This window comes from Ancylobacter vacuolatus (assembly GCF_030813595.1).
Classification (GTDB): Bacteria; Pseudomonadota; Alphaproteobacteria; order Rhizobiales; family Xanthobacteraceae; genus Ancylobacter; species Ancylobacter vacuolatus.
In genome coordinates this window covers 171144-222638 of the sequence record NZ_JAUSUH010000010.1, presented here as the reverse complement: position 1 = coordinate 222638, position 51495 = coordinate 171144, and the positions used below count along the sequence as shown (strand labels likewise).

At 65.7% G+C, this 51495-nt stretch carries 59 protein-coding genes and 1 tRNA gene (1 of these 60 cut by a window edge); 37 read left to right on the top strand and 23 right to left on the bottom strand.

Going from position 1 to position 51495, the window contains the following annotated elements:
* Positions 1–118 precede the first annotated feature (118 nt).
* The 14 genes from J2S76_RS19180 (at position 119) to J2S76_RS19115 (ending at position 8638) form a co-directional block, all read left to right on the top strand.
* Positions 119–724: a hypothetical protein gene (locus J2S76_RS19180; protein ID WP_307063071.1), complete on the top strand. Its 606-nt coding sequence runs from the start codon at positions 119–121 to the stop codon at positions 722–724.
* 64 nt (positions 725–788) lie between these two features.
* Complete coding sequence (locus J2S76_RS19175) at positions 789–1331, top strand: hypothetical protein (RefSeq protein ID WP_307063069.1); 543 nt, start codon at positions 789–791, stop codon at positions 1329–1331.
* A gap of 1 nt (position 1332) precedes the next feature.
* Positions 1333–1773, top strand: a complete 441-nt coding sequence (locus tag J2S76_RS19170) for a hypothetical protein (RefSeq protein ID WP_307063068.1) — start codon at positions 1333–1335, stop codon at positions 1771–1773.
* The gene (locus J2S76_RS19165) at positions 1763–2497 is read left to right on the top strand and encodes an ATP-dependent Clp protease proteolytic subunit (RefSeq protein ID WP_307063066.1); all 735 of its coding nucleotides are present in this window, start codon (positions 1763–1765) and stop codon (positions 2495–2497) included. Before J2S76_RS19170 ends, J2S76_RS19165 begins: the two co-directional genes overlap by 11 nt.
* Entirely contained in the window at positions 2494–2673 is a 180-nt protein-coding gene (locus tag J2S76_RS19160) for a hypothetical protein (RefSeq protein ID WP_307063064.1), read from the top strand. Before J2S76_RS19165 ends, J2S76_RS19160 begins: the two co-directional genes overlap by 4 nt.
* Before the next feature lie 347 nt (positions 2674–3020).
* A protein-coding gene (locus tag J2S76_RS19155; protein WP_307063063.1) for an IS5 family transposase occupies positions 3021–3778 on the top strand; the annotation gives its coding sequence in 2 pieces (ribosomal slippage) (positions 3021–3354 and positions 3354–3778; 759 coding nt in all).
* 12 nt (positions 3779–3790) lie between these two features.
* Complete coding sequence (locus tag J2S76_RS19150; RefSeq protein WP_307063061.1) at positions 3791–4006, top strand: hypothetical protein; 216 nt, start codon at positions 3791–3793, stop codon at positions 4004–4006.
* Positions 4006–4521 carry an HK97-gp10 family putative phage morphogenesis protein gene (locus J2S76_RS19145; RefSeq protein ID WP_307063059.1) on the top strand — a complete coding sequence of 172 codons (516 nt, stop codon included), beginning with the start codon at positions 4006–4008 and terminating at the stop codon, positions 4519–4521. Before J2S76_RS19150 ends, J2S76_RS19145 begins: the two co-directional genes overlap by 1 nt.
* Entirely contained in the window at positions 4518–4853 is a 336-nt protein-coding gene (locus J2S76_RS19140; RefSeq protein WP_307063057.1) for a hypothetical protein, read from the top strand. The genes J2S76_RS19145 and J2S76_RS19140 overlap by 4 nt, the downstream gene beginning before the upstream one ends.
* Complete coding sequence (locus J2S76_RS19135) at positions 4853–6439, top strand: phage tail tape measure protein (protein WP_307063055.1); 1587 nt, start codon at positions 4853–4855, stop codon at positions 6437–6439. The genes J2S76_RS19140 and J2S76_RS19135 overlap by 1 nt, the downstream gene beginning before the upstream one ends.
* On the top strand, positions 6436–7098 hold the full coding sequence (locus J2S76_RS19130) for a hypothetical protein (RefSeq protein WP_307063053.1): 663 nt from the start codon (positions 6436–6438) through the stop codon (positions 7096–7098). Before J2S76_RS19135 ends, J2S76_RS19130 begins: the two co-directional genes overlap by 4 nt.
* A gap of 178 nt (positions 7099–7276) precedes the next feature.
* Positions 7277–7615: a response regulator gene (locus J2S76_RS19125; protein ID WP_307063051.1), complete on the top strand. Its 339-nt coding sequence runs from the start codon at positions 7277–7279 to the stop codon at positions 7613–7615.
* Positions 7612–7833 (top strand): hypothetical protein, encoded by a 222-nt coding sequence (locus J2S76_RS19120; protein ID WP_307063049.1) that lies wholly within the window; start codon positions 7612–7614, stop codon positions 7831–7833. The genes J2S76_RS19125 and J2S76_RS19120 overlap by 4 nt, the downstream gene beginning before the upstream one ends.
* A 52-nt stretch (positions 7834–7885) precedes the next feature.
* On the top strand, positions 7886–8638 hold the full coding sequence (locus tag J2S76_RS19115) for a DUF5131 family protein (protein WP_307063047.1): 753 nt from the start codon (positions 7886–7888) through the stop codon (positions 8636–8638).
* Here J2S76_RS19115 and tcmP read toward each other — a convergent pair.
* The 4 genes from tcmP to J2S76_RS19095 form a co-directional block, all read right to left on the bottom strand.
* Entirely contained in the window at positions 8593–9510 is a 918-nt protein-coding gene (gene tcmP / locus J2S76_RS19110) for a three-Cys-motif partner protein TcmP (RefSeq protein WP_307063045.1), read from the bottom strand. The two genes, J2S76_RS19115 and tcmP, sit on opposite strands and share 46 nt — an antisense overlap.
* A gap of 112 nt (positions 9511–9622) precedes the next feature.
* Entirely contained in the window at positions 9623–9829 is a 207-nt protein-coding gene (locus J2S76_RS19105) for a hypothetical protein (RefSeq protein WP_307063043.1), read from the bottom strand.
* A gap of 712 nt (positions 9830–10541) precedes the next feature.
* On the bottom strand, positions 10542–11237 hold the full coding sequence (locus J2S76_RS19100) for a hypothetical protein (protein WP_307063041.1): 696 nt from the start codon (positions 11235–11237) through the stop codon (positions 10542–10544).
* A 241-nt stretch (positions 11238–11478) separates the two neighbouring features.
* Positions 11479–11634 carry a type II toxin -antitoxin system TacA 1-like antitoxin gene (locus J2S76_RS19095; protein ID WP_307063039.1) on the bottom strand — a complete coding sequence of 52 codons (156 nt, stop codon included), beginning with the start codon at positions 11632–11634 and terminating at the stop codon, positions 11479–11481.
* 112 nt (positions 11635–11746) lie between these two features.
* Between J2S76_RS19095 and J2S76_RS19090 the strand changes: the two genes are divergently transcribed.
* The 4 genes from J2S76_RS19090 to J2S76_RS19075 all read left to right on the top strand — a co-directional run bounded on the left by J2S76_RS19090 (position 11747) and on the right by J2S76_RS19075 (position 13970).
* On the top strand, positions 11747–11944 hold the full coding sequence (locus J2S76_RS19090) for a hypothetical protein (protein ID WP_307063037.1): 198 nt from the start codon (positions 11747–11749) through the stop codon (positions 11942–11944).
* A gap of 3 nt (positions 11945–11947) precedes the next feature.
* Positions 11948–12382: a hypothetical protein gene (locus J2S76_RS19085; protein WP_307063035.1), complete on the top strand. Its 435-nt coding sequence runs from the start codon at positions 11948–11950 to the stop codon at positions 12380–12382.
* A gap of 162 nt (positions 12383–12544) precedes the next feature.
* Positions 12545–12907, top strand: a complete 363-nt coding sequence (locus J2S76_RS19080) for an excisionase (protein ID WP_307063033.1) — start codon at positions 12545–12547, stop codon at positions 12905–12907.
* Positions 12908–12977: 70 nt separating this feature from the next.
* Complete coding sequence (locus J2S76_RS19075) at positions 12978–13970, top strand: tyrosine-type recombinase/integrase (RefSeq protein ID WP_307063031.1); 993 nt, start codon at positions 12978–12980, stop codon at positions 13968–13970.
* Positions 13971–13993: 23 nt separating this feature from the next.
* Here the strand turns inward: J2S76_RS19075 and J2S76_RS19070 are convergent.
* Positions 13994–14069 (bottom strand) — tRNA-Ile (locus tag J2S76_RS19070).
* A gap of 366 nt (positions 14070–14435) precedes the next feature.
* Here J2S76_RS19070 and J2S76_RS19065 point away from each other — a divergent pair.
* The gene (locus tag J2S76_RS19065) at positions 14436–15170 is read left to right on the top strand and encodes an SIMPL domain-containing protein (protein ID WP_307063029.1); all 735 of its coding nucleotides are present in this window, start codon (positions 14436–14438) and stop codon (positions 15168–15170) included.
* 40 nt (positions 15171–15210) lie between these two features.
* Here J2S76_RS19065 and J2S76_RS19060 read toward each other — a convergent pair whose 3' ends face one another.
* From J2S76_RS19060 to J2S76_RS19050, 3 genes are all read right to left on the bottom strand, one after another.
* On the bottom strand, positions 15211–16176 hold the full coding sequence (locus tag J2S76_RS19060; RefSeq protein WP_307063027.1) for a diacylglycerol/lipid kinase family protein: 966 nt from the start codon (positions 16174–16176) through the stop codon (positions 15211–15213).
* A gap of 173 nt (positions 16177–16349) precedes the next feature.
* Complete coding sequence (locus J2S76_RS19055) at positions 16350–17489, bottom strand: hypothetical protein (protein ID WP_307063025.1); 1140 nt, start codon at positions 17487–17489, stop codon at positions 16350–16352.
* A gap of 223 nt (positions 17490–17712) precedes the next feature.
* Positions 17713–18699 (bottom strand): tetratricopeptide repeat protein, encoded by a 987-nt coding sequence (locus J2S76_RS19050; protein ID WP_307063023.1) that lies wholly within the window; start codon positions 18697–18699, stop codon positions 17713–17715.
* A gap of 309 nt (positions 18700–19008) precedes the next feature.
* On the opposite strand from J2S76_RS19050, the gene J2S76_RS19045 reads away from it, so the two are divergent.
* The 4 genes from J2S76_RS19045 to J2S76_RS19030 all read left to right on the top strand — a co-directional run bounded on the left by J2S76_RS19045 (position 19009) and on the right by J2S76_RS19030 (position 22867).
* Positions 19009–21351 carry a TonB-dependent receptor gene (locus J2S76_RS19045; protein ID WP_307063022.1) on the top strand — a complete coding sequence of 781 codons (2343 nt, stop codon included), beginning with the start codon at positions 19009–19011 and terminating at the stop codon, positions 21349–21351.
* Positions 21352–21437: 86 nt separating this feature from the next.
* Complete coding sequence (locus J2S76_RS19040; protein ID WP_307063020.1) at positions 21438–22121, top strand: Fe2+-dependent dioxygenase; 684 nt, start codon at positions 21438–21440, stop codon at positions 22119–22121.
* A gap of 84 nt (positions 22122–22205) precedes the next feature.
* A complete protein-coding gene (locus J2S76_RS19035) occupies positions 22206–22472 on the top strand; it encodes a SemiSWEET family sugar transporter (RefSeq protein WP_307063018.1) in 267 nt (88 codons plus the stop codon).
* A 38-nt stretch (positions 22473–22510) separates the two neighbouring features.
* Entirely contained in the window at positions 22511–22867 is a 357-nt protein-coding gene (locus J2S76_RS19030; RefSeq protein WP_307063016.1) for a DMT family protein, read from the top strand.
* A 3-nt stretch (positions 22868–22870) separates the two neighbouring features.
* Here J2S76_RS19030 and J2S76_RS19025 read toward each other — a convergent pair whose 3' ends face one another.
* The 3 genes from J2S76_RS19025 to J2S76_RS19015 form a co-directional block, all read right to left on the bottom strand.
* Entirely contained in the window at positions 22871–24010 is a 1140-nt protein-coding gene (locus J2S76_RS19025; protein ID WP_307063014.1) for a PQQ-dependent sugar dehydrogenase, read from the bottom strand.
* Positions 24011–24237: 227 nt separating this feature from the next.
* Positions 24238–24594, bottom strand: a complete 357-nt coding sequence (locus tag J2S76_RS19020; protein ID WP_307063012.1) for a hypothetical protein — start codon at positions 24592–24594, stop codon at positions 24238–24240.
* A gap of 174 nt (positions 24595–24768) precedes the next feature.
* Positions 24769–25410 carry a glutathione S-transferase family protein gene (locus J2S76_RS19015; RefSeq protein ID WP_307063010.1) on the bottom strand — a complete coding sequence of 214 codons (642 nt, stop codon included), beginning with the start codon at positions 25408–25410 and terminating at the stop codon, positions 24769–24771.
* A 145-nt stretch (positions 25411–25555) separates the two neighbouring features.
* Between J2S76_RS19015 and J2S76_RS19010 the strand changes: the two genes are divergently transcribed.
* From J2S76_RS19010 to J2S76_RS18995, 4 genes are all read left to right on the top strand, one after another.
* The gene (locus tag J2S76_RS19010) at positions 25556–26758 is read left to right on the top strand and encodes a pyridoxal phosphate-dependent aminotransferase (RefSeq protein WP_307063009.1); all 1203 of its coding nucleotides are present in this window, start codon (positions 25556–25558) and stop codon (positions 26756–26758) included.
* A gap of 108 nt (positions 26759–26866) precedes the next feature.
* A complete protein-coding gene (locus J2S76_RS19005) occupies positions 26867–27358 on the top strand; it encodes a DUF992 domain-containing protein (RefSeq protein ID WP_307063007.1) in 492 nt (163 codons plus the stop codon).
* Positions 27359–27508: 150 nt separating this feature from the next.
* Positions 27509–28507, top strand: coding sequence for a protein-methionine-sulfoxide reductase catalytic subunit MsrP (msrP, locus tag J2S76_RS19000; RefSeq protein WP_307063005.1), 999 nt, complete (start codon positions 27509–27511; stop codon positions 28505–28507).
* Between the two features lie 342 nt (positions 28508–28849).
* Positions 28850–29368, top strand: coding sequence for a DUF2380 domain-containing protein (locus J2S76_RS18995; protein WP_307063003.1), 519 nt, complete (start codon positions 28850–28852; stop codon positions 29366–29368).
* A gap of 6 nt (positions 29369–29374) precedes the next feature.
* On the opposite strand, the gene J2S76_RS18990 is transcribed toward J2S76_RS18995, so the two are convergent.
* A complete protein-coding gene (locus tag J2S76_RS18990) occupies positions 29375–30274 on the bottom strand; it encodes a LysR family transcriptional regulator (RefSeq protein ID WP_164714572.1) in 900 nt (299 codons plus the stop codon).
* A 47-nt stretch (positions 30275–30321) separates the two neighbouring features.
* On the bottom strand, positions 30322–31302 hold the full coding sequence (trxB, locus tag J2S76_RS18985; RefSeq protein WP_307063001.1) for a thioredoxin-disulfide reductase: 981 nt from the start codon (positions 31300–31302) through the stop codon (positions 30322–30324).
* A 284-nt stretch (positions 31303–31586) separates the two neighbouring features.
* Here trxB and J2S76_RS18980 point away from each other — a divergent pair, with 284 nt between their 5' ends.
* From J2S76_RS18980 to J2S76_RS18965, 4 genes are read left to right on the top strand one after another with little or no spacing between them, the layout of a single operon-like run.
* Positions 31587–32063 (top strand): Lrp/AsnC family transcriptional regulator, encoded by a 477-nt coding sequence (locus J2S76_RS18980; protein ID WP_307062999.1) that lies wholly within the window; start codon positions 31587–31589, stop codon positions 32061–32063.
* Positions 32060–32956: a glycosyltransferase family 8 protein gene (locus J2S76_RS18975; RefSeq protein ID WP_307062997.1), complete on the top strand. Its 897-nt coding sequence runs from the start codon at positions 32060–32062 to the stop codon at positions 32954–32956. Before J2S76_RS18980 ends, J2S76_RS18975 begins: the two co-directional genes overlap by 4 nt.
* Positions 32957–32958: 2 nt before the next feature.
* Positions 32959–33597 (top strand): methyltransferase domain-containing protein, encoded by a 639-nt coding sequence (locus tag J2S76_RS18970; protein ID WP_307062995.1) that lies wholly within the window; start codon positions 32959–32961, stop codon positions 33595–33597.
* On the top strand, positions 33594–34640 hold the full coding sequence (locus J2S76_RS18965) for an ELM1/GtrOC1 family putative glycosyltransferase (protein ID WP_307062994.1): 1047 nt from the start codon (positions 33594–33596) through the stop codon (positions 34638–34640). Before J2S76_RS18970 ends, J2S76_RS18965 begins: the two co-directional genes overlap by 4 nt.
* A 59-nt stretch (positions 34641–34699) precedes the next feature.
* Here J2S76_RS18965 and J2S76_RS18960 read toward each other — a convergent pair whose 3' ends face one another.
* The 5 genes from J2S76_RS18960 to carA form a co-directional block, all read right to left on the bottom strand.
* Positions 34700–35776 (bottom strand): glycosyltransferase family 4 protein, encoded by a 1077-nt coding sequence (locus tag J2S76_RS18960; RefSeq protein ID WP_307062992.1) that lies wholly within the window; start codon positions 35774–35776, stop codon positions 34700–34702.
* 19 nt (positions 35777–35795) lie between these two features.
* Positions 35796–36269, bottom strand: coding sequence for a transcription elongation factor GreA (gene greA / locus J2S76_RS18955; protein WP_018387047.1), 474 nt, complete (start codon positions 36267–36269; stop codon positions 35796–35798).
* 141 nt (positions 36270–36410) lie between these two features.
* The gene (carB, locus tag J2S76_RS18950; RefSeq protein ID WP_307062990.1) at positions 36411–39731 is read right to left on the bottom strand and encodes a carbamoyl-phosphate synthase large subunit; all 3321 of its coding nucleotides are present in this window, start codon (positions 39729–39731) and stop codon (positions 36411–36413) included.
* Between the two features lie 321 nt (positions 39732–40052).
* Entirely contained in the window at positions 40053–40487 is a 435-nt protein-coding gene (locus tag J2S76_RS18945) for a hypothetical protein (RefSeq protein ID WP_307062988.1), read from the bottom strand.
* Positions 40488–40662: 175 nt separating this feature from the next.
* Positions 40663–41865: a glutamine-hydrolyzing carbamoyl-phosphate synthase small subunit gene (gene carA / locus J2S76_RS18940; RefSeq protein ID WP_307062986.1), complete on the bottom strand. Its 1203-nt coding sequence runs from the start codon at positions 41863–41865 to the stop codon at positions 40663–40665.
* A gap of 244 nt (positions 41866–42109) precedes the next feature.
* On the opposite strand from carA, the gene J2S76_RS18935 reads away from it, so the two are divergent.
* From J2S76_RS18935 to rpoD, 5 genes are all read left to right on the top strand, one after another.
* Positions 42110–42565 carry a GatB/YqeY domain-containing protein gene (locus J2S76_RS18935; protein ID WP_307062984.1) on the top strand — a complete coding sequence of 152 codons (456 nt, stop codon included), beginning with the start codon at positions 42110–42112 and terminating at the stop codon, positions 42563–42565.
* Positions 42566–42610: 45 nt separating this feature from the next.
* Complete coding sequence (locus J2S76_RS18930; protein WP_307062982.1) at positions 42611–43336, top strand: AzlC family ABC transporter permease; 726 nt, start codon at positions 42611–42613, stop codon at positions 43334–43336.
* On the top strand, positions 43333–43641 hold the full coding sequence (locus tag J2S76_RS18925) for an AzlD family protein (RefSeq protein WP_307062980.1): 309 nt from the start codon (positions 43333–43335) through the stop codon (positions 43639–43641). The genes J2S76_RS18930 and J2S76_RS18925 overlap by 4 nt, the downstream gene beginning before the upstream one ends.
* A gap of 109 nt (positions 43642–43750) precedes the next feature.
* A complete protein-coding gene (gene dnaG / locus J2S76_RS18920; protein ID WP_307062978.1) occupies positions 43751–45691 on the top strand; it encodes a DNA primase in 1941 nt (646 codons plus the stop codon).
* A gap of 175 nt (positions 45692–45866) precedes the next feature.
* Positions 45867–47870 carry an RNA polymerase sigma factor RpoD gene (rpoD, locus tag J2S76_RS18915; protein ID WP_018387037.1) on the top strand — a complete coding sequence of 668 codons (2004 nt, stop codon included), beginning with the start codon at positions 45867–45869 and terminating at the stop codon, positions 47868–47870.
* A gap of 55 nt (positions 47871–47925) precedes the next feature.
* On the opposite strand, the gene J2S76_RS18910 is transcribed toward rpoD, so the two are convergent.
* The 3 genes from J2S76_RS18910 to J2S76_RS18900 all read right to left on the bottom strand — a co-directional run bounded on the left by J2S76_RS18910 (position 47926) and on the right by J2S76_RS18900 (position 49380).
* On the bottom strand, positions 47926–48201 hold the full coding sequence (locus J2S76_RS18910; protein WP_307062975.1) for a DUF2798 domain-containing protein: 276 nt from the start codon (positions 48199–48201) through the stop codon (positions 47926–47928).
* A gap of 252 nt (positions 48202–48453) precedes the next feature.
* A complete protein-coding gene (locus J2S76_RS18905; RefSeq protein WP_307062974.1) occupies positions 48454–49167 on the bottom strand; it encodes an NlpC/P60 family protein in 714 nt (237 codons plus the stop codon).
* 81 nt (positions 49168–49248) lie between these two features.
* The gene (locus tag J2S76_RS18900) at positions 49249–49380 is read right to left on the bottom strand and encodes a hypothetical protein (RefSeq protein ID WP_307062972.1); all 132 of its coding nucleotides are present in this window, start codon (positions 49378–49380) and stop codon (positions 49249–49251) included.
* Positions 49381–49527: 147 nt separating this feature from the next.
* On the opposite strand from J2S76_RS18900, the gene J2S76_RS18895 reads away from it, so the two are divergent.
* Positions 49528–50205, top strand: a complete 678-nt coding sequence (locus tag J2S76_RS18895; protein WP_307062970.1) for a superoxide dismutase — start codon at positions 49528–49530, stop codon at positions 50203–50205.
* A gap of 5 nt (positions 50206–50210) precedes the next feature.
* Here the strand turns inward: J2S76_RS18895 and J2S76_RS18890 are convergent, their stop codons facing one another.
* Complete coding sequence (locus tag J2S76_RS18890) at positions 50211–50384, bottom strand: DUF1328 family protein (protein ID WP_307062968.1); 174 nt, start codon at positions 50382–50384, stop codon at positions 50211–50213.
* 72 nt (positions 50385–50456) lie between these two features.
* Positions 50457–51495, bottom strand: the 3' portion of a protein-coding gene (locus J2S76_RS18885) for an MFS transporter (protein ID WP_307062966.1). Its footprint extends 338 nt past the window's final position; 1039 of the gene's 1377 nt are visible here — the last part of the coding sequence; the start codon falls outside the window, past its right edge; its stop codon occupies positions 50457–50459.

Sequence of the window (51495 nt, the reverse complement as noted above, 5' to 3'; positions counted from 1 at the left end):
CACGTTGCAGAACCCCGGCGGTGCCGCCAGCCCACCGCCGTGAAACAGGCCGGAAACTCTAGCCTCCGGCGGTCCAAAGAATGGGGGCGGATCAATCAACAGGACGGACCGCCCTACCGTGGACGAGATGCTGGCGGCAGCAAGCCGGGCCACATTCACCCGCCGTCGGATTGCCCGTGGCGTGTGGGAGGATCCAGTGCGCGCCCCCGGCGGATGGTGGCTGCGGGATGGTTTCGCGTACCTCGGCGATTTGCTGTTCAGAGCGAGCAAGCTCATCCGGTGGGGAACCGACAAGCACGGCCAACTGCTCTCCCCCTACGAGAAGATCACGCTGTCATCCCGCGGCGGCAGGCGGCGTGGCGTGCCGGGCACTCGCCAGCGGATGGCGGTGGACATCGGGGGAGACTGGGACGGCCTGCACCAGAGCCAGGCCGTGTCGCTCGACGATCGGCGCGGCGACGACGCCTTCGACAGCATGGCACGGCTCGCCGAGGCCAATACCGCTCGCCGGCATGTCGGCCCGCACCATGCTGAAGTTCTGGACTTGGCAATCTCCAGCGCCACGGCCCGCCAGATCGGAGAGGCATTGGGGCATCACGGGAAATATGCCGAGCGCAAAGCCATCCGGCTTACAGACGAAGCCCTTGTCGAGTTTGGCGTTCATTTCATGACTGAGGCGCGCAACGACAATATTCCTGCAGAAAATTTTGCGGAAGCCGCCTGATCGTGTGCCCTCAACGCCGATTTCAAGCACCTATAGTGGAAGACCTAGTCAAACTTCCATCTCCATGGAACTTGGCCCCGGCTTCGTGCCGGGGTTCTTTTTCGCTCAAAACTTATCCGCTGGAAAAAAGATGGCAACGAAATCGCAATGCGTGGCGATCGCGTCGCGCGTGCTGCGCGTGCCGCATGCCCGGCAAGTGTTCGCAACTGATCGTCTTCGTCTGGCGGGACACCTACCGTCAGCCCAAGGCGCCATCGTCGATCTAGGGCCGCGTGAAGTTGCGCTTATCATCATTGCGGGCCTGCTCGGCGAGGCCGCCTCAGATCCTCGCCACGTCGTGCGGTTCGCCACGATGCGGGACACGGCTGGCACGTTCAACGAAGCCCTGGCTGCGCTGCTGACCATGCCCAACCAGATGATCCGGCTCCACCTCGATGCCGCCGGCAGCGCCATGATCGTCACCGATGCGGGCACCCGCCACTTCGGCCAGCCTGACGATGACGCCGTATCGCGCCTCACGATTGTCGACGGCGACACCTTCCGCCGCCTCGCGGCTGACATCAACAATGCGCCCCGCCTTCGCGCCGGGCGGCCTCCTAGGGAATAAAATGGACCTCAAGATTTCAGCCGCCATGCAGGCGGCGCGCATCGCCGTAACCGCAGCCCGAACGGCGCGCGACGAGGCCCGTGAAAACGAGCGCCGCACCGTCGCGCGCTATACAGCAGGCCACACCGCCATTGCCGACGTGCACGCCGCCGAGGCGGAAGTCGCAACTGCGGAGGCCCGCCTTGACGATGCTCGGCGCCGCTATGCAGAGGCGCGCGAGAAGTCTGAGCCGCGTTTTCTCGACAGTCTGGCTCCCGTCGCGCGCACCCTGCAGGATGACCTCGCTGCTATTGCGGAACGGCTCGACACGGCGATCGAGCCGGCGCGCCAAGCGGATGCCTTCGCCACCGCGCACACGCTGCCAACGCCGCGCATCGTGGCTCAGGCCAAGCGGGTGGCCGTCCTCGCGGCTGAACTGCGGAGCTTGGCGAATGGTCAGTAGGACACCCAAGCTCGACCGGGCCAAGCGGCTGCTGCGAGCAGCCGCAAAGCCTGCCCCGAAGGTCAAACCGTCGACCACGAACGCCGCGTTCGTCGCCCTGCGTATTGAGGGCGATGTCGATGACGCGATGGCGAACCGCGTTGAACGGCAACTCGCGGCCAACCCCAACGCCAGCACCATTTTCATGCACGTAAACAGCCGCGGCGGGCTGCTGATCGCTGGCCGCCGGATTTTCGACGCCATCCGCAAGCACCCCGCCGGGCGGAAGATCGCCCATGGCCGTGGCACCGTCGCATCGGCCGCGGCGCTGATTTATGCCGCCGCTGATGTCCGGCGGCTGGAGCCTGGCACACAGGTTCTATTGCATCGAGCCGAGGCTGGTTCGCCGGTAGCATCGCAGCGCCTAACCGCCGGACGCTGCGAAGCGATTGCCAAGTCCCTCGCCAGTGTCGACGCCGAGATTGCCGAGGTGCTGGCATCGCGTTGCGACGCCCCGCTGGCTGTAATCCGTGCCGAAATGCGAACCGAGAAGGCGATGCCGCTCGCGAAGGCGGTGTCGATCGGGTTCGCACATGAAGTGGTCGGCGAGACGCCGCCACTATCTGCATCGTGGCCCGCCCAGGCGCGCGCCGTCATGTCCGCCGTCAAGCGGTTCACGGTCGGTGCGGCGGCAAGCCGGTTTAGCAATGGCTACCTCCACGCCTGTCGGGTGGCCGGACGATGAGTGACCTTGAGCAACGTGTCGCCGCTCTTGAAAAGGCCCTCGCCGACCTGTTGCGCTGGCAGGCCGAATACGACGCCGCCGACGCCGCGGCGATGGAGCGGTACCGCGCGATCGACTTCGGCCCCGCCGTCGACGAAGCCTGCCTCCTCGCGGGGCTGGATCCGGTCGACCGGTGACGGGGGGGGGCCAGATTCCCTCCCATCGCGTCGCAGCCGGACCGGCAGGGGTCAATCGCGCACATCCCTGCAATTCAGAGCATGGGGCCAAAATAGAAAATGGATACCAGTTGAGATGCCTCGACCTCGCAAAAGCCTTGAAGCCGCAAGGATTTCAGGCGCCCTGGCTGTCAATCCTGGCCGTTACAAAAACCGAACCGAGCCAACAGTCGCCGACCCGGTCGGCGAACCGCCGGACTGGCTGAACCCCGCCGCTGCTGATGCCTGGAATGCACTAGGGCTCGGACCCATAAAGCGGTTGGCTTCGCCAGCCTGGTGTGATTCACGGCTTCCGGGAGGAGGCGTGGATGAATCGGGATCGTTTCTGGCTTACGGACGCGCAATTCGCACGGATTGAGCCGCATTTGCCGACTGATACGCGTGGCAAACCGCGTGTTGATGACCGCCGCGTGATCAGCGGCATTGTCCATGTCCTGAAGTCAGGCGGGCGTTGGATCGACGCGCCGCCCGACTATGGGCCGCGCAAAACGCTCTACAACCGCTATGTCCGCTGGGCCGCCAAAGGCGTCTGGGTCGATCTCTTCCATGCTCTGGCGAGTGCCGGCGGCCCTCCGGCCCAGGTGCTTATCGATAGCTCTGCCGTGAAGGCGCACCGCTCGGCTTCGGGCGGAAAAGGGGGGAGCGTAACCAGGCCATCGGCCGCTCGCGCGGCGGGCGCACGACCAAGATCCACGCGCTGACGGATCGCCAGTGCCGGCCCATTGCCTTCCTCCTCACCGGAGGCCAGGTCGCGGATTGCACGGCGGGATCGGCTCTGCTGAAGCAGATGCCGCCAGCGCACATTCTCCATGGCGACAAGGGCTACGACAGCAACGCCATACGTCGCCAGGTCGAGGAGAGCGGCGCCATGCCTAATATCCCGCCCAAGGCCAACCGGCGCTGGAAGAACTGTTTCTCCCCCGTGCTCTACCGGAACCGAAACGCCATCGAGCGCATGTTCTGCCGCCTCAAAGACTTCCGACGCGTCGCCACGCGGTACGACCGGAACGCCGTCAACTTCCTCGCAGCCGTCTGCATCGCGGCCACCGTCAGCTACTGGTTATGAGTCTCGACCCTAGTGCCGACGCTGCCGTGGCTCAACGCGAGCCATCGCGGGATCGTCAGCATCACCGCCATTTTGGCCGCGCAACTCGCCGCCGGCACTGCCGGCGTGCCTGCCCTTCAACTGCTTCGCCAGTGCCTCAATTCGCTGTGCGCCACCCCTGTTTCGGCGAGCAAAGTCATGATGCCGACCGCTCCAAGCAGCGAACCGGGTGAAGAGTTTTTCGATTGATGAAGTCCACCGTGAAAATCAGCGGCCTTCGCGAGGCGCTTAAGGGGCTCGATCAACTCAAGAAATCCACCCAGGTCGGTGTTTTGAACAGGGTGCTCAAGAAGGCAGCCAAACCTGTAGAGGTAGCTGCCAAGCGCGACGCCCCGGTCGACAGCGGCGCCCTAAAGGAATCGATCGGCACCGTCATCGTCCGCCGCAACGCTGGCAAATCAGCCTTCGCCGCGGCGATGCGTGGGGGCGAGTCCCGGCAGGATGCGGCAGCCGCAGCCCGTAAGGCCAACTCAGCGGCAGCTGGCCGCGGTGCCAGCGCCACCGTCCGCGTCCGCGCCACGGCGCCCCATGCTCACCTGGTGGAGTTCGGCACCGTGAAGATGGGAGCCGAACCATTTCTCGGCCCGGCCCTCCGCGCCGAGCGCGACGACATCACGAAATCAATTGCGGCCGACATCGAGGCCGAAGTCGCCAAAACCGCCAAGAGAATAGCGGCGCGGGCGGCCAAGAAGGGTACCAAATGACGACAACCGGCGCAGCGCTCGTGCTGCACTTCGATATTCCCCGCATGGCGGCCGCTGAGCAGGCCTTGGGAATGACAATTGGCGCCATCGTAGCCGAAGCTCAGGCGAGCGACGGGGTGTCGTTGCGCGTGTTGCGGACCCTCATCGCAGTCGGCGCCGCGCTCAATCAGACGGAGCGGATGCTGTCGCGCTTCATGGTGTTTCACCTCGATGACCTGAAGCTCACCCACGCCGACGCAGCCATCAAAAAGCACGGTGTCTCCGCCTGCGCTTCGGCCGTCGGCAACGCCCTTGGCGTGTTCCTCGCCAGTATTACGAAGGAACCTGCCTAATGGCAGTCAACGCGGGTGGGGTCTACGTCGACCTGGGCCTGAATAGCGCACGTTTCCAAGAAGGCCTTAAAGTCGCGGGCAAGCAACTCGACAAATTTGGTAAGGAGTCTGGCAGGGTCGGCGGCGTCATCCGCGGCGCATTCGCGGGCATCGGCGATGGGCTGAAACTCGGGCTTGCCGGACTCGGCGTCGGCGGTTTGTTTGCTGGCGCCAGGACTGCCGCCGCTGATCTGGCGCAACTGAATGCCGAGGCACAGAAAGCCGGCGTCCAAGTCGAGAAATTCCAAGAGTTGGGCTACGCAGCGCAGGGTGCGCTGGTCGGCCTAGATGCCATGGCGGACGGCCTGAAGGAGCTACAGCTTCGAGCGGATGAGTTCGTTGTCAGCGGGGCCGGAAGTGCTGCGGAAGCGTTCCAGCGTCTTGGCTATAATGTCGCTGATCTCAAGGAAAAGCTCGCCGATCCGTCGGACCTGTTCGAAGAGATTATCGAAAAGCTTGGACGGCTGGACAAGGCCAGCCAGATTCGCGTCAGCGACGAGTTGTTCGGCGGATCTGGTGGTGAGCAGTTCCTGCGGCTGATCGACCAGGGCTCTGGTTATATTGCCAAGATGCGGCAAGAAGCTCGCGACACTGGCAACGTTATTGATACCGAACTGATTCAGCGGGCCGTCGAGATCGACCGCGCCTTCGCGAAGCTGTCCACCACGATCGGTACCAATCTCAAAGGCGCCCTGGTGTCCGTGGTCGCCTTGATGCGCGACTTCTCCGACATGCTCAATGCGACGGAAGCGCAGTCGAACAGCACGCTCCAGCGCCGTATCGATCTTCTCAAGGCCGCGGCCGACAACATGCAAAAGTCGACGCCGGCCTTCGTGATGGGCGGCGGGCAGCAGGGTATCGATCGGCGACTGGCCGAGGCCGCCGAACTGCAGAAGCTGCTAGACGGCAAGCCGCAGCGCGTCACCATCAACCCTACCGGCGGAATGGGCGACCTTTCCAAGGTCAAGACGCCAGCGGGTGACGCGGCGGAACGCCTGGCGAAGGCCTACGACCAGATCGTGCTGTCCGCCGAACAGCGCATTACCCAGATGGGTGTTGAGCAGCAGGCGCTGGGGCTGACGACCGGCGCCGCTGAGTCCTTGCGCGTGAAGCAGGAACTCATAAACGAGCTCACCCGCGCCGGCATCAAGCTCACGCCCGAATACGCGGCGAAGATTGACGAACTGGCGGCGCGATCGGGCCAGGCTGCCGAGGCACTGGAAAAGCAGGCTGCGTCGCAGGCGGCGCTGGTCGACTCCATGGATGAAATCCGCGGCACTGCCTACGACGTCCTCGGCGGCTTCGTGTCCGACATCCGCAACGGCGTTTCAGCGGCGGACGCACTCTCGAACGCCTTAAACAGTGTGCTCGACAAGATCATCGAGATCGGCTTGCAGCAGGCTCTGACCGGCTTGCTCGGTGCGCCAGGGACGGCTGGCGGCGGGTTCCTGTCTTCGATCCTCGGCGGCGGCGCCAAGCTCCCCGGCCTCGCGGACGGCGGCTACACAGGGCCGGCAGGCTTCTCCATCGAAGGGAAATTGCAATGAGCGCGATGCTGGCTGTGGTGCAGAGCGACCGTATCCACATCATGGCGGACGCGGCGACCTATAACCCGGCGGACGGTGTCGTCACGGCGTTTCGGCACAAGATCGTCCCGCTCCCCATGGCGAATGCCGTGTTCTCGCTCCGCGGCATCACGGGCTGCTTCCTGGAGTTCTATAAGGCGTGCCTCCTCGCCGACTATGAGGGTTTCGATGGCTTCCGTCGTGCCGCTGACGATGTATGGGCGGCCTTCGAAGCCGGGCTACCGGAGGGCATGGACTGCGAGATCTTAGTCGCCGGCTGGTCCGACCAACATGCTCGCGGCGAGGTGTTCTACCGCTGCACCGACACTGTGCATGACAACCTGCCGGCCGGGTGCTGGTTCGTCCTTGGCAATCGCTGCGCGTTCGGCGTCGACCTAGATGACATCGCCGAGGCTCATGTGTTCGATCCTGTCGAGCATGGCGTGCCGGCCTTCGAACGGGCACGTGCGCATATCGACGATCTGTCCTGCGGTCGAGGCGAGCCAGTTATGGGCCACGGCATCGGTGGCTGGGTATCTCACGTTGGGATCGTGCCGGGCCTGATGCCGGATGGCGACGTACTGCACGTGTGGGACGACGTGGTGGGCGAGAAGATTGATCCGCTGCGGCTGGCCGCATAGCCGGGGACGGGCGGCCCGCACGATGCAGCGCAGGTTGGGCCTGCGCGGGAGCGACGTGGCGTAAAGGGCACCTAGCCGGGCGCGCCCGCAACCGCGCCCGGCCACCTGACCACGGCTCGGGCGAGAAATGGTCGGGCGGGTTCCTATAGCGCAGGCGTGTGACGCTGGGGAAGGTTCCTTGCTCACCTACGTTGCTTACTTCAGGATCGTTCCGCAAGCGGAATGCCGCTTGTTCCTCTTTTGTTCTCATGCGATCCATGACGGCTTGACGGAGGTCGCCATGGTCCAGCGAAGCAAGAGAAGCCTATCGGCCCATGAGGCCGGGCAGATGCGGAAGGAATTGCAAGCATTCCACCACCAGGTGCGCGTGTGGTGCGGGACGGTGCCGATCGGTGGCACGGCGTATGTGGCGTTGGAAAGCCTGAACAGCGCTCTCATCCTGATGGATCGCCAGTTGCAGGGCGCGATAGACGGCGAGCGTAAAGCGTGGCCCGCCGGACACGAGGGGCTGCCATGATGGGCGGAGTGGACGGGGCAGCCGAGCCGATCGATGTCACGGACGACGACGTCAACACCGCGCTAGAAGCGTGCGGCGGGGACGCGCGGGCGACCATCAAGGCGCTTCTGATCGCCGGGCAGTTCCTCGAGCGCGAGCTCGACGAGGCGCGGCAGGAGGCGTCGCGGGGGTATGTGAGGCGGGGGCCGGTGCGGCGGGAGGTGGGGCCGGCTCAGTAGGCACACTTCTTAACCACATTGATTCAGCATATCTGGGCAATGGAGGCCTGTCATGGCTGAGACAACGATTGAATGGACCGACGTAACGTGGAACCCGGTGGCAGGGTGTTCCATCATGTCGGCGGGCTGCACCAACTGCTACGCCATGCGAATGGCAGCGCGGCTGGAGGCCATGGGTGTCGAGAAGTACAAAGGGCTGACGCGCAAAAGTGGCGGTCGCGCGAAGTGGACCGGAAAGATTTCGCTCGATCATGCCGCGCTTGGGGCACCCCATCGCTGGAGCAAGCCGCGGCGTGTTTTCGTCAACTCCATGTCAGACCTTTTCCATCCCGACGTACCCACCACCTTCGTGCGCGAAGTTTGGCGCGTCATGGCGGAAACCCCTCGGCACACCTATCAGATCCTGACGAAGCGACCCGATCGGATGGGGGAGACGTTGCATGGCGAGGGCCTCAACGTCCTGCCCAACGTCTGGCTCGGAACTAGCGTCGAGGACTCCCGTGTTCTCCATCGGCTTGATGAGCTCCGGGGAGTGCCAGCCTCCGTGCGGTTCGTCTCATATGAGCCTCTAATCGGATCGGTAGCAGGCGGAAACTTGCAGGGCATCCATTGGGCAATCGTCGGTGGCGAATCCGGTCCCAATGCTCGGCCGATGGATCCGCTATGGGTCGACGAGATATTCGACCAATGCACCGATGCAGATGCCGCATTCTTCTTCAAGCAATGGGGCGGAAAGAACAAAAAGGCGGCGGGCCGAGTCTATCGTGATCGCGTATGGGATGGTTTGCCAGAGTTGAGAATATGACTGGCAATATTTTTCGCCAGGCCAATAGCCTTCGGATCGTTGTTCGATAGAGCAAAGTACAACGAAAATATCTGAGGCCGCCGAACTGGCGGAAGCGCAAATGGCTCCAGAACCATTGGGAATATGGTCCTTAAACGCTTCGTTACGTATTTTTCTAAGCCGGCAACATCTGCGATCCTCTGGCGTTCATGCTTGCTCTCTTGGCCGAAGAGATCAGTATAAACCTCTTCACGCTGATACAGCTCAGCCTCCCATTCACTTGTGCCCAACATTCGCGTAATTGCATTTCTCTTATGCTGATCTATTGCTGAAATATTGCGAGCAGCTTGTCGAAATAGCCCTGAAAGAGAAAACAGATACCATACGTCGATTGCCCCCGTAGATGCGATGCACTCAAGTGTCTTCCAGTCGACGTTCATCCCGTACGGATCCAGAAATATAACCGCCCTGGTTCCTCGCCAGTCGGCGAGATGCAGTTGGCTTTGAATTATTTCGTTGGCGTCACCCTGAAGTACGAAAATATCTCTCGTTGGATGCTGTTGCTTTAGCTCAACTAGTGCATCGTAATGCTTCTTTCTCTGCTCCATGAATATAAGACGATCAAAATTCGGCTGAACGTCCAGAGCTATACGCGCCGAACCACGCTTTCGGTCGACGGTTTCTTCCTTCGCTTCACCGAATATATTAGCGCCAGTCGCGCCGACCTTTATCGTTCGGGAGCCTGTTCCTGCGAAAGCGTCGATATACCAGATGCGGGGGAACTTTCCGCGTAGCGCCGTTGCAAAAGCCTGGATGTACTTCTCAAGGAGGCGTAGCTTCGTTTCTGTTACGTCCTCGGACCCAAATTCGTGACTGTCGTCTACTTCAGTCATCGGCCGCTCCCAGCGATTCGCTGAGAATACTCGGACGGCACCATGGCAGTCGACAAGAATTAGTGCTCTGGCGTCGCGCCAGAGGCCACACAGCAGCCCCTGGCGCCTTACGTCACAGCCGGGCAGCGAACTCCCGCACCTCGTCGAGCGTGGCGTCGTACGGGCGCTGTGTGGCCCCCAGCCGCACGGTGTTGGTGTCGTCCGTTACGATGTAGCCCGGCCCATATTCGTTGCGGGTCCAGTGGCGGGCGGGTGTCTTCTGCAGGCGGAAGCCGGCCTTGGCGAGACGACGGCGGATAGCGGATTCGGAAATGCGCATGGTCATTCTCCTGATTATGGGGAGTGCTGACTTCGATGCGCTGAGAGCCGGGGCGGATCAGTCATGTCCGCGGCGGTCACTTCGCCTCCACCCTCATGCAGAAGGCTTCGCAGGCGAACTTACGATGCCGGAGACCGTGGCCCTCGTCAAGGCTGGCCGGGGCCGTTTTCCTCAGCAACTACCTGGCGCGAGGCCGATCTTATCCGCTCTGAAGAAATATATAAAACCAGCGGGATCTTCGGAAGCAATCCTATCCGCGCCGACCTCCACTGAAGAAGCAAGAGTGTATTTTTGGGGTGAGTATTTTCCCCAAAGCGGAATCTTATTTCTTTATGTGGAGAAACTATAATCTGTCGATCATTGTGACGCGCCTCGTTAATCGCGCTGCCTACTGCTGCCCTGGTGGACGGCGCATCGAAATTCAGATGCATGCCTTTTGGAAATGTGCGTATCCGCTCCACAACTATTGAGTGGATGTCTTCGTTTTTAATACTTAGAAACAGGCAGTCCAAATTCGACGGGCTGGACACTAGGAGAACACGCGGCCATCCGCTGGTCAGGGTTCTAAGGCCGAGGAGGGTGCTCAGGACGGCTCCCCAAAGGGAGAGCCAGAATGTAATTCCCCCGGACATGATCGCGCCCCCTCCGTCAGAGGTAGCAGCGTGCCATGGCCACAACCGGCTGTCACGCTGCGCTGCGGTGGGTGAGATTTTTAAGGGGACATCCTGAGGAGACTTTCCGGAGAAAGAATGCGCTTTCCGACACTAATATTCATGAATAAATTCGATGACTCTTTGAAATTAACCGCCGCTCCGTCACGCACCAGGGTCAGATCGGCTAGGACAGCATTCAATGTTAAAGCTGCCGTAGTCGTCTTCTTATCAATGTCATGACCAAAAACCTCGACCATAACCCCCACGGGCGTGCCGCCTCCCCACATCACTTGTGCAGGCTCGTCGTCCACATCCCAGCCAGCACGGATTAGCATTGTAGCGATGTCATTGCATAGAAAGCGGCTTTCTGGATCTCCTAGCAAGCAATTCAAGTGCGCTTTCTGCCCAGCATGGACGCTCAAGGTCGCTGCGGCATCCGACATTTTATCTGGCGTGATCAATCTAGGTGCGAGTTTTTGTTCAAGACGCAACCGATCCGACCGCTCTCTTTCGAGTTCAAGCTGGAGAGAAAGGTTTGTCTGCTCTATTTCAACCGTACGTTGATTTGCTAACTCTGCACCTTGATTTGCTCTGGCTGTTAATAACTCGTTTGATGCAATTCTCTCATCAGCATATCGCGCTATAGTTGCGTTGGATATGATGGATCCAATAGTTCCGCCTAGAGCGAGGATAGCCCCAATAATTAACGATATATTTGATATACTTGATACGAGATTGGCAATTTCTAAAGGCATCTGATGGCTACATTCAATGTAGTTGGTGTAATACTGATTATCCTACTTAAATACGCTGCAACTTGGTCGTTGGGGTGGTCCGCTGGTCAAAAGATGGAGCGAGGCCGATTGCAGCGATCAAATGCGAATCGTGCGTGCAAATCCAGTAAATACGCTCGCATCTCTCCGTGAGATCGCTGATGGCCGTTACGCTCAAGCGCCTATAGACATTCCGCGCCTCTTTCTCAGTCGACGCCTTGGTTCACTGCTTCGGCAATAGTCGACGCTGCTCTATGTCCTTGATGATCAGAAGTTCGACGTAGGCAGAGACCGTTCTTCGGTCAGCCTTTGCCGCTTCCTCAAGCGCTGCCTTTAACTCAGGTGGGATGCGCAAGGCGAGGTTGGCGGTCTTCGCCATGTACGTGTCCTCTCAGGTTAAGTCGTACTGCGATGTAATGCATTTCTTCGTTGACGACCAGAATTTCCTATGTCATGCATTGTACTGCAATGCATGACATGGGAGCCAGCTCATGCCCACCCTTATCCCCGCCACCCGCGCAACCAATGATGAATTGCGCGACACCTTGGAGCGCCAGGTCGCCGCTAAGATCTGCGCGATGTTGCCACCGGACGACGAGGCGGCGCGCCGCATCCTGGCGCATGCCGGCGTCTTCCTCGAACGGTTCACCTCCATAGCGGCGATCCGCGCCTATGCATTGGAGGGCTGAGCGATGAACATCCGCACCCCCACCGACATCGATCACGCGATCGCCGCTGCCTGCGAGCTGCACGACATCCGTGCCGGCCAGACCGGCACGGCGCCTCCGCGGCTCCCCTCCAACCCCGACCGGCCTTCGGATAAGCCGCCCGTGGAATTCGAGGCAACGGAAGAGGATAGAATTCTGTCTGTCTTCCCCTTCATCACGATGACGTCCGCCGGCCGCGATTTCTGGGCCGTCGAGCCGACCGGCAATTGGGCAACCGATTGTGCCGTCGCCAAAGCCCATGCAGCCACGCTGGCGGCAGCGTTGGGCGAGGATGGCTGCAGCCACCTTGTCGGCAGGCTGCTGCTTGGGTGGACGCTCGAAGCCATCGCCGCGAAGGGCAACGCCGCGCACATGATCGGTTTTGCCAGCGGCGTCAGCTGGGTGCTGACGCGGCATTGACTGGCCGGGCCTTGATGGACGCGCCGCCCGCCGCCGGTACGCCTCGTGTGTTTTGGCGTACCGGCGGCGGGGAATGAGGACAGCGGAGGGGTAGTTTACCTAAAAATGGCACGGCGGCGCCAAAGCAACCACTATTGTGCCGATCTTCCACCGGAGGCGTCAATGACAGTAGCCGCTAACGACAACATTGATCCCAACATGCCGCTCCGGCTGGTTGATGCCGTGCGTTACGGTTTCCCATTCGGCGGAATGACAGCTGCCGGACTGCGCCGCGAGGCGGCACGCGGACGCCTTGCGATTGAGCGAATCGCGAATAAGGACTTCACCACCCTTGCCGCGATAGAGGAGATGCGCCGCCTATGCCTCGTCCAGCCGCCCAAGCTCGCCTGTGGCTTCGAAAGGAGCGGATCGACCGGCGCACCGGGAAGCGGATCGCCAATGCACAGTGGTTTATCAAGGACGGTGCCAAGCGTGTCCCCACAGGATGCCCTGAAGGCGAGGCTGGAGAAGCGGAAAGGCGCCTAGCCGCCTACATCGCCGACAAGTACCAGCCTGATCGGCGGGTACGGATATCGAGGCGATCGACGTCGCCGACGTGTTGTCGATCTATGATGCCGACGCGCGCGATCGGCAGGCCAATCAACGGGTCTTTGATGCCTCGATTGAGCGTCTGAATGACTGGTGGGGCGGCAAGATGCTCGCCGACGTGAACGGCGCCAACTGCCGCGCCTATGTCGAGCACCGCAAAGGCGAGTACCAGAAGCGCCGCAGGAAATCGAACGCGAAGACACCTCCGAAGGCGGACGGTGGAGTCGGCGGCGCGTGCCGTGACCTCGAGGTGCTCCGCGCCGCGATAAATCACCACGCCAAGGAAGGGCTTCACCGTGGCGTGGTCCGTGTTGCGCTTCCCCAGCGAGGCGCGCCCCGCGATCGCTGGTTGACGCGATCGGAGGCGGCGCGCCTGCTATGGACTTGCTGGCGCACCAAGGAAAAACAGCGCCGGCACCGCGGCACCGAAGTGGGCAAGGTGCTGGAGACCGACAAGCGCCCGCTGCGCCACCTCGCGCGGTTTATCTTGATTGGCCTGTACACGGGCACGCGCGCTGCCGCGATCGCAGCCGCATCACCGACGAGAGGCGAGGGGAGGTCGTTCGTCGACCTTGAGCGGGGCATCTTCTACCGACTCTCAGAGGGTAAGCGCCCCACGACCAAGCGTCAGACGCCCGTGCCGCTGCCTGATCACCTCCTGGCGCACATGCGCCGTTGGGCAGAGCTCGGCATCGCGAAAGAGCACTTCGTCGAGTGGCGCGGCAAGCCGGTGCAGTCCGTTAAAACCGCATTCGCTTCTGCAGTGGATAAGGCCGGCCTCGATGGCAACGTTACGCCGCACACGCTGCGCCACACGGCCGCTACGTGGCTCATGCAGAACGGCGTGACGGTTTGGGAGGCTGCCGGCTTCCTCGGCATGTCGCCGGAGATGGTCGAAAAGACCTATGGCCATCACCACCCGGACTACATGAAGGGCGCCGCCCAAGGCTTCCGAAAGAGGCGTATCGGTGGCGATAACGGTGGAGATAAGAAAGGGTAGGGTGGCGAAGTCATTGAAAAGATTGGTGGGCCCGGTAGGACTCGAACCTACAACCAGACCGTTATGAGCGGTCGGCTCTAACCATTGAGCTACAGGCCCGGCCGGCGGCGCTGTGCGGCGCGCGGGCGGGGGAAACTAGCAAAGGGATGCGCCCGCGCCAACCGGGTCGCGGCGGCCGTCCACCTTGGCGTGAGGGGTGGGCCCGCGCCGGCGGGAAAGAAGGGCGCGCAGATCGGCCTCGGGGCTTTGCGCGACCGCCGAAGTGCGGCCATAAGCCACCGCCGCAGCGCCGCCCTGCTCGGTTGCGCAGCGCGGCCGACCTATCTCAGTAAGGTTGCCGGTCTCGCCGCCGCAATCCCGCCGCCTTCGCGCGGTGCTCTGGCGTGCCGCACCGTCAGTGCGTCAGCTCAGGGACGTGCCGGCCCCATCGACGCCTGTCCCGGCAGTTTCAAGGAAGTGAAAGACATGAAGCTCCTCCGCGCCACCGCCTGCGCAGCTTTTCTCGGCGCCGCCGGGTTGTTCGCCAGCCTGTCGCCGCTCGCCGCGCAGGACCTCGCCCCCAACGCCCGGCGGGCGACGCTCTCGGTCTCTGGCGAAGGCCTGGCCAGCGCGGTGCCCGATATGGCGACGCTCACCTCCGGCGTGGTGAGCGAGGGCAAGACGGCGCGCGAGGCGCTCGACGCCAATTCCGCCGCCGTGGCGACGATGATCGAGGCGATCAAGGCGGCGGGCGTCGAATCACGCGACATCTCCACATCTGGCTTTTCCGTGCAGCCGCAATACGCGCCGCAGAAGAAAGAAGGCGACCCGCTACGCATCGCCTCCTACCAGGTGAACAATGCCGTCACCGTGCGGCTGCGCGATCTCGGCAAGCTCGGCGATCTGCTGGACCAGCTCGTCACCAATGGCGCCAACCAGATCAGCGGCATCGCTTTCGATATCGCCGACCCCGCCAAGCTGGAAGACGCCGCCCGAGCCGAAGCGGTGAAGCAGGCGCGCCACCAGGCCGAGATCATCGCCCAGGCGGCCGGGGTGCGGCTGGTGCGGGTGGTGTCGATCGCCAGCGATGCCGGCCCGCAGCCCATGCCGCGCATGATGATGGCGGCCCGGGCGGAGAAGATGGATTCGGTGCCGGTCGAGGCCGGCGAGACGCAGGCCCGCGCCGGCGTCACCGTCGTCTACGAGATCGAGCCGCTCTGAGCCGGAGGGCGGGCAGGCGAGCGCCGAGCGGCGCGGTGGCTCAGGGCTGGGCCGTCTCGGGCGTGGCGCCGGAGGCCCCGGCCGTTGCTGCCGTCCGGGTCGCCGGCCCACCATCGGCGGCGGGCGGGATCAGCAGCTTGAGGCCGCGCGGCACGATCTTGTAGGTAAGCGGCATGTCCTCCCGGCCGAGTTCACCATCGGTCGAGACCCAGGCACGGGCCCGATTGGCGCGGCGCAGCACGATTTCCCGGCCGGTCAGGCTGATGATGCCGGGATTGTCGCGCCAATTATCCGTCACCATGTCGGCCCCCGCCTTCAGCAAAGCGAGGCCGCCGCGATCCTCGGCGACGGTGAGTTCGAGCACGCCCTCGTCGAGCCGGCTGCGCCGCCAGCCCGGGCCGGTGAAGCGGTTGACCGACAGCAGCGCGGCGAAAGCCTGAAAATGGTACGGCGTGCCATCCACTGTCACGTCGAGGTCGAAGCGGCCGCTGCGGCGCAGCGCATAGAGGGCAGCGATCGCCACGGCAAGAAAACGCCAGAGCTTCCAGCGCCGGGCGGTTTCGCGGGCGCGGGCCATCTGGCTGAAGAAGCCCATGCCGGAAATGGTGTGGAATCGCCGCCCGTTCAGCGTCGCCACATCGATCTCCGCCACTTTCGCCTCGCTCAGGGCGTGGAGCGCCGCGTCGAGCTCGCGCGGCATGCCAATATCGGTGGCCAGCAAATTGAGCGTACCGAGCGGCAGGATGCCGAGCGTCTTGTCGGAACCCTCAAGGCTCTGCACCGCCAGGCTCACGCTGCCATCGCCGCCGCCGACGATGACGGTGTCGTGCTCGCCCTCACCGGAGGCACGGATGGCCTGCACCAGGGCCTTACCGCGCAGGAGGCGCACCTCGACCGTTCGCCCTCCGCCGTCCAGCCCGTCGGCAATGTGCCGGCGCACCTCTTCGGCATTACGGTCCAGCAGCGTGCCGGCATTGGCGTTCAGGAGGACGAGGAGCTGGGCCATGGGGAAACCGGATTGGGGGGAGCCACGAGATACTCCCCTGCAATCGCGGCGGTGCAAAGACGTTCCGTCACGTCAGCGATGAAGTTGGCCAATCGGCGCCATCTGAACGGCTGACACGCGAAAAGGGCCGCCCCGGCTTGCGACGGGACGGCCCTTCACAGGAGCGGCTGGGGTCAGCCGCCGACGAGATCGCGGCACAAGGCGACGATGCCGGAATCATAGGCGCGCGGCTCGGACAGGACGCCGGTGCAGCGCACCTTCTTGGCCGCCATGTCGGAGTTGCCGGCTCCCGCGCCGGCGCCCGTGCCGCCGGCCGAGGGACCGCCGGGGGTGCCAGGACCCCCAGGACCACCGGGTCCGCCGGGATTTCCGCCGCCACCACCGCCAATACCGATACCAACGCCAACGGCCGCAGCGTTCTCACCGCCGACATCCACATCGGCGGCGGCGCGCAGGCCGCGCGGGCCGCCCAGCGTGGTGCGGCTGGTGACATCCACCGCCTGCGCCCCGCCGATGGTGGCGCTATTGTTGCTGTTCAGGCCGCGCGGGCCGAGGGCGCTCACCCGCGCATCGACGCCGACCGGGCGGGCGCGGGACGAGCCGACCGCGATATCGGCATGGACGCCGCGGCGACCGAGAACCTTGGCGTTCACATCGGCGATGTTGCCGCTGGTGCTGCGGCCAAAGCGGAGCGGGCGCTGGCCGGGCTTGAGCAGGTCGATCTGCAGGCCGACCACATTGGCGGCCACCGGCGCCCGCCCGGTCACGGAGGTGCTCGCGTCGCCGCGGGCCGGCCGGCCGGCCGCTTCGCCGACGCTGCCGACCGTCGAGCCGAACCCGCCGCCAACGGCCGAGCCGAACCCGCCCGTGGCGGCCGAAACACCGCTGCCCACGCCTGATACGGCACCGCCGACGCCGCTTACCGCGCCGCCAACCGCGCCACCGAGCCCGCTTCCGCCGGCACGTGCACTGGCCGCATTGCCGGCTCGGCTGACGCCCGCACCGACCCCGGACAGTGCGCCGCCGGCCGCGCGGCCCACGCCGGAGACGGCGCCACCGACCGAGCGGCCGAGTCCGGAGGCGGCCCGTCCGGCCGAGCCGCCGAGGCCGCTTTTCCCGCCGCTCCGGCTGGCGCTCGAACGGCTGCCCATGCCGCTGCTTGTGCCGCTGCCCGCGCTTCCTGCCGAAGAGCCCCGATCGCCGCCGCCATCGCCGCCCCGATTGCCGCCGCCGAGCCCGCCCAGCCGGGCTTCGGCCGGGGCGGTCGCCATCACCAGGCAAGCGGCGAGAAAGCCGGTGCTGATGAGGCTCAATCCATGCCGTGTTGTATCCTTCCGCTTCATAACGCTCTCCCTGTTCGAGACAGTGGCGTCATGGCTATTGCGCCCGGCGCCGACAGAACAAAGCGGAGTTTCGAGCGATGGTTGCAGGGGGAAGGACGGGATAAGATTGGAAGATATGAATAATACTGGAGATTATGTCTGTGGCGGTAGCAAAACGCCTTTGAGAGGTTTTGAGGTAAGGCGAGCTGGATCGCTATGACTTATTTGTGATCGGCCGTGGGCGCGACGGCGGGATGCCAAATAGCTGCCTCAGGGCTGAGAGCAGGTATTGCGCCCGACGTCTGGCGGGAGAGAGCCGGGGCAGGAAGGGGGCGGGAGACGCTTCCAAGGCACTGTCGGCCACCATCCGTCTCGCCTCCGCCTCACGGGCGCGCCGAAAGGCGCCGGCCGCGCCTTCCGGGTCGAGGCTGCCGCCAAGCCCTTCCGCCAGCGCGCCGCCGAGCACGCGCAAATCCGCCGGCGCACCGCTCAGTGTGGCGCGTTCCAGCGCCCGCAAAGCGAGGCGCCGCAGCTCGGGTTGCGGCGCTTGCCGAAGGGCGGCGCCGACATGGCGGCAGAAGGCGGGCACGCCGGCCTCGATGCAGCGGGCGAACCACGGGATGGCGAGATCGACCCGGCCGCTGCGTTCCAGCAGCAGGCGGGCATAGTCGAACTGGCCGCGATAATCGCCGCCCTCCGCCCCCCTTCGATACCAGCGCAGCGCCGCTACCGGGCGGGCCGGGCGTTCCCAGCCAAGTTCGAGAGAGCGGCCGATCATGGTGGCCGCTTTCGCGGCAGCGTCGGTTTCTCCACCACGGGCGGCGCGCACGTACCAGTGCAGAGCCTGCGCCCGGTCGGCAGCGATCCCCCGCCCATCAAGCAGCAGCGTGGCGAGGTTGAACTGCGCCCAACCATAGCCGGCTTCCGCCGCCTCCCGGTAATACGGCGCCGCGCGCGCCGGAGCGACGGGCACGCCCCAGCCGAGTTCATGGCAGCGCCCGACCATGTTGATGGCTTCGGTGCTGCCGGCGGCGGCGGCGAGCTGGAACCAGCGCAGCCCCGCTTGCGGGTCCCGCGTCACGCCGTGACCGTCGACCAGCATCTGCCCCCAGGCGATCTGGGCGTTGACGATGCCCGCAAGTGCCGCCGCCTCCACCCAGTGGGCGGCGGCGCGGGGGTTCTCACTGATGCGCGCGCGCAACAGTTCGGGGCCAATTTGTGTCAACTCTGTGAACGAAACCCAGCCGTTCCGCATCCCGTCCTGCCGCTCGCCGCCCTGCTGAAGCGCCGCGTCCAGGCGTCGCCAGCGCTTAATATCCTTATGCTGCCTAATCTCAAGCCAAATCACCCACAGATTTCACACGCTTCTTTCATGTTTTAATAATTAAAAACAATAGTTTTGAATCAATATACATTTTCTATGTTTGAATACGTAAAAAACATAGCGTTTGAAGACATTGTGATTCGTGGATATTAGGCAAAATGAAGAAACATTAGGGGCTGGAGTCTGATGAAGTCGTTGAAGTCACTGCGCGATGCTTCTCATAATACCGCCTGGACGGCTGGTCTTGCGGTGACGCTGTCGACGCTGCCGCTGTTCGCCGCGCAGGCGCAGCAAGCCGCCGCGCCGGCCCCTGAAGAGGAACTGCCGACGGTCACGGTCGAGGGCGAGAACGCGCCGGACAACACGCTTGAGGGCACGACCGGCATCTCGCGTCTGCCCGGCCGGATCCAGGACATTCCCCAGGTCGTGCAGGTCATCAACCAGCAGACCATGCAGGAGCAGGGCGTCACTACGCTGGAACAGGCGCTGCGCAATGTGCCGGGCGTCACCGTCGGCATCGGCGAGGGCGGCGGCGGCATGAATGGCGACCAGTTCCGCATCCGCGGCTTCCAGTCCAAGGGCGATGTCTACATCAACGGCCTGCGCGATTTCGGCGTCTATGTGCGCGACAGCTTCGCCTATGAGAGCGTCGAGGTGCTGAAGGGCCCGTCCTCCGAGAGCTTCGGCGCCGGCACGACGGGCGGCGTGATCAACTCGACGCTGAAGCAGGCGCATATTGGCGACAAGTATGATTTCGAGGGCCAGTTCGGCACCGGGCCGCTCTATCGCGGCGTGTTCGACATCAACAAGCAGCTCAGCGACACCTCCGCCTTCCGCATCGTCGGCATGGTGAACGAGCAGGACGTGGCCGATCGCGACCATGTCGAATCGAACCGCTACGGGCTGATGGCCGATCTCGGCTTCGGGCTCGGCACCGACCAGACCCTGCACCTCAACTATCTCTACCAGAACGGCTCGCGCACCCCTGATTACGGCGTGCCGATCCTGACGCCGCGCTTTGGCGACGCCGCGCGCTACGGCTCGCTCGGCAAGCCGGTGACGGAGTGGGGCGTTCCGCGCACCACTTTCTACGGCAAGGTGACGGACCATGACGACACCGAAGCCAACATGTTCACCGCGAACTTCAAGCGCGAGGTGAATGACTGGCTCACCATCACCAATGATTCCCGCGTCGGTTATTACACCCGCGACTTCGCGACGAGCGTTGCGGGCTGCGCCAACAGCCCGAGCGGCGTGACCACCCCGACACCCCAGCAGTATGAAGGAACCTGTACCGGCCAGTTCTTCGCCGGCAACAACCCGGCGATCGCCTTTGGCGGCGGCAATCCCGGCTTCGACCAGACCAGCTGGTCGGGCCAGAACGTCACCACCGCCATTGCCAAATTCAACACCGGCTTCCTGCGTCATGAAGTGGTGGCGGGCATCGACATGTATGTCGTCGATGACGAGCGCACGCTGATTTCGGTGAACGGGTCGAAGGGTACCTCGACGATCTGGAACCCGGTCTACGCCAACACCACGGGCTATTTCCTCTATCCGAACCCGCTGGGGAATAACGGCCAGCGTGAATCCACCGCCACCGATTTCGGCGCCTTCGCCAGCGACCGCATCTGGCTGACGGACCAGCTCTCGATCCTCGGCGGCATCCGCTATGACAGCTATTCCGCCGATTACAGCGTCTGGTGCGTCGATCCCAACGGCACCAGCACGACCTGCGAGGACAGCAAAGGCGAGTGGGTGAGCGCCCAAAGCACGACCCAGTTCTCCAGCCCCAAGGCCAGCATCATCTGGGAGCCGAGCGCCAACCAGACCTACTATGCCTCCTGGGCGCGCTCCTACTCGCCGCAGGGCATGTTCCCGACCAACGACATCACCGTGGTCAACCCGACCCAGAACAACCTTCAGCCGGAAGAGAACGAGACCTACGAGATCGGCTTCAAGGTCTCGACGCCGGATGGGCGCCTCGGCTTCACCGGCTCGCTGTTCCGGGTCGACAAGAGCAACGCCTTCTATGTCGACCCCTTCACCTTCGATACGGTGGAGACCGGCGAGAACCAGCGGGTGCAGGGCGTCGAGCTGGGCATCACCGGCAACATCACCCGTGCCTGGGTGATCCAGGCGGGCTACGCCTATTACGACAGCGAGATCCGGACCTCGACCACCGCCGACTATGTCGGCAACGAGGTGCCGTTCGTCTCCGAGAACAACTTCACCCTGTGGACGACCTATGAGCTGACCAAGGATGTGCTGAGCCAGATCCCGGGCAAGCTGCTGGTTGGCGGCGGCATCACCTATGCCAGCGAATACTATACCAACAGCGCCAACACCGCGATCATTCCGGAAACCTTCTCGCTCGATGCGCTGGTGTCCTATGAATACGAGAATTACCGCATCGCGCTGAACGCCTACAATCTGACCGACGAACTGAACTATGTCGCCGGCTGGGGCAACCGGGCGGTTCCCTCTTCGGGCCGCACCTTCACCCTCACCGTCGGCGCGACCTTCTGACGAGTGCCTTCAAGACCTGACCGTCTCATCTCGGGGGAAGGCCGTTCATCCGGCTTTCCCCCTCTTTTCGTTGAACGGACCGCGTGATGCTGATCCAGATCCCCGACATCCTCACCCCGGACGAAGTCGCCCATTGCCGGCGTGTGCTGGAGGCCTCGCAATGGGTCGATGGGCGCGTGACCGCCGGGCAGCAGGCCGCGCTGGGCAAGCTCAACCTGCAGATCCCGGTGGAGTCGAAGGAGGCGGCCGAGCTGGGCGACATCGTGCTGCGGGCGCTGGGGCGCAACCCGATGTTCAATTCGGCCGTCATGCCGCTGCGCGTGCTGCCGCCGATGTTCAACCGCTACGATGTCGGCATGAAATTCGGCGCCCATGTCGATGGCTCGATCCGCGCCATCCCCGGCACCGGGATGCGGATGCGGGCGGATGTCTCGACCACGATCTTCCTCACCGAGCCGGAGGACTATGACGGCGGTGAACTGGTGATTGAGGACACCTATGGCACGCATGAGGTGAAGCTGCCGGCGGGCCATGCGGTGGTCTATCCCGCCTCCAGCCTGCACAGCGTCAATGAGATCACCCGCGGCAGCCGCTGGGGCTCGTTCTTCTGGTCGCAATCGATGATCAAGGACCAGGAGCGCCGCACCATGCTCTATGACCTCGACCGCGCCATCATGGGCACGCGGGCGCGGCTGCCGGATGACGACCCCTCCGTACTGTCGCTGGCCAATGTCTATCACAACCTGCTGCGCCACTGGGCCGAGCTCTGACAGCCTCGACGCCAGCCGATTGACAGGAACCGGCCGGCGTGGGAACCGCCGCCCGGCGGCAACACGCCGCGCGAGGCGAATGGCATGGTCGGCTCCTCCCTTTCCACCGAACTGATCGGCGGCGTCGCGGCGCTGCTCACCACGCTGTGCTGGCTGCCGCAGGCGCTGAAGATCCTGCGCACCCGCGAGACCCGCGACCTCTCGCTCATCGCCTATCTGGCATTTGCCGCCGGCGTGGCGCTCTGGCTGGTTTATGGCGTGCTGATCGGCTCGATTCCGGTCATCATGGCCAATGCCGTGACCCTCGTCCTGCTGGTCGGCATCCTCTCGCTCAAGCTGCGCTACGGCTGAACGAGGGGCTTTCTCGCACTCCATCCATGGAACCGCGCATGTTCGGCTTCATCCCCCCGGCGTTGACGCCGATCCTGCTTCTCGTCGCCTCCAACATCTTCATGACCTTCGCCTGGTACGGGCACCTCAAGCACAAATCGAGCCCACTCTTGCTCGCCATTCTGGTGAGCTGGGGCATCGCCTTCTTCGAGTACTGCCTCGCCGTGCCGGCCAACCGCTACGGCTCCGCCACCTATTCGACGGTGGAACTGAAGACCATGCAGGAGGTCATCACGCTTGTGGTGTTCGCCGGCTTCTCGGTGCTGTGGCTGAAGGAGCCTTTCCACTGGAACCACCTGATCGGCTTTGCCTTCATCGCGCTCGGGGCGTTCTTCATCTTCCAGAAATGGTCATAACCGTCAGTCCGCCGGCGCGAGGCGCAGCAGGCGCCCATTCGAGGGGTCGTCGGTGAGCAGCCACAGCGCCCCGTCCGGGCCCTGGCGCACGTCGCGTATACGCTCGCCGAGATCGTCGAGGAGGATTTCCTCCTCGACGACGCTTTGGCGCGCTGGGTCCAGCTTCAGGCGCACCAGCCGCGCACCGGCGAGGCCGCCGGTAAAGAGGTCACCCTTCCACTGCGGCATCAGCGTGCCGGTGTAGAAGGCGAGGCCCGAGGGTGCGAAGGAAGGGTCCCAGTACTTCACTGGCTGTTCCATGCCGGCCTTTTGCGTGCCTTCGCCGATCTTGGCGCCGGAATAGTCGCGGCCATAGGTGATGACCGGCCAGCCATAATTCTTGCCGGCTTCCGGGCGGTTCAGCTCGTCGCCGCCGCGGGCCCCGTGTTCGATGGTCCACAGCAGCCCGGTAGAGGGGTCAAGCGCTGCGCCCTGCACATTGCGGTGGCCATAGCTCCAGATTTCCGGCCGGGCGCCGTTGCGCTCACGGAAGGGATTGTTCCCGGGCACAGTGCCATCCGGGGCGATGCGGACCACCTTGCCGATATGGTTGGTGAGGTTCTGCGCCTGGTCGCGCAGCGAGGCGCGGTCGCCCAGCGTGACGAACAGCGTGCCGTCGCGGGCGAAGACGAGCCGCGAGCCGAAATGATTGCCGCCGCCGGCCGCCGGCGACTGTCGGAAGATCACCTCGACATTGTCCAGGCGGGCATCGCCGTTCTGCTCCACCAGCCGGCCCCGCGCCACCGAGGTGCCGGCGGCGCCTTCGCGCGGTTCGGCATAGGTGAGAAAGACAAGCCGGCTATCGGCAAAGTCAGGCGCCAGCGCGACATCGAGCAGCCCGCCCTGTCCGCGCGCCAGCACGGGGGGCACGCCGGCGACCGGCGCCGAGACGGTGCCGCTCCGGCTGACGATCCGCAACTGGCCGGGCCGCTCGGTCACGAGCATGCGGCCATCGGGCAGAAAGGCGAGGCCCCAGGGGCTGTGCAGCCCGCTGGCGACGGTCTCGACGGCGAGCGGGCCGATGGAGGAGGGGGCCTGGACCGGCTCGCCGGTCGCCGACTGCGCGGCAGCGGGGGCGCTGCTCGCCGCGAGCAGAAAAGCCATCACGCAGGCCGCAGCGCGTGCGGCGCGGCGTGTGTTGGGGCGGGGCAGGGCAGAAGGGTGGCGGCTCACGGCGGCGCTCCGGGGTTCGGTTGCGAGCCGTATGGTTAGAACACCCGGCGCGGCCGGCCAACCGCCGCCGCACGCACGATACCGTTAGGGAAAGGCCGCCGTCAGGCGCTGGCGGCCTTGCGGCAAAAGCGCTGCCGCACCGGTAACACCCGGGGCGTTCAGCCCCGGCGCCGGCGGCTGCCGCGCGGTTCACTGGCGCTCAGCGCGTCTGATGTCTGCAAGGTGTTGCGCAGCATGAAGGTGGTGAGGCCGCACAGGCCGACAAACGTCGCCAGCAGCACGGCGCCGATGGCGAGGCGCTCCTCCGAGGCGGCGTGGACCACCTCGAAGGCGGAGGCGCGCTGCAGGCCGAACAGGCACAGCACCGCGACGATGGCAAAGGTCAGCGACAGCACGACGCCCGCCTCCATCGCGGCGCGGCGCAGACGCCGGCCAGCGGTGTGGCGGGTGGCAAGAACATCGCCGGCGCGGGGCGCGGCGGCAAATGTCTGGTTCGGCATGGTCTTGTCCGGCATGGCGAAACCCCTTCGGTCCGTCCGGGCTGATGCCCCTTAGATGACGGTAACTTGGGAGGGGAAGGCGGCTCCGCGTGGACGCCACTTTGCGCAACCCGGTGCCATTTCGAGGCCATTTCGCGGCAACGGGTTAAGGGCCGTTAACCCGGGTTAATGCGCGTTAATTCCCTTAGGTTACGCGCTGTCGGCCCGAGGCGCGGCGTACTCGGGGCGCCAGTCCATAGCGACATGGCCCGGCTGCGCCGCCACCCGCGCCAGCCAGGCCCGCACGTGCGGGAAAGTGGCGAGATCGAAGTCGCCTTCCTGCGCCACATGGGTGTGGGCATAAAGGGCGAGGTCAGCGATGCTCAGCGTGCCGTCGACGATGAACGGGCGGCGCGCCAGATGGCGCTCCATCACGCCGAGCGCGGCATAGCCTTCCTCCATCCAGCGGTCGATGTCGTGGGTGCGCAGATCGCGCCCGCCGCGCACCAGCTTGAGCCAGAACCGCGCCAGCCCGATCGAGGAATCGACGCTGTGCTGCTCGAAGAACATCCAGCGCAGCGTCTCCGCCCGCCCCAGCGGGTCGTTGGGCAACAGGGGCGTGCCGTCGGCGAGGTAGAACAGGATGGCGTTGGACTCGGGGAGATAGCGCCCGCCCGGCAGCTCCAGCAGCGGCACCCGGCCTTCCGGGTTCTTCATCAGGAAATCCGGGGTGCGGTTCTCCCCGCGCAGCAGGTCGACATCAATGAGCTGGAAGGGCAGGCCGAGCCGGGCGAGCAGCAGCCGTACCTTGTAGGAATTGCCGGAACTCTGCATGGCATAGATCTTGAGCATGCAGCAAACTCCGGCAGAACGGTCTGGATCGCGGCCGCGTCAGGAAAACATGGCCCTCGTGCCGCCCGCAGGTAGGGAATCGCTTGCCGGGGCGCAAGGGCTCGACTAGTTGTCGCGCGCAAAACCCTCAAGGGAGAAACCGGCCATGAGCCTGATATCCGCCGCCCTGAAGCGCATCAATCCCTCCCAGACCATCGCCATTTCCAACAAGGCGCGGGAGCTGAAAGCGGCCGGGCGTGACGTGATCGCGCTGGCGGCCGGCGAGCCCGATTTCGAGACGCCGGACAACATCAAGGAAGCCGCGATCAAGGCGATCCGCGACGGCCAGACCCGCTACACCGCGGTGGATGGCATTCCCGAGCTGAAGGCGGCCATCGTCGCCAAGTTCAAGCGCGAGAATGGCCTCACCTACAAGCCGAGCCAGGTCACGGTTGGCACCGGCGGCAAGCAGGTTCTGTTCAACGCGCTGGTGGCCACCCTCGATGCCGGCGACGAGGTCATCATTCCCGCGCCGTACTGGGTGAGCTACCCGGACATCGTGCAGTTCTGCGGCGGCACGCCGGTGCCGGTGGAGACGAAGCTTGAGGACAATTTCAAGCTGAAGCCGGAAATGCTGGACGCGGCGATCACCCCGAAGACCAAGTGGCTGATCTTCAACTCTCCGTCCAACCCGACCGGCTCGGCCTATTCGCGCGACGAGATGAAGGCGCTCACCGACGTGCTGATGAAGCACCCGCATGTCTGGATTCTTACCGACGACATGTATGAGCACCTGGTCTATGACGACTTTGAATTCGTCACCCCGGCGCAGGTCGAGCCGGGGCTCTATGATCGCACTCTGACCATGAACGGCGTCTCCAAGGCCTATTGCATGACCGGCTGGCGCATCGGCTACGCCGCCGGCCCGGAGGCGCTGATCAAGGCGATCGGCACGCTGCAGTCGCAGTCGACGTCCAACCCCAACTCCATCGCCCAGTGGGCGGCAGTCGAGGCGCTGAACGGCCCGCAGGACTTCATCGTCGCCAACAACAAGGTGTTCAAGGAGCGCCGCGACCTCGTGGTCTCGATGCTCAACCAGGCGAACGGGCTCACCTGCCCGAAGCCGGAAGGCGCGTTCTATGTGTACCCGTCCTGCGCCGGGCTAATCGGCAAGACGACGCCGGCCGGCAAGGTTATCGACAATGACGAAACCTTCGCCTCCGAGCTTCTGGAGGCCGAAGGCGTCGCGGTGGTGCATGGCTCGGCCTTCGGCCTCGGCCCGGCCTTCCGCATCTCCTACGCCACCTCCACCAAGGATCTGGAGGAAGCGTGCCTGCGAATCCAGCGCTTCTGCGGCTCTCTCCGCTGAGGTAGAATGATATTGACCGGCCGGGAGACGCGCCCCGGTCGGCAAGCGCCATAGGGCGGGGGCGCCGGTTCCCGTGAGCCGGTCGTGCGTCGTCATCAGGAGATCTGAATGTTCCGTACTGTTCTGTCGCGCGGGCTGCTCGCCTCTGCGCTTGTCGCTGGCGCCGCCACCCTCGCCGCCGCGCCCGCTTCGGCCCAGACCAAGCGGGTCGAAGTCGGCTCGCTCGCCTGCGCCGGCTCGAAGTCGGTGAGCTTCATCATCGGTTCCAAGCGCACGCTCGACTGCACCTTCACCACGGCCCGCGGCAAGAAGTTCGGCTATGAGGGCTCGATCCGCCGCTGGGGCCTCGATCTCGGCGTGACCGGCCGCAACATCCTGCTGTGGACCGTGCTGGCCCCCTCCAAGGGCGTGCGCTCGTCCGATCTCGACGGCACCTATGTCGGCGTGTCCGGCAGCGTCGCGCTCGGCGTCGGCGTGGCCGGCAATGTGCTGGTCGGCGGTTCCAACAAGACCATCGCCCTGCAGCCGCTCAGCGTCGAAGGCCAGACGGGCGTGAATGTCGCCCTCGGCGTGGGCGATCTGCACCTCGTCTCCAAGTGAACTGACGGGCGCCTTTGCGCCCATGATCGTAGCGAAAGCCCGGCGGCACCCCCGCCGGGCTTTCTGCTTTTGCACGAGAAGTTGAAACGGCGGGTGAAATAAACGGCCCCGTCCGGGCGTACTCTCCTCGTCATTCAAGAGGAGTCCGCCATGCCGATACGCCGTCGCCGGTCCTGGGAGCTGCCAGAGAGCGCGGTTACGCCCGAAGCCACCTATCTTTCCCGCCGGAATCTGCTCGGCGCCGGGGTGGGCCTGCTGGGCGTCGCAGGTTTGTCCGCCGCGCTCTCCCCCTTCGCCGATGCCGCTCCGGCGGTGGGTGACCCGGCCAACGATCCGACCAGGGATCTCTATCCCGCGAAGAAGAACCCCGCCTTCACGGCGGGCGACCGGCCGATCACCCCGGAGGAAATTTCCGGCAACTACAATAATTTCTATGAATTCGGCTCCGAGCGTTCCGGCTACCAGATCGCCGATGTTGCTGCCCGCATGCCGCGCCGGCCCTGGACGGTGAAGATCGACGGGCTGGTCGAGCAACCGCGCGAGGTCGGCATCGACGATCTCATCCGCGCCATGGCGCTGGAAGAGCGCATCTACCGTCACCGCTGCGTCGAGGCCTGGTCGATGACGGTGCCGTGGACCGGCTTCCCGGTGAAGGATCTTGTCGCCTATGCCAAGCCGCTCTCCGGCGCCAAATATGTACGCTTCGAAACGTTCATGAACCCGGAAGTGGCGCTCGGCCAGCGCCGCTTCATCTATCCCTGGCCCTATATCGACGGGCTGAGCATGGCGGAGGCCAATAACGACCTCGCCTTCCTCGTCACCGGCATCTATGGCAAGCCGGCGCCCAACCAGTTCGGCGCGCCACTGCGCCTCGCCGTGCCGTGGAAGTACGGCTTCAAGTCGGTGAAGTCGATTGTCCGCATCTCCTTCGTGGCGGAGCGGCCGGTCGGGCTGTGGGAGCAGGTGCAGGGCCGCGAATACGGCTTCTGGGCCAATGTGAACCCAGAGGTGCCGCATGCCCGCTGGAGCCAGGCCAGCGAGCGCGATATCGGCACCGGCGAGCGGCGGCCGACGCTGATCTATAACGGCTATGGCGAGGAGGTCGCCGGCCTCTACAAGGGGCTCTCGGGGGAGAAGCTGTTTATGTGAAGAGGGCGGCCTGCCACCTCCACGGCACAGAAAAAAGGCCGGGTCCCAAAAGGGCCCGGCCTTAAGTTTTCGCTGCCGAAGCAGCGAACCTTCCAGAGGGGAACAGCCGAAACGCGAGGCGCCTCGGTGTCTGCGCTAGATATGGTCAAAGACCGGGCACTCTGCAATAAATTATGCCTGCATGGCAGGCATGCGTAATTGCATCGTGCCTTTCGCAAGGCTGTCATGCCCGCAAATTGGGCGGCCCGCTACCTCCGACTCACCTTGGCCCTTGCTGAACCCGCCGGAAAGGCGTGTCATTACTGAAAAGCTGCCAGACAGTGGCCCCGCAGGAGGAACGCCATGCCGACCGTTCGCGCCCTCGCTCTTCGTCCTTTTCCGGCGCTCAGTGCCGTGCTGCTGGCGCTGGCGCCCGCCGGAGCCGCGCGCGCGGCGGAGCCCGCGCGGGTCGCGGTCGCCGATATCGGCTTCACCGATTCGTCCGGCGAGGCGCGCGACCAGCGCAGCGACCACGAGGCGCGGCGCCTTTCGCTCACCCGGGACGTGCGGGCCGATATTGGCCGCGCGGAGAGCCTCGGCAGCCTGGCTCTTCCCTGCGAGGGCGCCTGCCGGCTGGATGCGGAAGGGGTCGAGAAGCTGCGCCAGCGGGCACGGCAGGAAGGCGCGCGCTTTCTGCTGGTGGGGAGCGTGCACAAGATGAGCACGCTCGTGCTCTCGATGCGGGTGGCGGTGCTCGATGCCGCGAACGGCAAGCTCGTGTTCGAGCGGCTGCTCAGCTTTCGTGGCGACAATGACGAGGGCTGGCGCCACGCCGGCGCCTATGTCGCCCGCGAGGTGGCCGAGCAACTGCCGCCCCGCTGAGCGCGCTCAGAAGCTCCAGCGCTGGGCCTTGGCGACGAGGAAGTCGCGGAACACCTGGATGCGCGCCACCGAGCGCATTTCCTGGGGGTAGACGAAATAGGCCTCCAGCGTCGGCGTGGTGCGCTCGGGGAAGAGCTGCACCAGCGTGGCGGAATCCTCCAAGAGATAGTCCGGCACGATGCCGATGCCGACGCCGCGCTCCACCGCCCGCTTCAGCCCGAGCACGTTATTGACCGAGAGCGAAGGCACGCGGCCTTCCTGGTCGTCCTCCAGCCCGGCGCGCTCCAGCCAGTTCAGCCCCTGGAAATAGGAAGGAATGGGCCCGCCGAGCAGGATGATGCGGTGCTTGTCCTTGTCGAGCTCGTCGAGCGTGCGCGGATGGCCGTTGCGCTTGAGATATTCCGCCGAGGCGAAGGCGTGGAAATGCACGGTGAACAGCTTGCGCTGGATAAGGTCCGGCTGCACCGGCTGGCGCAGGCGGATGGCGACGTCGGCCTCGCGCATGGCGAGGTCGAGCTCGTCATCGGTGAGGATGAGGGTGATGCGGATGTCGGGATAGAGTTCGAGAAATTCGCCGATCCGCGCCGTCAGCCAATGGGTGCCGAGGCCCATCGTGGTGGTGACGCGCAATTCACCGTTCGGCTTCTCGCGCGAATCCGTCAGCTTGGCCCGCGCGGCCTCCAGCTTCATGAACACTTCATGCGCGGTGCGGTAGAGCAGGTCGCCCTGCTCGGTCAGGATCAGCCCGCGTGCATGGCGGTGGAACAGCGGGATGTTGAGTTCCTGCTCCAGCGCCGAAACCTGCCGGCTCACCGCCGATTGCGACAGGCCGAGTGCCTCACCCGCATGGGTGAAGGACCCCGCCTCCGCCGCGACATGGAACACTTTGAGCTTGTCCCAGTCCATGTCGCGAGCGCGATTGGCCTTGTTGTCCATTCGGCGAGGGCCCTCGTTCATTCGGCGGCTTGCGCGAGCGGCTCGCGCACCGCGAGGAAGCGCTCGACTTCGAGCGCTGCCATGCAGCCCATCCCGGCGGCGGTTACCGCCTGGCGGAAAATATCGTCGGCGACGTCGCCGGCGGCGAACACGCCTTCCACCGAGGTCTGGGTGGAATGCGGCGCCGTCCAGACATAGCCGCTGGGCTTCAGCGTGAGCTGGCCCTGGACAAGATCGGTTGCCGGGGCATGGCCAATGGCGATGAACACGCCATCCGCCGGACGCTCGGAAAGCGCGCCGGTAGCGACATCCTTCAGCACCACGCCCGTCACCTTGGGCGGCTCGTGCTGGCCCTTCACCTCATGCAGGGCGGCGTTCCACACCACCTCCACCTTGGGATGGGCGAACAGGCGCTCCTGCAGGATCTTCTCGGCGCGGAAGCTGTCGCGCCGGTGCACGACCGTGACCTTGGAGGCGAAATTGGTGAGGAACAGCGCTTCCTCGACCGCGGTGTTGCCGCCGCCGATGACCATGACTTCCTTGCCGCGATAGAAAAACCCGTCGCAGGTGGCGCAGGCGGAAACGCCGTGGCCGCGATAGGCCTGCTCGGATTCGAGATCGAGCCAGCGCGCCTGGGCGCCGGTGGCGAGGATGATCGTTTCGGCGATCCACACGGTGCCGGAATCGGTTTCGGCGCGGAAGGGGCGGCGGGAGAGGTCGAGCCGCGTCACCAGGTCGTTGACGATGCGGGTGCCCATCTTCTCCGCCTGCGCCTGCATCTGCTCCATCAGCCACGGGCCCTGGATCGGATCGGCAAAGCCGGGATAGTTCTCGACATCGGTGGTGATGGTCAGCTGCCCACCGGGCTGGATGCCCTGGATCATCACCGGCTCCAGCATGGCCCGCGCGGCATAGACGGCGGCGGTATAGCCGGCCGGGCCCGAGCCGATGATGAGGACCTTGACGTGGTTGGCCGGGCTGGCGGAGGGGGCCGACATGGCAGGCTCACTGTGTTGCGGCGAACGATTCGCCGGACGGGACGATCAGGCTGTGGAGACGCTGCTGGGGCCCGCGCCTGCGCGCGCTGCAAAGGCCGCCCCGGCAGCCATGCGAAAATGTAGGGGCTGACCTGGGCAACCGCAAGGCAGAGGCCTTCTATCCATTAGTTTTCCATAAGGAAGATTGCGCGAGGCTCGCGCGCAAGATAATTGCTCTCGCGGCCGCCGCACTCCTCGCGCCGCCGCAGGCGCGCCGCTCCGGCCGCCGGAAACGGAGACCCCGCTTGGTTCGCCGCATCGACGCGATCGACTGGAACATTCTGCGCGAGCTTCAGGGCGATGGCCGCATCACCAATGTGGAGCTGTCGCAGCGCGTCGGCATTTCCGCCCCGCCCTGCCTGCGTCGCGTGCGCTCGCTGGAGGAGGAAGGCATCATCAAGGGCTACCGGGCGCTTCTTGACGAGAAGAAGCTCGGCTTCGACCTGATGGCCTTCGCCATGGTGCACCTGATCAGCCAGGCCGAGGGCGACCTTTCCGCCTTCGCCGCGCAGGTGGATCGCTGGCCGCTGGTGCGCGCGTGCTGGATGCTCTCGGGCGAAACCGACTTCATCCTGCTCTGCGTCGCCCCTGACCTGCGGACCTTCCAGAACTTCGTCCTGGAGCTCACCGGCGCGCCCAATGTGCGCAATGTGAAGACCGCGCTGACCCTCCAGCAGTCCAAGGACGCTGCGGTGGTGCCGATGGAAGGGGAGACCCGGTGATCGTCGCCACCGCGACCGATACCGCCTATGTCGAGCTGACCGGGGTGATGCTCGCCTCGCTCGCCGACAAGGCCGGCGGCAGCTTCGACCGGGTCTGCGTGTTCTGCGACCGGGTGTCGGAGGAGGACAAGGCGCGGCTTGCCGCCGCCTATGGCCTCGCCAATATCGACTTTGTCGACATGAGCGACGACATGGTCCGCCACTTCGCCGCGCGACCGGTCAACCACCACCTCTCGCGCACCGCCTATGCCCGCATTCTCATGCCTTTGAGCCTGGCGCAGGCGACCGGGCGGCTGCTCTACATCGATTGCGACACGCTGGTAAACGCCTCGCTGGCCCCGCTGGCCGACCTGCCAATGCAGGGCTTCGCGCTGGCGGCGGTGGACGACATCGCCCATCAGGTGCCCGAGCGCCATGCCAAGCGCAATCGCGACATCGGCCTGCCGGACGCCATGCGTTATTTCAATAGCGGCGTGCTGCTGATCGACCTGGAGACCTGGCGCGCCCAGCGGCTGACGGAGCGGACGCTCGATTTCATCGCCTCGCGGCCGAGTTTGCCGATGATGGACCAGGACGCGCTCAACGGCGCCCTGCACGGCGAATGGCTGCCGCTGGACGAGAGCTGGAACCTGCACCGCCGGTTGGAGAAGGGCGTCTACACCGACGACCCCGCCATCTGGCGGGAGGCCCGCATCATCCACTTCATCGGCCAGGTGAAGCCCAACTACACCGACTGCAATCACCCCGCGCGCGGCCTCTTCCTCACCTATCGCGCCGGCACGCCGTTTGCGAATGTGCCGCTCAAGACCAAACTCGGCCGCAAGGTCGAGAAGCGGGCGCGTAAGCTGCGGCGCTTCTTCGGCAAGCTCAAGCGACGCCTTTTCGGAGCCTAGGGATGGCACACAGCCTCGTCGACGAATATGCGAAGCTGCATGCGCGGCACCGCTACGGCGCCACGGCGCGCCACGCGCTGGCCGACATGCTGCCGCACATCCTGGCACTGAAGCCCGCCTCGCTGATCGATTTCGGCTGCGGCCAGAGCAATCTCGCCTTCCTCATCGCCGCCAAGGCGGGAATCGGCGAGATTCATCGCTATGATCCGGCTATCCCCGCCATTTCCACCCTGCCGAACACGCGGGTGGAACTGGCGGTCAATGTCGATGTGATGGAGCACATACCAGACGAGGAAATCGACGCGGTGCTGGCCTCCATCGCCGCCGCAGCCGAGCATGCGCTGTTCGTCATCGACATCGGCCCGGCCAAGATGCTTCTTTCCGACGGGCGCAACGCCCATGTCTCGCAGCATGGCGCGGACTGGTGGCTGGCGCGGTTGAAGCCGCATTTCCCCACCATTCGCGAAATGCCGATCCACCGCCGCGCCCGCGTCGCCTTCAAGACCTGGGACGGCGAGGTGAGGGGGCTCACCGGCCTTGCCGTGCGGGCGCGCGAGCGGGTGATCTACCGCACGCAGAAGCTGACCCGCTCGGCGCATCGCAAGCTGTTCGGGGTGAAGCCGCGCGGAGCCGCCCGGTGAAGCTGCTGGTCCTGCGCGACAAGAAGCCGGGCCATTTCAACCAGGCGGAGGGCGTCGCGCTGGCGGTGGGCCGTCTCGCGCCGACCGAGGTGGCGCGGCTCGACATCCGCCCGACCTGGTTCGCCCATGACGATGTGCGCAAGATCGTCATGCGCCGCTATGGCCGCGACGCGCGCTATTGGCTGAAATCGATGTACGCGGTCGCGGCGGAGAGCCTCGACAAGCCCGATGTCATCATCGGCTCGGGGCGGCCGACGATCGCGGCGGGCATCCTGCTCAGCCGGTTCTTCGGCGGCGTGCCCTTTCTCTATTCCGGCGGTATCGGCGGCTATGACACGCGCGAGGTCAGCCTGATGATCGTCGCCTCGCCGCGCGCGGCCGGCAATCCGCGCTCGGCCTCGGCGCCGATCCCCTCCATCGTCGACCCTGCCGACTATCCCGCCCCGCGCCGGCTTTCGACGCTTGCCGATCTGCGCGGTGCCGAGATCGCGCTGCTGGTCGGCGGCACGGCCTATCGCAAGGAATGGCCGGCGAATGAATGGGAGGCGCTGATCGCGCTCGTGCGCGCGGTGGCGAAGGAGCACGGCGTGCGCTGGCGGGTGACGACCTCGCGTCGCACGCCGGATGAAGTCGGGGCGCGTCTGGCGGCGTTGGCCGGGGAGGGCGTGCTGGCCGAGTTCATCGACTACCGAACGGCCGGGCCCGGCTCGGTGCGGGCGCTGTTCGGCGCCGATGCGGTGGTGGTGACGGAAGATTCGATGAGCATGCTGGTGGAGGGGCTGACGGCGAAGCGTCCCGTCATCGGCCTGCGCTCAGCCAAGGTGCATGACGGCTATGCCAGCGAGGCGATCTCGGCCTGGGCGGCGAAAAGCTGGGCCGCGCCCGCCTTTGGCCCGAGCCTTGCCATCCTGCCGCTCGGCACGGTGACGGCGGCGCAATTCGCCGGCACGCTGATCAAGTTAGATCCGCCGACGCTGGATGTGCGCGGCGAGATCGCCCGCCTCATCGCCCCGGTGCTGGGTCTCGACGCGCCGGCGATCTAATTCTTTGTTTTGTCGCGTTTTCTTCACGCGAACCGGTAGCCACTTCGCTCGAAACCGCTCTAGGCCGCCGCCCAGACCTTCTCGTACACCGCGTTGATCTTCTCGGCCTCGGTCGCGATCGAATGGTTGTCGACGACATGTCGGCGGGACGCGGCCGCCATGTCAGCGCGGCCGGCATCGTCCAGCTGCACGAAAGCCGTCACCGCCGCCGCCATGGCCTCGCTATCGCCGGGCGGGATGATGGCGCCGGTCTTGCCCTCCATCACCAGTTCCTCGAAGGCGCCGACTTGCGTGGCGACGACAGGCACGGCGCAGGCCATCGCTTCCAGCGGGGTGACGCCAAAGCCCTCCCAGCGCTGGGGGGCGACATAGAGGTCGAGCGCCCGGTACCACAGCGCGATGTCGGAGGTCGCGACCTCGCCGGGGAAGAGGATGCGGTCGGCAAGGCCGGCCCTCTCCACCTTGGCACGCTGATCGGCGAAGAAGGCGGTGTGCGCGCCGGTCGCCCGCCCCAGCACCACGCCACCCCAGCCGGGATGGTCGGGGAGCACGCGGATCAGCGCGTCGACAAACACATCCGTTCCCTTCTGGGCGCGGATGCGGCCGAAGCAGCCAATCATCTTGAGATCCTCCGGCAGGCCAACGGCGCGCCGCGCCGTCGCCTTGTCGGGCGCGGGGGCGAAGCTGTCCATGTCGATGCCGTGATGGATGACGGTGGAGGGGCGCTGAAGATAGCCCGCCGTCTTGCCCGAGGTCGCGATCACCGCGTCCATGCGGGAGATGAGGAAGCGGCTCCAGCGCGTATGCCAGCGCTGCGAGGCGGAGGTGAAGACGAGGCTCAGCCTCATCCGCAGCAGATCGCGCAGCACCACGCCGGCGAGCATCTCGACATTGCGGCGGGCGTGCCAGATGCGGGTGGGGCGGCGGGCCGGCCGGCGCCAGAAATGGCTGAGGTCGGCCACGCCGATGCGCGGCACGCTGTTCGCCAGGCCCGGGCCTAAGGCGGCAATGCCGATGGAGCGCGCCTGAAAGGGCAGCACGCGCTCGAGCGTCGAGGTGACGCCGGAGAGGCGGCGCTTGAAATTCGGCGCCACGACTTCGAGCCGTGCCGGATCGATCGCCGCCTTCTCCGTCATGTCGGGCCTGCGTCCGTCCTCAGGCGAAGCGGACAGCGGCGATCTCGTAGGAGCGGGCGCCCTTGGGCGTCACCACTTCCACCGACGTGCCGAGCTTCTTGCCGATCAGCGCGCGCGCCATGGGCGAGGAGATGGAGATGCGCCCCGCCTTGGCGTCGGCTTCCATGTCGCCGACGATCTGCCAGACGCGCTCTTCCTCGGTGTCCTCGTCGATCAGCTTGACCGTGGCGCCGAACATCACGGTGTCGCCGGTCAGCTTGGCGACGTCGATGATCTCGGCGCGGGACAATTTGTCCTCAAGCTCGGCGATGCGGCCCTCGTTCAGCGCCTGCTGTTCCTTGGCGGCGTGATATTCCGCATTCTCCGACAGGTCGCCATGGGCGCGCGCTTCCGAGATGGCCTCGATGATGCGCGGGCGCTCGACCTGCTGGCGGCGCTTGAGTTCTTCTTCCAGCGCGGCGTGGCCGCCGGCGGTCATCGGAATCTTTTCCATTGGTCTGTTCTTGACCTCCCAAAAGCAAACGAAGCCCCCGCGGGCGGAAGATCGGGGCCATCAGCCTCGATCGAACCACCCGCGCGGGCTTATCCGTTATCCGGCTCCTAACGCCGCGAGGCGCCGTCAGGTTCGTCCGGTCTAGAAATAGTCCTGCAGGGCCCGCACTTCCAGATCGCCGCCAATATAGGCCTTGATCCCGCGCGCCGCCGCAATCGCTCCGGACAGCGTGGTGTAGTACGGCACTTTATGCAAGAGGGCGGCGCGGCGGAGCGAACGCGAGTCCGCGAGCGCCTGGGCACCCTCAGTGGTGTTGAACACCAGCTGGACCTCGCCATTCTTGATCGCGTCGACAATGTGCGGGCGGCCTTCCAGCACCTTGTTGATCTTGGCGCTGGGCACGCCATTCTCGACGAGGTAGCGCTGGGTGCCTGACGTGGCGATCACCTTGAAGCCGAGCGAGACAAGAAGCCGCGCCGCGTCCAGAATGCGCGCCTTGTCGCCGTCGCGCACGGAGATGAACACCGTTCCCGAGGTCGGTACCTTGGTGCCGCCGCCGAGCTGGCTCTTGGCGAAGGCGACGGCGAAGGACTTGTCGAGACCCATCACTTCGCCGGTGGAGCGCATTTCCGGGCCGAGCACCGTGTCGACGCCGGGGAAGCGGGCGAAGGGGAACACCGCCTCCTTCACCGCCACATGGTCGCCGGCGAAGGGTTTTAGCCCGAACGAGGCCAGCGGCTCGCCGGCCATGATGCGGGCGGCGATCTTGGCGAAGGGCTGGCCCACCACCTTGGCGACGAAGGGCACGGTGCGGGAGGCGCGCGGATTGACCTCCAGCACGAAGATCTTGCCGTCCTTGATCGCGTACTGGACGTTCATCAGCCCGCCGACGCCGAGCGCCAGCGCCATCTTGCGGGTCTGCGCCTCCAGTTCGGCGATCATTTCAGGCGACAGCGAGTAAGGCGGCAGCGAGCACGCCGAATCGCCGGAATGGATACCGGCTTCCTCGATATGCTCCATGATGCCGCAGATGAAGGTGTCGGTGCCGTCGGCGAGGCAGTCGACATCCACCTCGATGGCGTCCGAGAGATAGCGGTCGAACAGCAGCGGGTTCTTGCCCAGCAGCGTGTTGATCTGCCCGGTCTTGTCGTTGGGGTAGCGGGCCTTGATGTCGTTCGGCACCAGTCCCGGCAGCGTCTCCAGCAGGTAGTCGCCGAGCTGGCTCTCCTCATGGATGATCTGCATCGCCCGCCCGCCCAGCACATAGGAGGGGCGCACGACGAGGGGATAGCCGAGCTCGGCGGTCACGAGCCGGGCCTGCTCCACCGAATAGGCGATGCCGTTGGCCGGCTGGCGCAGCTTCAGCTTGTCGAGCAGGGTCTTGAAGCGGTCGCGGTCCTCAGCGAGGTCGATCGCCTCCGGCGAGGTGCCGAGAATGGGAATCTCCGCCTCTTCCAGCGCGCGGGCGAGCTTCAGCGGGGTCTGGCCGCCGAACTGCACGATGACGCCGTGCAGCGTGCCGTTGGCGCGCTCGCGCTCCAGAATCTCGAGCACGTCCTCGGCGGTCAGCGGCTCGAAATAGAGCCGGTCCGAGGTGTCGTAGTCGGTCGACACGGTTTCCGGGTTGCAGTTGACCATGATGGTTTCATAGCCGACCTCCTTCAGCGCGAAGGCGGCATGGCAGCAGCAATAGTCGAACTCGATGCCCTGGCCGATGCGGTTCGGCCCGCCGCCGAGGATGACCACCTTCTTGGCATTGGTCGGGCGCGATTCGTCGGCCGGGACGCCGGCAAAGGGCATCTCGTAGGACGAGTACATATAGGCGGTCGGGGCGGCGAACTCGGCGGCGCAGGTGTCGATGCGCTTGTAGACCGGGCGCACGTCCAGCGCCCGGCGGCGCTCCGAGACCTCGGCCTCGGAAAGCCGGGCAAGGCCGGCGAGGCGCGAATCCGAGAAGCCCATCGCCTTCAGCCGGCGGAAGGCACCCGCGGTCTTCGGCAGGCCGTGGGCGCGCACCTTGGCCTCGGTGTCGACGATCTCGCGGATCTGTTCGAGGAACCACGGGTCGATCTTGCAGCCGGCATGGATGGCCTCGTCGTCGAGGCCGAGGCGCATCGCCTGCGCCACCTTCAACAGCCGGTCCGGGGTCGGGGTGCCCAGCGCGGCGCGCACGGCGTTCTTGTCGTCGCCGAGCCCGAGGCCTTCGATCTCGATCTCGTCGAGGCCGGTGAGGCCGGTCTCCAGCGAGCGCAGCGCCTTCTGCAGCGATTCCTGGAAGGTACGGCCAATGGCCATCGCCTCGCCGACCGACTTCATCGAGGTGGTCAGCGTCGGCTCGGCGCCGGGGAACTTCTCGAAGGCGAAGCGGGGAATCTTGGTGACGACATAGTCGATGGTCGGTTCGAACGAGGCCGGCGTGGCGCCGCCGGTGATGTCGTTGGCGATCTCGTCCAGCGTATAGCCGACCGCAAGGCGCGCGGCGACCTTGGCGATGGGGAAGCCCGTCGCCTTGGAGGCCAGCGCCGAGGAGCGCGAGACGCGCGGATTCATCTCGATGACGATCATCCGGCCGGTTTCCGGGTCGATCGCGAACTGCACGTTCGAGCCGCCGGTCTCGACGCCGATCTCGCGCAGCACGGCGAGCGAGGCGTCGCGCATGCGCTGATATTCCTTGTCGGTCAGCGTCAGCGCCGGGGCGACGGTGATGGAATCGCCGGTATGGACGCCCATCGGGTCGATGTTCTCGATGGAGCAGACGATGATGCAGTTGTCCGCCTTGTCGCGGACGACCTCCATCTCATACTCCTTCCAGCCCAGCACGCTCTCTTCCACCAGCACTTCATTGGTGGGGGAGGCGTCGATGCCGCGCTCGATGATCTCGATATATTCCGACTTGTTGTAGGCGATGCCGCCGCCGAGCCCGCCCATGGTGAAGGAGGGGCGGATGATGGCCGGCAGGCCGACCTCTTCCAGCGCTTCCAGCGCCTGCGGCAGGGTCTTAATCTGGCGCGAGCGCGGCGTGTCGAGGCCGATCTTGGTCATCGCGTCGCGGAACAGCTCGCGGTCCTCGGCCTTGTCGATGGCCTCGGCGGTGGCGCCGATCATCTCGACGTCATATTCGTCCAGCACGCCCATTTTGCGCAGCGACAGCGCGCAATTCAGCGCCGTCTGTCCGCCCATGGTCGGCAGAAGGGCGAAGCCGCCGGGGATCGCGTGGCGCTCCTTGGCGATGATCTTGGCGACGATTTCCGGGGTGATCGGCTCGATATAGGTGGCGTCGGCTAGGTCCGGGTCGGTCATGATCGTCGCCGGATTGGAATTGACCAGCACGACCCGATACCCTTCCGCCTTCAGCGTCTTGCACGCCTGGGTACCGGAATAATCGAATTCGCAGGCCTGCCCGATGACGATGGGGCCGGCGCCGATGATGAGGATGGTGGAAATATCTGTGCGTTTCGGCATCGGATCCCGTGCGGCTCGCGCATTAGTCCGGGCGCACAAAAAAGGACGCGCTGTGCGACGCGTCCTTGGGCGGACCCGGATTGAACTTTCTGGGCGAGGTCACGCCCCGCAATTGGGGGCTTCCCTTAACGCAGATTCCTTCGGGGGGGAAGGGCGCGGGTGCTGTTAAGCCCTGCGGTCGACGCAGGGGGCGCATGAATTCCACAGGCGACTGTGGCCTTTCCGCTAAACGCGGCGGTGGCGCGTCGTTCCCCCCGTGGGGGAGGGCGCCCGTTTCGGCGCTGGCGACGGTGTGACCGTCACGGGCGGGCGCCCAGTACCTTACTTGGTCTTCTTGAACAGGCCGCAGGACACGGCGTTCCAGGTCGGCAGGCTATCGATCCAGCAGAGTTCGAGCTTGTCGTCGACAAGGCGGCCTTCCACCGTGCCGCTGTCGCCGGACATCAGGATTTCCTTGTTGTCGAACCGGATGACGCCGACGATGGCCTCGCTCTTCCCCTGCGGCCCGGTGGCGACGCCATGGAAAGCACGGCCATCCTGCGCCTCGATCGTGTAGGTGAAGGCCTGGTCGGGCGTGCCGAAGGTGGGCTTGGGCAGGTCGTCGAAATATTTGTTGCTGGTTCCGACGCGGGCAGCGGCGAACGCCTCGTCGGCGAGCGCCCAGGTGCCGATGAGGCTGGGCACCGTGTCGGCGCGGGCGCTGGCGGCCGGCAGCAGGGCGAGGGTCAGCGAAGCGAGCAGCAGGGGGGTCTTCATGGCGGGGGCTCCTCCGAAAGCGGCGGCGCTTGGCGCGTCGCCGCATCGGGCAAGCGCGCGGCGCCGGCAGGGCCCCCGCAATGCCGCCGCGCGCCGCACGCATGGTGACAGGCCCTCATGCAAGCGCAATGACCTTGCCGGCGGTGCCGCCGGCTTGGTTCAGGGCGAAGGTGGCTCAGGCCGCCTTGTTCTTCGCGATCATCTCGACGAAGCGGTCGAACAGATAGTGGCTGTCCTGCGGGCCGGGGCTGGCCTCGGGGTGATACTGCACCGAGAACACCGGCTTGTCGGTCAGCGCGATGCCGGCATTGGAGCCGTCGAACAGCGAGACATGCGTCTCGGTGGCGGTGGCCGGCAGGCTGTCGCGGTCGACCGCGAAGCCGTGATTCATCGAGGTGATCTCGACCTTGCCTGTCGTGTTGTCCTTCACCGGATGGTTCGCGCCGTGATGGCCCTGGTGCATCTTCACCGTGCGCCCACCCACCGCGAGGCCGATCATCTGGTGGCCGAGGCAGATGCCGAAGGTCGGCACGCCGCGGGCGATGATCTCGCGAATCACCGGCACCGCATATTCGCCTGTCGCCGCCGGATCGCCGGGACCATTGGAGAGGAACACGCCGTCCGGCTGGAGCGCCATGATCTCTTCCGCCGAGGTAGTGGCGGGCACCACCGTCACCTGGCAGCCGGCGCGGGCGAGCAGGCGCAGAATGTTGCGCTTGATGCCGTAATCGACAGCGACGACATGGTGGGCGGGGGCAGTCTGCCGGCCATAGCCGTCCGGCCAGCTCCAGGTGGTCTCGTCCCAGGAAAAGCGCTGGGCGGACGTGACCATCGGCACCAGGTCCATGCCCTCCAACCCCGGCCACGCCGCGGCTTCCGCCTTCAGCGCCGGCAGGTCGAACTGGCCGTTGTGCGCATGGGCGATCACCGCGTTCGGCATGCCGCCGTCGCGGATGAGGGCGGTCAGCGCGCGGGTGTCGATGCCGGAGATGGCGATGATGCCGCGCGCCTTCAGCCAGGCGTCGAAATGCCGGGTGGCGCGGTAATTCGAGGGATCGGTGATGGCCGAGTGCAGCACCACGCCGCGCACGCCGGAGGCGCCGGCCATCGAGATGGTCTCGACGTCTTCCTCATTGGTGCCGACATTGCCGATATGGGGGAAGGTGAAGGTGATGATCTGCCCGGCATAGGACGGATCGGTCAGCACTTCCTGATAGCCGGTCATGGCGGTGTTGAAGCATACTTCGCCGACCGCATGGCCGGTGGCGCCGAGGCCGAAGCCTTCGAGCACGGTGCCGTCGGCAAGAACGAGGATGGCGGTCGGGAGCGGCTCGGCCCACACGTCGTCGCCGGAGTGCTGTTCAGCGCTACCGTTCATTGATCTTGTTCCCTGTCATCTCGTGCCCTAATTAGTCCGTTGCCGCGCCGGATGCCAGCCTTGCCGCTGCGTATCTGGGCTACGATTTGCGGATGGCTGCGCCGGAACCGGCGGCGGCGCGTCCGGGTCCGCGCGGCGACCCCCGGAAAGCGCGGGGCTATATCCATTGGAGCGCGAATGGCGTGCGGCCCGGTTTCTCGGGGTTTCGGCACGCCGTCTCGCGGATTGCAGGAAGGCTTGAGCCGTGTTGCGCGACGAGATCAACCAATCGCTGAAAAGCGCCATGAAGGCGCAGGACAAGCTGCGTCTCGGCACGCTGCGCCTCGTCAATGCCGCGATCAAGGATCGCGACATCGAGGCGCGCGGCCATGGCAAGGACCCGCTTTCCGACGACGAACTGCTCGGCCTGCTGACCAAGATGATCAAGCAGCGCGAGGAATCGGCGAAGGTCTATGAAGAAGCCGGCCGCGTCGATCTCGCCACCCAGGAGCGCGAGGAAATCGTCGTCATCCAGTCCTTCCTGCCCGCCCAGATGAGCGAAGCCGAGGCGCAGGCCGCCATCGCCGCGGTCATCTCTGAGATCAACGCCCATGGCCTCAAGGACATGGGCCGCACGATGGCGGCGCTCAAGGAGCGGCATACCGGGGTGATGGATTTCGGCAAGGCCAGCGGTACGGTCAAGGCCCTGCTCACCGCGTGAGCGGCGACGCCGGCCAAACACTCCCTTTCAGCGCGTAGCCCCGCCATGCCGCCAACCTCCGAACCGCACCCGCCCGGTGCCACGCTCACCTGGGCTGGCTGCTGGCGCGGGGCGCGGGCGATTCTTCCCGTCCTGCCACCCGTCTTCGTGTTCGGCATCGCCTTCGGCATCGCCGCGCGCGGCGTCGGGCTGGAGGGTTGGGTCGCCGCGCTGATGAGCATGGCCGTCTTCGCCGGTGCGGCGCAGTTCGCCGTACTGGATCTGTGGACGAGCCCGGTGCCGTGGCTGCCGCTGCTGGTGGCGACCTTCGCCATCAATGCGCGGCACATCCTGCTCGGCGCCTCGCTGCGGGCGCTGTGCCAGGGGCTTTCGCCGTGGAAGGTCTATGGCGCGATGACGCTGCTCAGCGATCTCAACTGGGCGGCCCTGATCGCCGCCGAGCGCAAGGGCGAGCGCGACCTCGGCTATCTTGTCGGCGGCGGCCTGCTGATGTGGGCGACCTGGGTGTCGGCCACGGTGATCGGCGCGGTGGCCGGCGGGCTGACGCTGGACGATGTGAAGACCTATGCGCTCGACCTCGTGCTCGTCGCCTTTTTCGCCACCACGCTGGTCGGGCTGCGGCGGGGACGGGTCGATGACCTGCCCTGGCTGGTGGCGGGTCTGGCAGCCATGGGCGCGGTGTGGTTCCTGCCGCCCAACTGGCATGTGATGGTGGGCGGGTTGGCGGGCGGCGTCGCCGGGCTCATCCGTGACGAGTTGAAGCGCCCATGAGCACGACGGACGCCCTGCTTGTGGTCTGCGCCATGGCGCTCGTCACCTATGCGACGCGGGCGGGCGGCATCTTTTTGGTCGGCTTCGTGCCGATGTCGGCCCGCACCGAGAATTTCCTGCGCTATCTCGCCGGGGCGGTGCTGGTGGCGCTTGTCGTGCCGGCGACGGTGCGCGGCGGGCCGGAGGGCTATGTTGCGGTCGGCGTCGCCATCCTCGCCCGGCTGGTTTTGCGCAAGGCGCTGCCGGCCATCGCGCTCGGCATCCTCGCGGCGGCGCTGTGGCGCGCCTATATGGGAGCGAGCTGAGGGCTGGGGACAGCGGGGACGGCGGCGGCGCGGGCGCGGTTCTTGCGGCCGCGAGTGCCGCCCTCCTGCTATGATGTCCAGCCAAGCTTCACCGTGAGTTCACGCCCCCATGCGCTTTCCGCCCTCGTTCCTCGACGAGATACGCGCCCGCCTCCCGGTGTCGGAGGTGGTGAGCAAGCGCGTGCCGTTGAAGAAGCAGGGCCGGGAATGGCGCGGCCTGTCGCCGTTCAACCCGGAGAAGACCCCGTCCTTCTATGTCAACGACCAGAAGGGCTTCTATCACTGCTTCTCCTCCGGCAAGCATGGCGATCAGTTCGACTTCCTGATGGAGGTCGAAGGCCTGCCCTTTCCGGAGGCGGTGGAACGGCTGGCCTCCATGGCGGGCCTCGCCATGCCGGTTCAGTCGCGCGAGGAGGAAAAGCGCGAGAGCCGGCGCAAGACGCTGCACGAGGTGATGGAACTCGCCGCCCAGTATTTCGAGGCGACGCTGCAGGGCCGCGCCGGCGCCAAGGGGCGTGGCTATCTCGCCGATCGCGGCCTCGGGCCCTCGGTGCAGGCCCGCTTCCGCCTCGGCTACGCCCCGCCGGACCGATTCGCGCTGAAGGAAGCGCTGGGCGGGCGCGGCGTGCCGGTGGAGGACATGGTCGAGGCCGGGCTGCTGATTTCGGCCGAGGACATCGCCATTCCCTATGATCGCTTCCGCGACCGGGTGATCTTCCCGATCACCGATCTGCGCGGGCGGGTCGTCGCCTTTGGCGGGCGGGCGCTGGAGAAGGACGTGCCGGCCAAGTACCTGAACTCGCCGGAAACGCCGCTCTTCCACAAGGGCGCGCTGCTCTACAACGCCTTCAACGCCCGCACGGCGGCCCATAATGGCGCCGCCGTGATTGCGGCGGAGGGCTATGTCGACGTGATCGCCCTGGTCGAGGCCGGCTTTGCCGGGGCGGTGGCCCCGCTCGGCACGGCGCTGACCGAGGAGCAACTCGCGCTTTTATGGAAGATGGCGCCCGAGCCGGTGCTGCTGTTCGACGGCGACAAGGCCGGCCGTCGCGCCGCCTGGCGGGCGATGGACCTTGCCTTGCCGCACCTGAAGCCTGGGGTGAGCCTTTCCTTCGGCCTGCTGCCCGAGGGGCAGGACCCGGACGATCTGGTGCGGGCCGGCGGCCGCGAGGCGGTGGACGCGGTGCTGGCGCAGGCCCGTCCGCTGGCGGATGTGCTGTGGGCGCGCGAAATCGAGACCGCGAGCGTCGACACCCCCGAGCGCCGCGCGGCGCTGGAGGCGCGGATCGGCGAGATCGTCAAGGTGATCGGCGACGAAACGGTGCGCAAGCATTACCGCGCCGAGCTGATGGAGCGCTTCCGCCGCCTGTTCGCCCCGTCCTCCGGGCAGGGGGAGGGCGGGCGCCGCTCGGCCAATGATTATTCCGGCTATTCCGGGCGTGCCGGAGCCAAGGGCGGACGGCGGCCCGGCACCGGTCGCCCGTTGGCGGGGCGGGGTGGCGGCGAGACCATGCGCCGCTCGGCGCTGGTGCGCGGGGCGGCGGCGGAAATGCCGCGCAACGAGGCGCTGCTGCTTTTCGCCCTGATCAACCATCCCTGGCTGATCGACCAGTGCGCCGAGGAACTTTCCGACTTGCATCTGCACAACCGGGAACTGGCCGATCTGCGCCGGGTGCTGCTCGACGCCCATATGGAGGGCGAGACCGAGGCGCCGGAGACTTTGGCGGCGCGTTTGGAGGGGCAGGGGCTGGCGCCGCTGGTCGACCGGCTCAGCCGTCTGGCGGTGGCGCGGCACGATTGGCCGGCCTTCTCGGATGCCGGCCGGGTCGATGTCGAGCTGTGGTGGCACCAGCGTCTGGTCTTGCACCGGCGGGGGCACGCCCTATCTAAGGACCTGAAAGAAGCCGAGAAACGGCTGGCCGAAGAACCCACCGACATGAACTGGGCGCGGTTTCTCGACGTACAAAGGCAGCTCGCGGCACTTGACGGAACCGAAGCTTTGGTAGAGGGGTTCGGCGCTGCGTCGGGTCGCCCGGCGCGGTCGATGTAAGGTCCCATCGGGCTGCACGCCCGCGCGTCTTCAGTCGCGTGGTGCGCGTGGCCCTGTTTGCGTCTCGCGCCGGGCACTGTGCGGGACGCCGGGTTGAACGATCGAAGGGTGGTTCCGCGAGGGCCGCCATCGCACGCCGGGACGCAGGTCGCTGGCGCTTGAGGAGCACACACGCATGGCGAAGCAGGCAGCGGAAGCGACGGAAGCCCCCGAGAAGGAAGGCGACACCCCGGACAGCCCGTTGCTGGACCTTTCGGACGCTGGCGTCCGGAAGATGATCAAGCTCGCCAAGAAGCGCGGTTACGTGACTTATGACGAGCTGAACGAGGTTCTCCCTTCCGAACAGAACACCTCGGACCAGATCGAGGACATTTACGCGATGCTCAACGAGATGGGCATCAATGTCGTCGAGGCCGAAGAGGCCGAGGCCGAGGCGGAGGGCGAGGAAGCCGCTCCCGAGGCGGCCGAGGAAGAGGAAGAGACAAGCGGCGAGCTGGCCGAGACCGGCTCGCGCACGGTCATCCGTTCCGAGACCAAGTCCGAGCCGGGTGAGCGCACCGACGACCCCGTCCGCATGTATCTGCGCGAGATGGGCTCGGTCGAGCTGCTCTCCCGCGAGGGCGAAATCGCCATCGCCAAGCGGATCGAAGCCGGCCGCGAGGCGATGATCGCCGGCCTGTGCGAGAGCCCGCTGACCTTCCAGGCCATCATCATCTGGCGCGATGAGCTGGTGGAGGGCAAGGTGCTCCTCCGCGACATCATCGACCTTGAAGCCACCTATGCCGGCCCCGAGGCCAAGAACGGCCCGATCGTCGAGGGCGGCGGCACGCTGGCCCCCGAGGCCGAGGAAGAGCGCGAGCCGACCATTGGCGAGACCATTGCCGGCGACGATGACGACGACATGGAAAATTCCCTGTCGCTGGCGGCGATGGAAGCCGAGATCAAGCCGAAGGTGCTGGAAACCTTCGACCGCATCGCCGACGCCTACAAGAAGCTGCGCCGCCTGCAGGACCAGAACGTCGAGTCCAAGCTCAAGAACGAGAGCCTCTCGCCCTCGCAGGACCGCAAATACAAGAGCCTGAAGGACGCGCTGATCGTCGACGTGAAGTCGCTGTCGCTCAATCAGGCGCGCATCGACAACCTCGTCGAGCAGCTCTACGACATCAACAAGCGCCTCGTTTCGCTCGAGGGCCGGCTGATGCGCCTGGCCGAGAGCTTCGGCGTCTCGCGCGAGGACTTCCTGCGCCAGTATCAGGGCTCAGAGCTCGACCCGAAATGGGTCGCCCGGGTGAAGAACCTGACCTCGCGCGGCTGGAAGGGCTTTGTCGGGCAGGAGCTCGACGGCATCAAGGACCTGCGTTCGGAAATCCACGCTCTGGCCACCGAGACCGGGCTGGAGATCCAGGAATTCCGCAAGATCGTCCAGATGGTGCAGAAGGGCGAGAAGGAAGCCCGCCAGGCCAAGAAGGAAATGGTGGAGGCCAATCTGCGCCTCGTCATCTCCATCGCCAAGAAATACACCAACCGTGGCCTGCAGTTCCTCGACCTGATCCAGGAAGGCAATATCGGCCTGATGAAGGCGGTCGACAAGTTCGAGTACCGCCGCGGCTACAAGTTCTCGACCTATGCCACCTGGTGGATCCGGCAGGCGATCACCCGTTCGATCGCCGACCAGGCCCGCACCATCCGCATTCCGGTGCACATGATCGAGACGATCAACAAGATCGTCCGCACCTCGCGCCAGATGCTGCACGAGATCGGCCGCGAGCCGACCCCGGAAGAGCTGGCGGAAAAGCTCGGCATGCCGCTGGAGAAGGTGCGCAAGGTCCTCAAGATCGCCAAGGAGCCGATCTCGCTGGAAACGCCGATCGGCGACGAGGAAGACAGCCATCTCGGCGACTTCATCGAGGACAAGAACGCCATCCTGCCGATCGACGCGGCGATCCAGAGCAATCTGCGCGAGACCACCACCCGCGTGCTGGCCTCGCTCACCCCGCGCGAGGAGCGCGTGCTGCGCATGCGCTTCGGCATCGGCATGAACACCGACCACACGCTGGAAGAGGTCGGCCAGCAGTTCTCGGTGACGCGCGAGCGTATCCGCCAGATCGAGGCCAAGGCGCTGCGCAAGCTCAAGCACCCCTCGCGCTCGCGCAAGCTGCGCAGCTTCCTCGACAATTGAGGCGCACCGTCTCCGAATCAAAAAAGGCGGCCTGCGGGCCGCCTTTTCTTTTGTCTCAGCGGCTGGGCGCCTCCACCACGAGGCCGACGATGCGCCGGACCACCGGCAGCACGAGCAGGAGTGTGGGAAAGGCGACCAGCCATGACAGGCCCCAGGCGACCGGCCAGGTGGCGAGGAAGTCGGGGCCGGGCCCGAGGCTGCGCAGGGTTGCGATGGCCGAGACTACGAAGGTCATCAGCACCGACAGCACGAACGGCAGGACGATGGCGGCGTAGCGCGCCGGCAGCTTGCGGGAAGGGGAAGCGGGTTTTGGCGAAGCGGGTTTTGGCATAGGCCATCCTCGTCGGATGGTCTCGGCGGGTCCGGATCGCCATGCGCATCCGGCCGGCCGAGACCGGGTTGGATGCGTTGCCTGACGTTGGACGCTTACGGCCAGGCTCGCGCTGGCCACTGTTCTCTAGCCCACTACCGGCCGCCGCGCCAGTGACGGCGCGGCAAAAGGGCGTCGAACGGCCCGCAGAGGTGCATTTGGCATGCCCGGGAGGAGGCGCGATCGCGTGCCCCCGCCCGGTGCGCACCGGCCTTATTGCTCGTTGTGGCTGAGCCCTACATCGCCCGTGGCGGTCTGCACTGTGTTGCTGTGCAGGCTCGCCGCTGTTGTCGGCCAGCGCGCCTCAAGGAGGCGATTCTTGGCGATCCGTGTCTTGTTCACCATGTTGGACTGGTTGCCGCCGAGGACGTGATAAGCGTCGTCATCCTCGCCGTGATAGAAGCCGACATGGCCCTGGTCGCCCTTGGGACTGCCGCGCCAGAAGACGAGCACGGCGCCGAGGCGCGGATCGGTCTTTTTGCCGAAGCCAAGCCAGCCGCGCGCCCACAGCGGGCCGCGCGGCAGCGGTTCTTCCGGCAGGGTGGCGCCGATGCAATGGGCGACGAACAGCCCGCACCACGGGATATCGTCGTCCTTGTAGTCGATGTTGAGGCCCTTGGCGAAGCCGAGGATGACCGGGTTGCTGTTGCCAGGGCCGGGCTTCTCCTTCGTGCCGACGAGACTGAGCGCCTGCTCGAACCACACGAGACCCTCGGGATCGTCCGCCGCCGGCTCCGGCGCGTCCGCGCCCAGCAGTTTGGCGCGTGAGAGCGGCCCGAAAATGCCGTCAACCTCCAGCCCGGTGGCGGCCTGGAATTTCCTGAGGGCAGCGATGGACTGCCGGCCCCATATGCCGTCCGCCTCGCCGGGGTCGTAACCCTTGGCCTTCAACGCTTCCTGCACGCGCTTGATGCTCTTGCTCGACATAGAACGCCCCAATGGTTGTATTAGCGCGTAATACAACCATTGTTTGGGGCGGACGTCGATAGACCGCGCGGCGCCGGCCGCTCACTCCCCGGGGATCGGGTGGTTGGTGCGGCGCACCGACTTGGTCGAGGCTTCGACATAGGCCAGCGTGGCGGCAAAGCCGCTGAAGGCGATCACGATGGCGGCGACGAAAAACAGGGTCTCGGTCGACATGGTATCCTCCTGGTGGTTTTCCAGCAGGCTAGCGGCGCAGCCGAACCGCGCCTTGCGCTAGGTCAAACCACGCGGCGCGTCGGGCGGAACGATTTGCACGCCCGGCGATTGGCAGGCGGGGGGCTGGCTTCAGAAGGGAGCCCGTCCATGCTGAATCGCCGTACCCTGTTCGCCGCCACCGGCACGATGCTCGCGGCCGCCGCCGTCGGCCGGCCGCACCTCGCCCGCGCCGCCGCGCCTTTCGCCCAGCCCACGCTGCCCTATGACGAGGGCGCGCTGGCGCCGACCATCTCCGCCCGCACCGTGGGCCTGCATTTCCACAAGCATCACAAGGGCTATTTCGACAAGCTGAACGGCCTTGTGCCCGGCACGCCCTATGCGGATCTGTCGCTCGAGGAGGTGATCGTGAGGGCGAAGGAGCAGAGCGAGGCGGCGGTCTTCAACAATGCCGGTCAGGCCTGGAATCACAATTTCTACTGGGCACAATTCGCCGGCGGCCCCACGCCACCCTCAAAGGCCCTGCTGGAGGCGGCCGAGCGGGATTTCGGCGGGATTGAGCCGCTTAAGGCGCGCATGGTCGAGATCGGCGACGGCGTGTTCGGCACCGGCTGGGTCTGGCTGGTGGAGGATGACGGCAAGCTCGACGTGATCGGCCTCGCCGATGCTGGCAATCCGATCGCCGAAGGCGTCACCCCGGTTGTCGGCATCGATGTATGGGAGCACGCCTATTATCTCGACTGGGAAAACCGGCGGACGGCCCACATCAAGGCGCTGCTGGACGAGCGGGTGAACTGGGCCGCGGCGGGCGAAAGGCTGGGCGCCTGATCCTGTTATGAGACCGCCTTGTCGACCAGCATGGCGAAGCCGATCAGCAGCAGGAAGCCGAGGAAGAACAGCCCAAACAGCACCAGCGAGATCTTGCGGGCGAGCTGCGAGACGCCGGTCATGCCGACGGCGCCGGCGATCATCGAAATCACCAGGAAGATCAAGGCGTATTTGATCATGCGAAAGTCCCCGGAGGCGCGGGTGGCGGGTGCGGTATCAACGCACGGGTGCTGCATCGGTTCCCGTGCCGCTCAGGCCCCGTCGGAACGTCCGTCCTGCGGCGAAGGGAAGTCCTCGGCCGAAGCCGGGCTTTCCGGTGCGGGCGTGGGGGCGGGCTTGGTCGCGGCAGGGCGGGCCGGAGCGGGCGACGTGGCGCGGCGCCAGCGCTTGAGCCGCGCCAGCGGCGCCTCTTTGCGCTCCTTGTCCGGCCGGGGCACGGTGCCGGTCGCCGCCGAGGCGATCGGCTCGCTCTTGGTGTCGATCTGCCGCCCTCGCTCGCGCAGCAGGATGCGCCAGAGCACGAACAGTAGCAGCAGCCCATAGGCGCCGGCGGTGAAGAAGAACAGCGCGCCCGGCCCGTAATGCTGCATGCCGAGCGCCGCCAGCGCCGGACCGACCACCGAGCCAAGGCCATAGAGCAGCAGCAGCCCCGCCGCCGTCTCCACCGCTTCGGAAGGGGCGGTGCGGTCATAGGCGTGGGCGGCGGCGAGCGAATAGGCCGGCAGCGAGAGCGCGCCATACACCATGCCCAGCAGGCTGAGGCCGAGCAGGTCGAAAGGCAGCGCCCCCAGCGCCAGCCCGGCCAGCAGCGCCCCCACTAGCAACGCGGCGAGGATGCGGCGGCGGTCCATGCGGTCGGAGAGATAGCCGATCGGCCATTGCGCCAGCGCGCCCGCCACCACGACGGCGCTCATGAAGGTCGCGGCGCCGTCGGAGGTCAGCCCCCGGCCGATGCCGAAGATCGGCCCCAGCGACCAGAGCGAGCCATTGGTGAGGCCGATGGCGAAGCAGCCGACCATCGCCACCGGCGCGGCCTTGAACAGGCGCGGCAGGCGGATGCGCGCGGTTTCGATCGGCGCCGGCTGGCTGCTGGAGGCGATGGCCACCGGCAGCGTCGCCAGCGAGAACAGGATGGCGGCGATGGCGAACAGGTCGAAGGCCCGCACCGGGTAGAGCGTGATCATCATCTGGCCGGCGGTGAGCGCGGCATAATCGACGATGACATAGGCGCTCATGACAAAGCCGCGCGTCTGGTTGGTGGCGCGGTCGTTCAGCCAGCTTTCGATCACC

Excerpts from the sequence above, each read along its gene's own strand:
- J2S76_RS19175 (WP_307063069.1), top strand. The coding sequence starts at position 789 with ATGGAACTTGGCCCCGGCTTCGTGCCGGGGTTCTTTTTCGCTCAAAAC.
- J2S76_RS19170 (WP_307063068.1), top strand. The coding sequence starts at position 1,333 with ATGGACCTCAAGATTTCAGCCGCCATGCAGGCGGCGCGCATCGCCGTA.
- J2S76_RS19165 (WP_307063066.1), top strand. The coding sequence starts at position 1,763 with ATGGTCAGTAGGACACCCAAGCTCGACCGGGCCAAGCGGCTGCTGCGA.
- J2S76_RS19160 (WP_307063064.1), top strand. The coding sequence starts at position 2,494 with ATGAGTGACCTTGAGCAACGTGTCGCCGCTCTTGAAAAGGCCCTCGCC.
- J2S76_RS19145 (WP_307063059.1), top strand. The coding sequence starts at position 4,006 with ATGAAGTCCACCGTGAAAATCAGCGGCCTTCGCGAGGCGCTTAAGGGG.
- J2S76_RS19140 (WP_307063057.1), top strand. The coding sequence starts at position 4,518 with ATGACGACAACCGGCGCAGCGCTCGTGCTGCACTTCGATATTCCCCGC.
- J2S76_RS19135 (WP_307063055.1), top strand. The coding sequence starts at position 4,853 with ATGGCAGTCAACGCGGGTGGGGTCTACGTCGACCTGGGCCTGAATAGC.
- J2S76_RS19130 (WP_307063053.1), top strand. The coding sequence starts at position 6,436 with ATGAGCGCGATGCTGGCTGTGGTGCAGAGCGACCGTATCCACATCATG.
- J2S76_RS19120 (WP_307063049.1), top strand. The coding sequence starts at position 7,612 with ATGATGGGCGGAGTGGACGGGGCAGCCGAGCCGATCGATGTCACGGAC.
- J2S76_RS19115 (WP_307063047.1), top strand. The coding sequence starts at position 7,886 with ATGGCTGAGACAACGATTGAATGGACCGACGTAACGTGGAACCCGGTG.
- tcmP (WP_307063045.1), bottom strand. The coding sequence starts at position 9,510 with ATGACTGAAGTAGACGACAGTCACGAATTTGGGTCCGAGGACGTAACA.
- J2S76_RS19105 (WP_307063043.1), bottom strand. The coding sequence starts at position 9,829 with ATGCGCATTTCCGAATCCGCTATCCGCCGTCGTCTCGCCAAGGCCGGC.
- J2S76_RS19100 (WP_307063041.1), bottom strand. The coding sequence starts at position 11,237 with ATGCCTTTAGAAATTGCCAATCTCGTATCAAGTATATCAAATATATCG.
- J2S76_RS19095 (WP_307063039.1), bottom strand. The coding sequence starts at position 11,634 with ATGGCGAAGACCGCCAACCTCGCCTTGCGCATCCCACCTGAGTTAAAG.
- J2S76_RS19090 (WP_307063037.1), top strand. The coding sequence starts at position 11,747 with ATGCCCACCCTTATCCCCGCCACCCGCGCAACCAATGATGAATTGCGC.
- J2S76_RS19085 (WP_307063035.1), top strand. The coding sequence starts at position 11,948 with ATGAACATCCGCACCCCCACCGACATCGATCACGCGATCGCCGCTGCC.
- J2S76_RS19080 (WP_307063033.1), top strand. The coding sequence starts at position 12,545 with ATGACAGTAGCCGCTAACGACAACATTGATCCCAACATGCCGCTCCGG.
- J2S76_RS19065 (WP_307063029.1), top strand. The coding sequence starts at position 14,436 with ATGAAGCTCCTCCGCGCCACCGCCTGCGCAGCTTTTCTCGGCGCCGCC.
- J2S76_RS19060 (WP_307063027.1), bottom strand. The coding sequence starts at position 16,176 with ATGGCCCAGCTCCTCGTCCTCCTGAACGCCAATGCCGGCACGCTGCTG.
- J2S76_RS19045 (WP_307063022.1), top strand. The coding sequence starts at position 19,009 with ATGAAGTCGTTGAAGTCACTGCGCGATGCTTCTCATAATACCGCCTGG.
- J2S76_RS19040 (WP_307063020.1), top strand. The coding sequence starts at position 21,438 with ATGCTGATCCAGATCCCCGACATCCTCACCCCGGACGAAGTCGCCCAT.
- J2S76_RS19035 (WP_307063018.1), top strand. The coding sequence starts at position 22,206 with ATGGTCGGCTCCTCCCTTTCCACCGAACTGATCGGCGGCGTCGCGGCG.
- J2S76_RS19030 (WP_307063016.1), top strand. The coding sequence starts at position 22,511 with ATGTTCGGCTTCATCCCCCCGGCGTTGACGCCGATCCTGCTTCTCGTC.
- J2S76_RS19025 (WP_307063014.1), bottom strand. The coding sequence starts at position 24,010 with ATGGCTTTTCTGCTCGCGGCGAGCAGCGCCCCCGCTGCCGCGCAGTCG.
- J2S76_RS19020 (WP_307063012.1), bottom strand. The coding sequence starts at position 24,594 with ATGCCGGACAAGACCATGCCGAACCAGACATTTGCCGCCGCGCCCCGC.
- J2S76_RS19015 (WP_307063010.1), bottom strand. The coding sequence starts at position 25,410 with ATGCTCAAGATCTATGCCATGCAGAGTTCCGGCAATTCCTACAAGGTA.
- J2S76_RS19010 (WP_307063009.1), top strand. The coding sequence starts at position 25,556 with ATGAGCCTGATATCCGCCGCCCTGAAGCGCATCAATCCCTCCCAGACC.
- J2S76_RS19005 (WP_307063007.1), top strand. The coding sequence starts at position 26,867 with ATGTTCCGTACTGTTCTGTCGCGCGGGCTGCTCGCCTCTGCGCTTGTC.
- msrP (WP_307063005.1), top strand. The coding sequence starts at position 27,509 with ATGCCGATACGCCGTCGCCGGTCCTGGGAGCTGCCAGAGAGCGCGGTT.
- J2S76_RS18995 (WP_307063003.1), top strand. The coding sequence starts at position 28,850 with ATGCCGACCGTTCGCGCCCTCGCTCTTCGTCCTTTTCCGGCGCTCAGT.
- J2S76_RS18990 (WP_164714572.1), bottom strand. The coding sequence starts at position 30,274 with ATGGACTGGGACAAGCTCAAAGTGTTCCATGTCGCGGCGGAGGCGGGG.
- trxB (WP_307063001.1), bottom strand. The coding sequence starts at position 31,302 with ATGTCGGCCCCCTCCGCCAGCCCGGCCAACCACGTCAAGGTCCTCATC.
- J2S76_RS18970 (WP_307062995.1), top strand. The coding sequence starts at position 32,959 with ATGGCACACAGCCTCGTCGACGAATATGCGAAGCTGCATGCGCGGCAC.
- J2S76_RS18960 (WP_307062992.1), bottom strand. The coding sequence starts at position 35,776 with ATGACGGAGAAGGCGGCGATCGATCCGGCACGGCTCGAAGTCGTGGCG.
- greA (WP_018387047.1), bottom strand. The coding sequence starts at position 36,269 with ATGGAAAAGATTCCGATGACCGCCGGCGGCCACGCCGCGCTGGAAGAA.
- carB (WP_307062990.1), bottom strand. The coding sequence starts at position 39,731 with ATGCCGAAACGCACAGATATTTCCACCATCCTCATCATCGGCGCCGGC.
- J2S76_RS18945 (WP_307062988.1), bottom strand. The coding sequence starts at position 40,487 with ATGAAGACCCCCCTGCTGCTCGCTTCGCTGACCCTCGCCCTGCTGCCG.
- carA (WP_307062986.1), bottom strand. The coding sequence starts at position 41,865 with ATGAACGGTAGCGCTGAACAGCACTCCGGCGACGACGTGTGGGCCGAG.
- J2S76_RS18930 (WP_307062982.1), top strand. The coding sequence starts at position 42,611 with ATGCCGCCAACCTCCGAACCGCACCCGCCCGGTGCCACGCTCACCTGG.
- J2S76_RS18925 (WP_307062980.1), top strand. The coding sequence starts at position 43,333 with ATGAGCACGACGGACGCCCTGCTTGTGGTCTGCGCCATGGCGCTCGTC.
- dnaG (WP_307062978.1), top strand. The coding sequence starts at position 43,751 with ATGCGCTTTCCGCCCTCGTTCCTCGACGAGATACGCGCCCGCCTCCCG.
- rpoD (WP_018387037.1), top strand. The coding sequence starts at position 45,867 with ATGGCGAAGCAGGCAGCGGAAGCGACGGAAGCCCCCGAGAAGGAAGGC.
- J2S76_RS18910 (WP_307062975.1), bottom strand. The coding sequence starts at position 48,201 with ATGCCAAAACCCGCTTCGCCAAAACCCGCTTCCCCTTCCCGCAAGCTG.
- J2S76_RS18905 (WP_307062974.1), bottom strand. The coding sequence starts at position 49,167 with ATGTCGAGCAAGAGCATCAAGCGCGTGCAGGAAGCGTTGAAGGCCAAG.
- J2S76_RS18900 (WP_307062972.1), bottom strand. The coding sequence starts at position 49,380 with ATGTCGACCGAGACCCTGTTTTTCGTCGCCGCCATCGTGATCGCCTTC.
- J2S76_RS18895 (WP_307062970.1), top strand. The coding sequence starts at position 49,528 with ATGCTGAATCGCCGTACCCTGTTCGCCGCCACCGGCACGATGCTCGCG.
- J2S76_RS18890 (WP_307062968.1), bottom strand. The coding sequence starts at position 50,384 with ATGATCAAATACGCCTTGATCTTCCTGGTGATTTCGATGATCGCCGGC.